48 protein-coding genes and 1 pseudogene (1 of these 49 running past the window's edge) are annotated in these 57,671 nt (G+C 46.1%); 44 read left to right on the top strand and 5 right to left on the bottom strand.

The window, feature by feature from the left end:
* The 5 genes from K331_RS0106965 to metK form a co-directional block, all read left to right on the top strand.
* Positions 1-1,325: the 3' portion of a copper amine oxidase N-terminal domain-containing protein gene (locus K331_RS0106965; protein ID WP_028589722.1), read on the top strand. The gene continues 1,042 nt to the left of window position 1, outside the view; the window shows 1,325 of its 2,367 coding nt (coding positions 1,043-2,367); its start codon lies off the left edge, out of view; its stop codon occupies positions 1,323-1,325.
* 86 nt (positions 1,326-1,411) lie between these two features.
* Positions 1,412-2,965: a stalk domain-containing protein gene (locus K331_RS0106960; RefSeq protein WP_028589721.1), complete on the top strand. Its 1,554-nt coding sequence runs from the start codon at positions 1,412-1,414 to the stop codon at positions 2,963-2,965.
* A 207-nt stretch (positions 2,966-3,172) separates the two neighbouring features.
* A complete protein-coding gene (locus K331_RS0106955; RefSeq protein WP_028589720.1) occupies positions 3,173-3,742 on the top strand; it encodes a hypothetical protein in 570 nt (189 codons plus the stop codon).
* A gap of 103 nt (positions 3,743-3,845) precedes the next feature.
* Positions 3,846-4,121, top strand: a complete 276-nt coding sequence (locus K331_RS0106950) for an alpha/beta-type small acid-soluble spore protein (protein ID WP_028589719.1) — start codon at positions 3,846-3,848, stop codon at positions 4,119-4,121.
* Between the two features lie 423 nt (positions 4,122-4,544).
* Positions 4,545-5,747 carry a methionine adenosyltransferase gene (gene metK / locus K331_RS0106940; protein WP_028589717.1) on the top strand — a complete coding sequence of 401 codons (1,203 nt, stop codon included), beginning with the start codon at positions 4,545-4,547 and terminating at the stop codon, positions 5,745-5,747.
* Positions 5,748-5,958: 211 nt separating this feature from the next.
* On the opposite strand, the gene K331_RS0106935 is transcribed toward metK, so the two are convergent.
* The 3 genes from K331_RS0106935 to K331_RS0106925 all read right to left on the bottom strand — a co-directional run bounded on the left by K331_RS0106935 (position 5,959) and on the right by K331_RS0106925 (position 11,467).
* Positions 5,959-6,849: a TetR/AcrR family transcriptional regulator gene (locus tag K331_RS0106935; RefSeq protein WP_028589716.1), complete on the bottom strand. Its 891-nt coding sequence runs from the start codon at positions 6,847-6,849 to the stop codon at positions 5,959-5,961.
* Positions 6,850-6,959: 110 nt separating this feature from the next.
* Positions 6,960-10,061, bottom strand: a complete 3,102-nt coding sequence (locus K331_RS0106930; RefSeq protein ID WP_028589715.1) for an efflux RND transporter permease subunit — start codon at positions 10,059-10,061, stop codon at positions 6,960-6,962.
* A complete protein-coding gene (locus K331_RS0106925) occupies positions 10,058-11,467 on the bottom strand; it encodes an efflux RND transporter periplasmic adaptor subunit (protein WP_028589714.1) in 1,410 nt (469 codons plus the stop codon). The genes K331_RS0106930 and K331_RS0106925 overlap by 4 nt, the downstream gene beginning before the upstream one ends.
* A 330-nt stretch (positions 11,468-11,797) precedes the next feature.
* On the opposite strand from K331_RS0106925, the gene K331_RS0106920 reads away from it, so the two are divergent.
* From K331_RS0106920 to K331_RS0106900, 5 genes are all read left to right on the top strand, one after another.
* Complete coding sequence (locus tag K331_RS0106920) at positions 11,798-14,494, top strand: stalk domain-containing protein (RefSeq protein WP_036634367.1); 2,697 nt, start codon at positions 11,798-11,800, stop codon at positions 14,492-14,494.
* A 46-nt stretch (positions 14,495-14,540) separates the two neighbouring features.
* Positions 14,541-15,701 (top strand): sensor histidine kinase, encoded by a 1,161-nt coding sequence (locus K331_RS0106915; RefSeq protein ID WP_018884183.1) that lies wholly within the window; start codon positions 14,541-14,543, stop codon positions 15,699-15,701.
* A gap of 3 nt (positions 15,702-15,704) precedes the next feature.
* Positions 15,705-16,427 carry a response regulator transcription factor gene (locus K331_RS0106910; protein WP_018884184.1) on the top strand — a complete coding sequence of 241 codons (723 nt, stop codon included), beginning with the start codon at positions 15,705-15,707 and terminating at the stop codon, positions 16,425-16,427.
* A 79-nt stretch (positions 16,428-16,506) separates the two neighbouring features.
* Positions 16,507-16,929: a hypothetical protein gene (locus K331_RS29070; RefSeq protein ID WP_051289693.1), complete on the top strand. Its 423-nt coding sequence runs from the start codon at positions 16,507-16,509 to the stop codon at positions 16,927-16,929.
* Between the two features lie 306 nt (positions 16,930-17,235).
* On the top strand, positions 17,236-19,389 hold the full coding sequence (locus tag K331_RS0106900) for a DEAD/DEAH box helicase (protein WP_028589712.1): 2,154 nt from the start codon (positions 17,236-17,238) through the stop codon (positions 19,387-19,389).
* 39 nt (positions 19,390-19,428) lie between these two features.
* Here the strand turns inward: K331_RS0106900 and K331_RS32940 are convergent, their stop codons facing one another.
* The gene (locus tag K331_RS32940) at positions 19,429-19,563 is read right to left on the bottom strand and encodes a hypothetical protein (RefSeq protein WP_264177747.1); all 135 of its coding nucleotides are present in this window, start codon (positions 19,561-19,563) and stop codon (positions 19,429-19,431) included.
* 84 nt (positions 19,564-19,647) lie between these two features.
* On the opposite strand from K331_RS32940, the gene K331_RS0106890 reads away from it, so the two are divergent.
* The 20 genes from K331_RS0106890 to K331_RS29060 all read left to right on the top strand — a co-directional run bounded on the left by K331_RS0106890 (position 19,648) and on the right by K331_RS29060 (position 38,874).
* Positions 19,648-20,352, top strand: coding sequence for a ComF family protein (locus tag K331_RS0106890; protein WP_028589711.1), 705 nt, complete (start codon positions 19,648-19,650; stop codon positions 20,350-20,352).
* A 197-nt stretch (positions 20,353-20,549) separates the two neighbouring features.
* Positions 20,550-20,957, top strand: a complete 408-nt coding sequence (locus tag K331_RS0106885; protein WP_028589710.1) for a TIGR03826 family flagellar region protein — start codon at positions 20,550-20,552, stop codon at positions 20,955-20,957.
* Between the two features lie 277 nt (positions 20,958-21,234).
* Entirely contained in the window at positions 21,235-21,507 is a 273-nt protein-coding gene (gene flgM / locus K331_RS0106880; protein ID WP_028589709.1) for a flagellar biosynthesis anti-sigma factor FlgM, read from the top strand.
* 15 nt (positions 21,508-21,522) lie between these two features.
* Positions 21,523-22,023, top strand: coding sequence for a flagellar protein FlgN (locus tag K331_RS0106875; RefSeq protein ID WP_028589708.1), 501 nt, complete (start codon positions 21,523-21,525; stop codon positions 22,021-22,023).
* A gap of 16 nt (positions 22,024-22,039) precedes the next feature.
* A complete protein-coding gene (flgK, locus tag K331_RS0106870; RefSeq protein ID WP_028589707.1) occupies positions 22,040-23,614 on the top strand; it encodes a flagellar hook-associated protein FlgK in 1,575 nt (524 codons plus the stop codon).
* Positions 23,615-23,626: 12 nt separating this feature from the next.
* On the top strand, positions 23,627-24,520 hold the full coding sequence (flgL, locus tag K331_RS0106865; RefSeq protein ID WP_028589706.1) for a flagellar hook-associated protein FlgL: 894 nt from the start codon (positions 23,627-23,629) through the stop codon (positions 24,518-24,520).
* Positions 24,521-24,532: 12 nt separating this feature from the next.
* Positions 24,533-25,105, top strand: coding sequence for a DUF6470 family protein (locus K331_RS0106860; RefSeq protein WP_028589705.1), 573 nt, complete (start codon positions 24,533-24,535; stop codon positions 25,103-25,105).
* A gap of 73 nt (positions 25,106-25,178) precedes the next feature.
* On the top strand, positions 25,179-25,622 hold the full coding sequence (fliW, locus tag K331_RS0106855) for a flagellar assembly protein FliW (protein ID WP_028589704.1): 444 nt from the start codon (positions 25,179-25,181) through the stop codon (positions 25,620-25,622).
* A gap of 1 nt (position 25,623) precedes the next feature.
* Positions 25,624-25,860: a carbon storage regulator CsrA gene (gene csrA, locus K331_RS0106850; RefSeq protein ID WP_028589703.1), complete on the top strand. Its 237-nt coding sequence runs from the start codon at positions 25,624-25,626 to the stop codon at positions 25,858-25,860.
* A 166-nt stretch (positions 25,861-26,026) separates the two neighbouring features.
* Positions 26,027-26,854 carry a flagellin N-terminal helical domain-containing protein gene (locus tag K331_RS0106845; protein ID WP_028589702.1) on the top strand — a complete coding sequence of 276 codons (828 nt, stop codon included), beginning with the start codon at positions 26,027-26,029 and terminating at the stop codon, positions 26,852-26,854.
* A 77-nt stretch (positions 26,855-26,931) separates the two neighbouring features.
* Entirely contained in the window at positions 26,932-27,276 is a 345-nt protein-coding gene (locus K331_RS30915; protein ID WP_051289690.1) for a flagellar protein FlaG, read from the top strand.
* A 20-nt stretch (positions 27,277-27,296) separates the two neighbouring features.
* A complete protein-coding gene (gene fliD, locus K331_RS0106835) occupies positions 27,297-28,775 on the top strand; it encodes a flagellar filament capping protein FliD (RefSeq protein WP_028589701.1) in 1,479 nt (492 codons plus the stop codon).
* A 59-nt stretch (positions 28,776-28,834) separates the two neighbouring features.
* On the top strand, positions 28,835-29,221 hold the full coding sequence (gene fliS, locus K331_RS0106830; protein WP_028589700.1) for a flagellar export chaperone FliS: 387 nt from the start codon (positions 28,835-28,837) through the stop codon (positions 29,219-29,221).
* Between the two features lies 1 nt (position 29,222).
* Entirely contained in the window at positions 29,223-29,546 is a 324-nt protein-coding gene (locus K331_RS0106825; protein ID WP_028589699.1) for a hypothetical protein, read from the top strand.
* A gap of 13 nt (positions 29,547-29,559) precedes the next feature.
* Positions 29,560-32,748: an IPT/TIG domain-containing protein gene (locus tag K331_RS0106820; RefSeq protein ID WP_028589698.1), complete on the top strand. Its 3,189-nt coding sequence runs from the start codon at positions 29,560-29,562 to the stop codon at positions 32,746-32,748.
* A 69-nt stretch (positions 32,749-32,817) separates the two neighbouring features.
* A complete protein-coding gene (locus tag K331_RS0106815) occupies positions 32,818-33,912 on the top strand; it encodes a tetratricopeptide repeat-containing glycosyltransferase family 2 protein (protein WP_028589697.1) in 1,095 nt (364 codons plus the stop codon).
* A gap of 15 nt (positions 33,913-33,927) precedes the next feature.
* Positions 33,928-35,850 carry a glycosyltransferase gene (locus K331_RS0106810; protein WP_028589696.1) on the top strand — a complete coding sequence of 641 codons (1,923 nt, stop codon included), beginning with the start codon at positions 33,928-33,930 and terminating at the stop codon, positions 35,848-35,850.
* Between the two features lie 22 nt (positions 35,851-35,872).
* Entirely contained in the window at positions 35,873-36,658 is a 786-nt protein-coding gene (locus tag K331_RS0106805) for an FkbM family methyltransferase (RefSeq protein ID WP_028589695.1), read from the top strand.
* Positions 36,659-36,779: 121 nt separating this feature from the next.
* Positions 36,780-37,361, top strand: coding sequence for a hypothetical protein (locus K331_RS0106800; RefSeq protein WP_028589694.1), 582 nt, complete (start codon positions 36,780-36,782; stop codon positions 37,359-37,361).
* On the top strand, positions 37,351-38,874 hold the full coding sequence (locus K331_RS29060) for a glycosyltransferase (RefSeq protein ID WP_051289688.1): 1,524 nt from the start codon (positions 37,351-37,353) through the stop codon (positions 38,872-38,874). The genes K331_RS0106800 and K331_RS29060 overlap by 11 nt, the downstream gene beginning before the upstream one ends.
* A gap of 48 nt (positions 38,875-38,922) precedes the next feature.
* Here K331_RS29060 and K331_RS29055 read toward each other — a convergent pair.
* Positions 38,923-39,615 (bottom strand): annotated as a pseudogene (locus tag K331_RS29055) (IS30 family transposase).
* Positions 39,616-39,967: 352 nt separating this feature from the next.
* Here K331_RS29055 and K331_RS0106785 point away from each other — a divergent pair.
* The 14 genes from K331_RS0106785 to K331_RS0106720 form a co-directional block, all read left to right on the top strand.
* Positions 39,968-40,165 carry a cold shock domain-containing protein gene (locus K331_RS0106785; RefSeq protein ID WP_018887618.1) on the top strand — a complete coding sequence of 66 codons (198 nt, stop codon included), beginning with the start codon at positions 39,968-39,970 and terminating at the stop codon, positions 40,163-40,165.
* 295 nt (positions 40,166-40,460) lie between these two features.
* A complete protein-coding gene (gene hpf / locus K331_RS0106780; RefSeq protein ID WP_028589693.1) occupies positions 40,461-41,018 on the top strand; it encodes a ribosome hibernation-promoting factor, HPF/YfiA family in 558 nt (185 codons plus the stop codon).
* Positions 41,019-41,829: 811 nt separating this feature from the next.
* A complete protein-coding gene (secA, locus tag K331_RS0106775) occupies positions 41,830-44,337 on the top strand; it encodes a preprotein translocase subunit SecA (RefSeq protein WP_028589692.1) in 2,508 nt (835 codons plus the stop codon).
* Positions 44,338-44,537: 200 nt separating this feature from the next.
* Positions 44,538-45,654 (top strand): peptide chain release factor 2 gene (gene prfB, locus K331_RS0106770; protein ID WP_156897620.1). Its coding sequence is split into 2 segments (ribosomal slippage): positions 44,538-44,609 and positions 44,611-45,654, totalling 1,116 coding nucleotides; the frame shifts between segments, so codons are not numbered across the junction.
* Between the two features lie 118 nt (positions 45,655-45,772).
* Entirely contained in the window at positions 45,773-46,696 is a 924-nt protein-coding gene (locus K331_RS0106765) for a YitT family protein (protein WP_051289686.1), read from the top strand.
* A gap of 412 nt (positions 46,697-47,108) precedes the next feature.
* Positions 47,109-48,401 carry an HD-GYP domain-containing protein gene (locus tag K331_RS29050; protein WP_028589689.1) on the top strand — a complete coding sequence of 431 codons (1,293 nt, stop codon included), beginning with the start codon at positions 47,109-47,111 and terminating at the stop codon, positions 48,399-48,401.
* Between the two features lie 173 nt (positions 48,402-48,574).
* The gene (gene argC / locus K331_RS0106755) at positions 48,575-49,624 is read left to right on the top strand and encodes an N-acetyl-gamma-glutamyl-phosphate reductase (protein ID WP_028589688.1); all 1,050 of its coding nucleotides are present in this window, start codon (positions 48,575-48,577) and stop codon (positions 49,622-49,624) included.
* A gap of 26 nt (positions 49,625-49,650) precedes the next feature.
* On the top strand, positions 49,651-50,877 hold the full coding sequence (gene argJ / locus K331_RS0106750; RefSeq protein WP_028589687.1) for a bifunctional glutamate N-acetyltransferase/amino-acid acetyltransferase ArgJ: 1,227 nt from the start codon (positions 49,651-49,653) through the stop codon (positions 50,875-50,877).
* Positions 50,878-51,072: 195 nt separating this feature from the next.
* Positions 51,073-51,861, top strand: a complete 789-nt coding sequence (gene argB, locus K331_RS0106745) for an acetylglutamate kinase (protein WP_028589686.1) — start codon at positions 51,073-51,075, stop codon at positions 51,859-51,861.
* An 83-nt stretch (positions 51,862-51,944) separates the two neighbouring features.
* Positions 51,945-53,222: an acetylornithine transaminase gene (locus tag K331_RS0106740; RefSeq protein ID WP_028589685.1), complete on the top strand. Its 1,278-nt coding sequence runs from the start codon at positions 51,945-51,947 to the stop codon at positions 53,220-53,222.
* On the top strand, positions 53,215-54,171 hold the full coding sequence (argF, locus tag K331_RS0106735; RefSeq protein WP_018887628.1) for an ornithine carbamoyltransferase: 957 nt from the start codon (positions 53,215-53,217) through the stop codon (positions 54,169-54,171). Before K331_RS0106740 ends, argF begins: the two co-directional genes overlap by 8 nt.
* A 71-nt stretch (positions 54,172-54,242) precedes the next feature.
* A complete protein-coding gene (locus K331_RS0106730) occupies positions 54,243-55,475 on the top strand; it encodes an argininosuccinate synthase (protein WP_028589684.1) in 1,233 nt (410 codons plus the stop codon).
* Between the two features lie 263 nt (positions 55,476-55,738).
* Positions 55,739-57,163 (top strand): argininosuccinate lyase, encoded by a 1,425-nt coding sequence (argH, locus tag K331_RS0106725; protein WP_028589683.1) that lies wholly within the window; start codon positions 55,739-55,741, stop codon positions 57,161-57,163.
* A 275-nt stretch (positions 57,164-57,438) separates the two neighbouring features.
* On the top strand, positions 57,439-57,671 hold a 233-nt coding region (locus K331_RS0106720; protein ID WP_028589682.1), incomplete at its 3' end, for an HTH domain-containing protein.

Genomic DNA, 57,671 nt, shown 5'->3' with positions numbered 1-57,671 from the left:
ACGTGTCTAGTGCAAAAATCGGTACTTACGGTGACTACGGTACTGGCATCACTGCAACTGATGCTCCTACCCTGACTGCTGGTAAAGCTGAGCAAGAAATCGCTGACATCACTCTGAAAGAGAACATCGGCGAGAGCTTGATCAACAACCGTACAGTTGAACTGACACTGCCTGAGGGTGCTGCATGGCAATCCGTGTTCGAAGCTGTATACGACAAGGACGGAGTAGTTACTAACCCTGACTACCGTAACCTTGAAGCTCCAGGTGGAAAAGAAACAATCAAGAACGAAGACATCACTTTGAGATTCGATGGATACACTGGTACTGACCGTCGTACGGCTAAGTACACTGTAATTTCCTCCGGAACTGACAGTGCTGAACTGGACTTCGAAGATATCGAAATCGCATTGGCTAGTGACTTCACTGGCGATCTGAAAGTAACTTTCGGTGGTACTTCCGGCGTAACTGGTGATGTAGTAGTTGCTAAAGTCGTATCCCCACTGAGTGCAACTGCTGCTTCCAAGCCAAACGTTAAGATCGGTGCTACTAACCAAGCGGCTTCCGAGTTCACGCTGACTGAAGGTCAAGCTGGCGCTCTGAAAGACGATGGAAGAGTAGTTCTGGATCTGCCATACGGCGTATACTTCAACGGTACTCCAACTGTTGCAGTAACTGGTGGCGATGCTGTAATCACTAACGTGAGAACTTCCGGCGACCGTAACCAACTGTGGTTCACTGTTGATTCCGAAAGCGACACAGCTAGCACAATCAAAGTATCCGGCGTTAACCTGGAACTGGATCGTACAGTACCAGAAGGCGACGTAGTAATTGAAGTTCGTGGTAGCGCAGTATCCGAGACAGAAGTTTACACAAGATGGGCTAACAACAAGCCAGTTGCTTCTGTAGCGATCGCTAACACTGCAACTCCAGCTCCAGCTGATCAATCCGCTGTTGAAACTGTATTCACACTGGGAAGCACTTCCTACACTGTGAACGGTGAATCCAGAACTGCTGATGTAGCTCCTTACAGCGAAAACGGACGTACTTACCTGCCAGTTCGTTACGTTGCTGACGCTCTGGGTGTTACTCCGCAAAACATCCTGTTTGACAAAGCTACTTCCACAGTTACCCTGCTTAAAGGTGACCGTGTAGTACAAATCAAACTGAACACGAACCAACTGATCGTTAACGGTTCTGTGATCGCTATGGATGTTAAAGCAGTAACTAAAGACAACCGTACAGTACTGCCTATCAGATGGGTAGGTCAAGCTCTGGGCGCTAACGTAGCTTACGACGAGACTGCTAAAACAATTACTGTTAAGTAATTAGTTCTCATCTATTCTTAAATAACGAAAAAGGGGTTCCTTATGGAACCCTTTTTTCAATAATGAAAGACCGGAGGTAACCATACATGAAACGTTTAGGCTCTGCTTTTTTGTCGACGTTGCTGCTATCTTCTGCAGTAGCAGGAGCTGTATCGGCACAATCGGCAACGACTCCAATCCGCGTGCTTATTAACGGAGTTGAGCAGTCATTTTCACAGCAACCATTTAAGAGTAATGACTTAACGCTTGTTCCGCTTCGCTCTATTTTTGAGGGGATCGGCGCTGAAGTTAGATATGATGCTGCTACAGGTAAGATTACTGCAATTAAAGGTACAGATACTTTGAATTTGCAGAAGAACTCTAATTTAGCTTACAAAAACGGAGAATCGATTCGACTGGATGTAGCTGCACAGTCCGTTAACGGTTCTACGTTCGTGCCATTACGTTTTGTTAGTGAATCGTTAGGCGCCAAAGTAAATTGGAATGCCGCCAATTCAACGATTGAAATTACGACGGAGTCTACTACAGCTCCTGTAGGCGAAGTAGGAACTACACCTAGTTCTGATAACCTTCCAACACCTACGACGCAAGCTACTTATGAGACCAATACGGAGCCTTTGAAGCTTGAAGATGCTGTAGCCATGGCTATTAAGAGCAGCAATAAGCTGAAGACTCAAGAAGCCGCATTACAACAGCAAAGTAACAAGCTAGATGATGCTGCGGACGGTATTGATTTCATACCTCAACCACAGGGCGGCGCTGTAAGTGAACAAGTGAATGCTGGCTACAATGCCTATTCACAGATGCAAATTGCCTACTCCAGTGCTCAGAAAAATCTAGAGATCGCTAAAGACGCTTTGAACTACCAAGTCAAGAGTGCTTATAATGACATTATCAGCAAATTGGAAGCAAAGCGTTTGGCTGACTTGAATCTTGAAGATGCACAAAGAAGTCTGCGCATTGTACAAGTTAAGCGCTCAAATGATATGGCTAGTGACTTTGATGTCACGCAGGCAACCTCTAAGGTACAGCAACAAGAAGCCGCTCAAGAAGTGGCTCAAAAAACATTGGATACTTCATTCCGTGAGTTGAATTCTTTAATTGGCTATAAGCCTGATCAAAGATATGCAATCGTAGATATTCCCGAGTTCAGTGTGTTCGAGAGTGATCTTGAAGCCAAAGTTAGCCAGGTCGTGACAGGAAGTCCAGCAGTGTGGCTTGCTGAGCGAGGCGTAGAATCGGCCAATTTGAGCTTTGACTACTTTGTATTCACAGGCTCGACTGCAAATTCGTATGACAACACTAAGATTGACATTGAAAAGGCCAAGATTACTTCTGCTGATACCAAAAAGCAACTTGAAGATGGCGTGAGAAGTATGTACAACAAGATCAAAGAGCTTGAGACACAATATGCTCAACTGCAAAGCGGTAAAGTAACCGCAGAGAACGCATTGAATGTCGTGAAGAAGCGTTATGATCTTGGCATGGCTACCGAATATGAAGTGTTCCAGGCACAGCTGCAACTGGAGTCGCTAAAGAACCAAGAAGTGTCCATTGTTATCGGACTGGACAACCTTAAGCTGGCCTATGAGAAACCATGGGCAGCATCCGGTGGTGCTTCTGCATCTGCCTCAGGTTAAGATGTTTTCGTACGCAGGAATAGTATGAAAAGTAATAAAAGTACTCGCTATCATCCCCTCATGTAGGGGATTTTTTCTTGTCCTAACCGTGGATTGCCTTTATAGTTAGGTTAATTAGAGAATATCCCTTTCTGCATTGACTGTAGTTAAAGGGCTGACAGGGACACATCACTGTAATACACATAGCTAGGCAGTAAGGAGGACTTTATGAAATCGACTTATAAAATTGCATTAGCGGCGTTCCTGATCGGTGGAGGCATTGTAGCAGGCACCGTCATGAATAGCTCCGTAGATGGAGCCTCCAGCGGAGGCCAACCTGGAACTGCAGATGATCCTGTGGTTACGAAGAGCTATGTAGATCAGCAGATCGCCAATGCACTGAAAGGTGGCAGCTCAGCCGGATCGTCTAGCGCACCAGCAACTACGAGACCAACACCAGCACAGACCGGCAGCTCTAATAGTGCAGCTTCAGGCGGAGCTTCCAATGGGAATACATCGTCAGGGGAAGACATTAAAGTAGTAGAGTTGACGCCAGGTAAAAAGCTGCTCGCAAAGGCTGGAGCGGAATTCATCGTGAGAAACGGCCGTGCAGTCGTATATAGTATGGATTCCAGTGGCGCAATCGATATTACAGATGGCAAGGAGATTTTTCACAATCAGGCAATTATGAATAATCATCTTATATCCTTCCCAAGAGATGACCGTGGTATTCAAGTCAAAGAAGGCGAGACTAATGGTATTGTTGTAATGGTAAGAGGCGGATACAGTGTGCAGTAAGGTTCACATTAATGTTTAGCCATCTTAACCAATAAGTTCTTTGTCTGAATCCTGTTTGTTAACGGCACAATAACCTCATCAACTACATGATGGAGGTGAGTGTATGGCAGCGGGACGCAGAAGACAAGTAGTACCTGCAAGTCGGCAAATGCTCAATGAACTCAAATATGAAATTGCCGCCGAATTTGGTTATCCAGTAACAGGAGCAAATGTTGGTGGGATGGATACCGAGTTCGCATCGGAGCTTGGGTTTGAGCAAGGCAGCCAAGCGGGATATATCCCATGGGGACAATTAACCTCTCGTGAGAATGGCTCCATTGGTGGCGAGATCACCAAGCGCCTAGTTAGCAGTGCTGAAAAGCAGCTTTTCAATCTATAATTAGAAGTACATGATCTATAATTAAAGTACATTAATCGTCTAAATCTCGTCTCTCTTCTTAAGAATATCCAGATATTCATTAAACGATTCATTCACCTCGTATAAATTGACACCTTGTACCAAATAAGCTAATATGAAATTTGAGGCTTGTACGCAACCTTTTCCGACAGGAAAAGGTTCATTTTTTGTAAGCAAGTATAAGTTGTAAATTTTGCTCATTATGTTACGATAGGCAAGAACCATGACATGCTTAGGAGCATTGTATAAGAAGACCATTGCCTTATGCATTTTATTACCCAAGCTTTAGCATATACACATAAGCATTGTGATAACGATTATATTTTGTATTTGAAAATAAGCGTTGTCGAACATATGAAGCTGTGTGATGTTGATATTAATTATTTCTTGTAGGAGGTTGACTTAATGTCTGTAAAAGGCCGTCATTTGTTTACGTCCGAGTCCGTAACAGAAGGACATCCGGACAAAATCTGTGATCAGATCTCAGACGCTGTACTTGATGCATTTTTGACCAATGACCCGAATGCTCGTGTGGCCTGTGAAGTATCCGTAGCAACTGGACTTGTATTGGTTATTGGTGAGATCAGTACCAAATCTGAATATGTGGACATTCCGTCCATTGTACGTAATACTATCAAGGATATTGGATATACTCGGGCCAAATACGGCTTCGATTACAATACATGTGCCGTGTTAACGTCTTTGAATGAACAATCCCCTGACATCGCTCAGGGAGTTAACGCTGCTCTGGAACACCGCGATCCTGCAGAAGTGGCTCAAGAAACAGCAAATATCGGTGCTGGAGACCAAGGGCTCATGTTTGGCTTTGCGACGAACGAGACTCCAGAACTTATGCCATTGCCTATTGCTATGTCTCACCGGATTGCCCGTCGTTTGTCCGAAGTTCGTAAGGATGGTACGCTTAATTATCTCCGTCCTGATGGCAAGACACAAGTGACAGTGGAATATGTAGATGGCAAGCCAGTGCGTATTGATACGATTGTAGTATCTACCCAACATGCTGAGGAAATTACGCTGGAGCAAATTCAACAGGATATCAAAGAAAAGGTCATTCTGCCTGTAGTGCCTGCTGAACTGCTAGATGGAGAGACAAAATACTACATTAACCCAACAGGACGCTTCGTGATCGGCGGACCACAAGGCGATGCTGGCTTGACTGGGCGTAAAATTATCGTGGATACTTATGGTGGTTATGCACGTCATGGCGGCGGTGCTTTCTCAGGTAAAGACCCAACGAAGGTAGACCGCTCTGCAGCTTATGCAGCGCGATATGTTGCCAAGAACCTGGTTGCTGCTGGATTGGCCGACAAGGTCGAAATTCAATTGGCTTATGCCATTGGAGTGGCCACACCGGTCTCCATTAACGTGGATACTTACGGAACAGGTAAAATTAGTGAGGAAAAGCTCGTTGAGCTTGTTCGCAATAACTTTGACCTTCGCCCAGCTGGCATCATTCGCATGCTGGATCTGAGACGTCCAATCTATAAACAAACTGCTGCATATGGTCACTTTGGCCGGACAGATCTGGATGTTCCATGGGAACGCGTAGATAAAGCGGATCTCCTGAAGTCGCAAGCTGGTCTGTAAGCACCATATCTATAAGTAGCATAGAGCTATACTATATGAAATGAAAAAGGGACACCCTTTCGTCAAATCAATTGATGAAGAGGGTGTCCCTTATTCTATTGAGGTCGGTACAAGCTGATAGGGTCAGCGTTACCTTGATCTGACCTTTTTGATTTGACCTTTTAACATCTCTAGTTCTAGCTATATTGAATAGAAATTGCTAATGGATCTGTTAAGGCTGCACTGGTAACAAGAGATCGCGTAGCCGGGAACAGTATTTCACCAGCTTTTCATAGTTCTCCAGATATGCAATTAAGGCCTTTAACAAGGGTGAAGAAGGTGATTCAGCACGGGTTTCCTTTTTAATCTGCTCCAAAATCTCTGCATAATCATCCTTTTCGGCTGGTGACAATCGACTCTGGCGAATCTCGTCAGCAAGCTGATCGAAGATCGCGGCGATTTCACGACCATCATGCAGGGGATTGTCCGCTCCAGGGGTTTCATACCAGCCCTTGTTTCCCCATAGTGTGTAGGGCTCAATATGACCTGTTTTCATGCCTTCTATTAAGATCTCCAGCACATAAAATGCAAACAGGGCCAATCGTTCACTTGTCTGATCATCCATCAGATCGCCAAAAAATCGAATAGATTCAAACACGAGACTCATCAGAATGAAACTGATGTCCCACACGTTATCTTTAAGTTCAGAGCCGAATACTTCTAACAAATTAATATGCAGCCACTCCAGCAGATTCTTATGCAATCTCTGGGTTGCCTCGTCCATAGCGCATCCGTCAGCCATGGAGAATGGATCAATGTGAACCATTAAATGAACTTTGTTGGCTATGATTTGATCGAGGTAAAGCTTCACTATCCGAAACAACTTCTCTCGTGCATCTAAGTTATTTTGACTATGAATAGCTCTGATACCATGTTTAACTTCTGTGGCGAATTGGTCCAGAATAACGAGCGGTAACTCATGCTTCCCTTGGAAATATTTATAGAAGGAGGCTTTGGCCATCCCGCTCTCTCTGGCGATCTCCTCCACTGACGCGGCTGCAAATCCCTTTTTGGAGAATAAAGAAATCGCTGCTTGGATGATATCTTCTCTTTTACTATCCAATGCGGTACCTCCTGTAGATTAGTGATCTGACATATAGACCTGACCCAGGCTCCCGTTCTTGTGGTCTATTGCACTGATCCTACCGCATTAGTTCTGCTGCACCAACCTTACTACACTTGGTCAGATGCCTTGAGCTTGCGTGAGACCTTCCATCGTTGCTTCAGACGGGCTACGATCAGGTACAGGGAAGGAACTACGAATAGGGTCAGCACTGTAGAGAATAACAGGCCGAACATGACTGTATAGGCCAATGGGCGGAAGAGCAAGCTTCCCAGCCAGGCAATAGGCATCATTCCGACAATAGCCGTCAATGACGTTAGCAAAATAGGACGGAAGCGAGCTGCTGCCGAGGCGATGACGGCCTGCTCCAGTGGAGTGCCTCGATGAAGCTCCTCCTGGGTAAACTCAATCATAACAATACCGTTACGAACGACCATTCCAGCCAGTGTAATTACGCCCATAATGCTCATGAAGCCGATTGGCATGCCAGTAATGGCCAAGCCAATAATTCCTCCAGCTGCTGCTAGATATACAGTCGTCAGAATGATGAGTGGCACGGACAATGAATTGAACTGCATCGTAATCAGAATGATGATTAAGAATAGGACGATAATTGACAGTGTTCCCAGATCGGCAAATATTTCATTTTGCGTCGAGGTCTCTCCACCAAGCTGCCACTTATAGCCGTCAGGGAAGGAGATGGCTGCTAGCTTCTGATTCACATCAATGGAAGCCTCTGTAGCGGTACGACCCGTTAAATCCGCTTCAACCGTAATCGTTCTTTCCATATTATAGTGTTTGATCTGCTGGGTAGCAAACGCTGGCTTGGCTTCGGCAAGCTGAGCTAATGGAATGGGAGTGCCTGCCGCGTTGTGAACAGTCAATTGCTGAAATAGTACGTTCGGGTCAGCTTGAGGCTGTGTCAAATACAGCTTGATGTCAATCAGCTCGCTGCCCTTATCCAATTTGCTGACAGGTAGCCCTTCATTCAATAGCATCATGGTGCTGGTAAGGTCCTTGTAGCTTACCATGTACTTATCCATGGCTTGCTCATTCACTTCGAATTCCAGCGCATGGCGGTCCTCCCCAGTATCATCTACGATATTTATCGTTCCGGGTATGGTAGCTATTGCTCCCTTAACCTGTTGAGCCAACTGCTGCAACTGCTGCATATCACTTCCGGAGACTCTCACAGCGATCGGCTTGCCGACAGGCAGTCCCAGTCGAGGCACGTAGGTGCTGACTCGAATGTCTGGATATTTGTCTTGAAGCTGATCCCGCCAGGCTTGAGGAGTTGTCTTCAGGTCAAACGAATCCTCATTTCCCAAAACGGCTATCTGAGCATATACATCACCATCGTTAATATTGCCGCCTCCTGTAAGATCACTGTAGGCAATAGGCGCATTTCCGCCAGCGCTAAAGGTTACCCTGCTCGCCTCTGGCTGCTCCTGCACCCACTCAGCGGCTTCCTTCACAATACGATGCGTCTCCGATAATGAGGTACCGACTGGCATGGTCAGATTAATCGCCATATGTGGGTCCTCTGACTCCGGGAACAGCTCTATTGGGGTGAATAGAACCAATCCATAGGCAGCTGTACCAACTAATAAGCCCGCTAGGCCAGTCAACAAGGGACGCTCGACAACCTTAGGCATCAATTTCCCAGAGTACAGTTGATTCAGCGCTTGAATTTGTCTGCCGAGCAGACCTGCCGGCTTAGGCTTTCCATTCAGTTCGACACGCTTCCGGCGCTTCTCATACCATTCCCGGAAGATCGGGATAATGGTAAAGGACATGAGCATGGATGCCAGCATTGCGAGTGAAATGACGATGGGAATGGGCTTAATGAAAGCACCGACGTCTCCCTTCAGGAAGAGTAATGGGGCAAAGGCAGATATGGTTGCCAGTGTAGCAGTCAGAATGGATACGGATACTTCCTTCGTACCATTAAGCGCTGCCTCCTTGGGGCTTTCCCCAAGCTCCGTCAACCGTCGCTCGATATTGTCATTCACAACGACCGCATCGTCTACTAGAATGCCCAGAACAATAATCAGTCCTACGACCGAAATTTGATTCAAGGTGACACCGAGCATCGGAACAAAAATCATGGCAATCGCAATCGAGATCGGAATCGCCATGGCGACGAAGGAGGAGGTCAGCAGATGAAGCCCCAATGTACAAATGAGGACGACCGCCGCAATGGCAATGATAGTCTCCTTGGTGAGATCGGCAAAAATGTCCGCTACCTTATCTCTCTGCGCGAATACGGTCTCAAAGGTTATATTTTCAGGCAGAGAGGAGGTCAGTTCATTAAGCTTGTGCTCTACTCGCTCATTCATGGATGGAATGTCTGTGCCGTTCTTGGCATGAATCTGTACCGTAATGGCAGGCTTACCATCCACGTAGGATAATTGCTCATCTTTATCAAAAGACAGGGTAGAGTTCCCTATATCCCGCAAATATACAGGTGACCCACTCTCGGAGCGAGCAATCTGAACAGCATTTAGTCTTTCCGGGTCTGTCGTGTCGCGGATTACTACCTGATAGTTGCGCTGATCATAGTCAAGATTGCCTGTGGGCACTCGGTCCATATGGCCCTGGATGGCCTGCATTACTTGCGCCCAAGAGAGCTGGTACTGAGCCAGCTTCTGCGTGTCTATCTCAATACGTACTTCCTGGTCGGGAATGCCAGAGATCGTCACTTTAGATACTCCTTCTACAGTACGAAGCTGGTCCTCCCAAATAAGCATGGTATCCTTCATGGTCAACAGTGCTTCTCTGGAATCGCTAGTCAGGGCGTAGGACCCGATGAAGGCCTGAGTTAATTGATCATCAATGTCGGGTACCTCTGCGTCTGCTGGTAGGTCAGCGCTGGCATCCTGTACCTTTTTGCGCATCTCATCCCAGACCTCTGCAGGAACGGCATCCTTTTGTGATTCGACAATAATACTGGAATATCCATTGCCGGAGGTAGAGCGAATTGTCTTGACATCCGCGACCTCCTTGATCTTCTTCTCAAGCACCTTGGTTACGCTCTGCTCTACCTTCTGCGGAGATGCCCCCGGATAAATGGTAGTAACGAGGGCCTGTTGGACGGTAACATCCGGCATTTCCTGCTTGGGTAGACTTGCAAAGCTGACAAAACCAACAAGGGTAGCTATGGCGAAGAATAGCAGAGTGATTTTTCGTTTCTTTACAAAGTATTCAATCATGGGGTTGCTCCTTCCGCCTCATTCAGGCTGTCCCCCTCGAACACCTTGGTCGCTCCCTTGGTGACGATTAGATCTCCATCCTGCAGTCCAGAGACAATCGACAGCTGGTTGTTGATCATTTGGCTACCTAGCGTAACTGGTGTCTTGACGGCAGTTCCATTCTCGCTCTTGAATACATAAGGCTGGTCGCCTGTGCTGATGACAGCTTCGGCAGGGAGGAGAATTCCCTTCTGTCCCGTTGTCTGAGAGGCAGCCTTCACCACCTGACCCGGGAGCCAATCATGCTCGGGATTGGAAATAAGCAATTCAACATTAATTGTTCCGGTTCCGTTATTGGTGGCGGCTGAGATCTGCGATACCTTGGCTGTTCTAGCTCTGCCGTACAGACTGACCTCTACGGACTGGCCTTTACTCCACTGCTGGATCTCCGAATCTGGCACAGGCAGGAGCAGCTTGAGCTGATCGATATTGCCTACACGGTACACGGGCTGACCAGCCTGCATCAACTCACCTGGCTGAATCAGCTTTTCCAGCACTACGCCATGGAAGGGGGCCTTTAAGATTGTGCGGGAGAGGGCCAGCTCTGCTTGCTTCCTCGCAGTCATAGCCTTCTCATAGGCTGCGGACGCCTGAGTCTTGGCGGCCAGTGCCTGCTGGTAGGAAGCATCCGCTACACCGAGTCCTGCCTTTGCCTCCTGTAGCACTGCATTAGCAGCATCTATATCCTCGCTGGTCGCACCCTCCAAAATAAGGGACAGTGAGCTTTGTGCTCTCTCCCAATCTTTTTGGGCGTTGATCTCACCCAGCTCAGCCACCTCAAAGTCAGCTGCTGAAGCTGCACCTGCCTGCAGAAGCTGGCGGATTCGCTCCTTTTGTAATTTGGCCTGCTCATAGGCACGTTTGGCCTGCTCAGCTGCCGCCTCGGCTTGGGCCTTTTCCTGTGTACGTGCACCATTCTTGACCTTGCGTACACTGGCTGTAGCATTGGCTACACGTGCCTCCGCAGAGGATCTCGAAGCTGCAGCAGTCTGAATGCCGGCTTCTGCGCTGGATAATGCTCCCTCGGCCTCCATAATGGCTGCGTCAGCCTGCTCTAGCTGCAGTCGGTAATCGGCCTCTGTAATGGATGCTAGTACAGCGCCTTGCTGGATGGGGCTACCTGCTTCAAATGAAGCATCCGCTACTCTGCCTCCATACTCGAAGGATAGTGCACGCTCCTCAAAAGCCTGTAGCGTCCCGGAGAGATCATACGCAGTATTCAGTGGCTCTTCTGCTACCTGTTCAAGTCCCACTAACGTTGCTCGCACATTGCTGCTCTCTACTACATCAGAGGTTGTATTGGAGCAGCCTGCAACCATCAGGCTGATGGCGGCAACACCAAGCCAGGCCATGCGATGTTTTTTCATGATTGTTGTCCCCCTTATCTTCTTTATTCCTAAGTGAATCGAATGCAGAAGCTATTCGTTGTTCACATTTGAACTAATTAGTATATATTGAACTCATTGGTTCAAGGTGATTATAGAAGGAGGATTGGGCGTTTGTCAATTGTCTTGCTTTTGAAGTTTCAGAAACCTGCAAGAAAATAAAGAAAGAACTAGCAAAGACTAATCAAAAAATAGAAGTTTTCCGTAACTTTTCTAATAATCAACAGTCTATAATTAAGAGAGCGAAATCTAGTATGATAGAGATGAATGAAAGGGCTAAAATCAGGATAAGATGGGAGCGTTTATATCTATATGGCTTTACAAAGAGGTAACACGAGATGGTCAGGAAAGAGAACGATCAAGAACATTACGATCGTATCCATAGCAGGCATATTGTGGATTAGTCCCGTTGCAGGAATGACTGGGGTCAACCCGCTGATTGAGCTTAGCGGCTCTACTGTCAGTGCGGCTTCAGCGGTGAAGACTGGCGAAGAGATCATTACCTCCGGGGCTATTTTGATGAAATACAAATACAAGACTTCCTCCGGTACGGCTCTAGCTGATGTCGTCCGGGTGGATATGAATAATCCATACGTTAAGCTTGACGTGATGACAGGCAAGAACGGTCAATTCACAACCAGACAAAGCACAGAGGGCATGGCCAAGGAGACAGGGGCTGTAGCAGGAATTAACGGGGACTATTTTAATACGTCACGTGAAGGTGCGCCGATTGGCGGTCAGGTATCCGATGGTGAGCTGATGTCCACTCCGTCGGATATTTCGGGCATGTATGCGTTTGCTGCCGGCAAAGACAACAAGCTAATGATTGAGCAGTTTACCTTTGAAGGCACCTTGACTGCGCAGGATGGGTCATCCTTTCCGCTTAGTGGTATTAATAAGGTGGCCTACACGCCAGAGACCTCTGGCAGCAGCTACAGCCATTCGAACACCATGTTTATTTATACATCTGCATGGAAAGCGCTGGAACGGCCTACCAACAGCTCTACTACGCCAACAGAGGTGCTGGTTGAGAACGGAGTCATTACGCAGATTTCCGAGAATTCGGCTTTGCCTGTGGCGGTACCTGAGGGTGGATATATTCTACGGACCCATGGTAAGGCTGCTGAGTTTGTGCGCCAGCACTTGGCTGTCGGACAGAGTGTCAGCACCAACTATCAACTCAAGATCAAATCATCAGGCAAACTGGTAGATCCCTCTACGCTACAGACGATGATTGGTGGACACACCATCCTTGTGAATGAAGGCAAGAAATCCTCGTTCTCCCGCAGTGTATCAAGTATTGGTGGTACCCGTGCGCGCACAGCGCTAGGATACTCCAAGGATCAGCGCTATGTGTACCTGATTGCCGTAGAGAAAAATAATAGCAGCACAGGCATGTCCCTGAGTGAGCTGCAATCCTTTATGGTGGATATTGGCGTATGGAAGGGGCTCAACCTTGATGGTGGGGGCTCTACAACTATGGTCACTCGTCCGCTTGGTGACACCTCGGCAGCGCTGACCTTTGATACCGAATACGGGAAGCAGCAGCGAAGCATCGTGAATGGACTCGGTGTATATACCGAGGCACCAAAGGGCACTCTCAAGGGCTTTACGGTGGGCGGAACCAAGACACTGCTGATTGGTCAGACCGGCAGTTATAGTCTCAAAGGCTATGACACGTACTACAACCCTTACGATGTAGCTGCTACCAATGTGAAGTGGAAGTCTAGCAACTCTGATATATTGGCTACGGGCGGAGGCATGATCAAAGGCGTGAAGCCTGGCACAGCAACGCTTACGGCAACAAGCGGCTCAGCAAGTGCCTCCATGAAGGTAACGGTAATGGGAGCTGAAGAGATCTCTTCGCTGACAGCAGGCAGCGGTACAGGAGAGCTTAAGGCTGGGGCTACCATTGAAGTGCCTGTCACAGCGAAGACAACAAGCGGCCAAAGTGTCCAGATTGCTGCTGATGCGCTGAAATGGGAATTCGTCGGCTTCAAAGGCAGTGTGAAGGGTGATCAGCTTACGGTATCTTCTGTAGATGCTGGGACTCAGACAGGCTATGCCATTGGACGTTATGACGGCTTCAGTGCAGTAGTTGTCCTGACATCAGGCGGCAGTAATGGAACATGGGAGAATTTCGAGAATGTAAATTATCCAATTGACTTTACCACCAATGCAGCAGGCGTGACCGGAAGTGTATCCATCGTTCCGGGAAGTGGCGAGAAGTCGAGCTCCAAGGTACTTGAGCTACAATACGATATGACTGCTGGCAGCGGTAAAATGTATGCCTACGCACAGTTGAATGGTACCTCTGGCAAAACGATTACATCTGGCGCCACAGGGATGACGATGGATGTCATGGGAGATATGAGCCTGAACTGGCTCCGCGCAGAAGTACAGGATGCCAATGGGCAGACTGTATATCTGGATCTTGCCAAGGTCATTGATTGGGAAGGCTGGAAGACGATAAGTGTGGATCTGAGTGGTACAGGAATTGCTTATCCTGCCAAGCTGAAGCGTCTGTATGTTGTAAATGTGGAAGAAGGCCAAGATGAGCGCGCCAAGACGGGCACGGTGGCCTTTGACAATATTACTTTGAATGCACCTGGAGCGGTGGGAACTGCAGGACTCAAGACAGGTACGGCTCAAATGTCCATTGGGCAGAGATCCATGACCGTGAATGGGCAACAGGTATCCATTGATTCGGCTCCAATCCAGCGGGGGGGCTCCACTTATGTGCCAATCAAGTATGTGCTTGATGCCTTCGGTGGGCAGGCACAGTGGAATTCGTCCGCACAACGAATCACAGTTATCCGTGGTGGAGTACTGATCGATCTGACTGTAGGACAGAAGAAATATGTAGTTAATGGAAAAAGCAAAACTACCGATGTAGTTCCAATTGTGCTAGATGGTAGGACTTTAGTCCCTCTTCGCTTGGTTTCTGAGCAGCTTGGACTGACTGTAAAATGGGAACAAAACACTAAGACCGTCACCATCCAATCATGATATGGTATGATATATACCTGATAAGCTAGGATTGGAGATTAAATTCGTGGATTTTCAAGCCGATGTCATAGACCGCGTAATTAAAAACGCCCTCCAGGTTATGGAGAACAGCAAGTATCAAATGTTCGAAATTATGGACGCGGCTCGCGGAGAGCTGGTCTCGTTAAATCAAGAGCTTAAGGCTGTTCTGAAGGAAACGGCAGAGACACTTGAAAAGGTGGATCAGCTGGAAATGAATTACCGACGCTCGCGAATCCGGCTGACGGAGGTCAGCCGGGACTTTGTTCGGTATTCAGAAGAAGACATCAAGACGGCCTATGAGAAGGCCACTCAGCTGCAGCTGGATGTGATGATCTACCGTGAGAAGGAGATGTATCTCAAGGCCCGACGAGATGATCTCCAGAAACGGGTGAAGAACGTCGAAGCTTCTGTAGAGCGTGCCGAGACGATTGGTTCCCAAATGGGCGTCGTACTGGAATACCTGTCTGGGGAATTAGGGCAGGTTACCAGGATTATTGAGTCTGCCAAGAATCGGCAGCTCATTGGTTTGAAAATTATTCTGGCCCAGGAAGAAGAACGCAAACGGATCTCACGTGAAATTCATGATGGACCCGCACAGTTGCTCGCTCATCTAGTTCTTAGGACGGAAATTGTAGAAAGAATGCTTGCCAAGCAGGAATTTAAGATGGTCCAGGACGAAATAGTAGATCTAAAGAGGCAGGTTCGTTCCAGCTTGGAAGAGATGCGTAAAGTCATATTCAATTTACGTCCTATGGCACTGGATGATCTGGGCTTGATCCCTACTCTCCGGAAATATGTTCAGGATTTTGAGGACAAGACCAAGATCAGAGCCATCTTTGAAACAAGGGGCAAGGAACACCGTCTTTCTTCTGCGATGGAAGCGGCCATTTACCGTTTGGTCCAAGAAGGCCTCACCAATGCTGCCAAACACGCATATCCAACCCACGTACTAGTCGAAATTACATATCAGGCACAATTGGTCAAAATTGTTGTGCAGGACAACGGACTAGGGTTCAAGCCAGAGCTATTTGAACAAAAAGGCAAAGATCATAACCACTTTGGACTGATTGGCATGCGTGAAAGGGTTGAATTGCTAGAAGGGAGAATGGAGATCGAATCTGCTGAGAATCAGGGGACCAAGATCGTCATTCATATCCCTACCAACGTAGAGAAGGGAAAGGAGTAACACATGGAAAATCAGAACATCCAGACTACAGCAATCAAGGTGCTACTAGCTGATGATCATCAGTTATTTCGTGAAGGCTTAAAACGTATCCTGAATATGGAGGAGGACATTGAGGTCATCGGCGAGTGCGGGGACGGTATTCAGGTGCTGGAATTCTGCAATGAGGAAAAGCCAGATATCGTGCTAATGGATATTAACATGCCGCTTGAGAACGGTGTTGAGGCGACCGAGAAGCTTCGCGAGCTATTCCCGGATATCAAAGTTATCATTCTGTCCATTCATGACGATGAGAGCTATGTATTTGAGACGCTTCGCAAAGGAGCCAACGGCTATCTCCTGAAGGATATGGAGGCAGAGTCCCTGATTAACGCTATTCGTTCGGTGCATGAAGGCTACGCCTTTATCCACCCTAAGGTAACTGGTAAGCTGATCATGCAGCTGCGGCGCATGACCTACCTGAACGAGACTGGCGCAATGGCGGAAGGGAACACCAAGGAAGCTGGCGTGAAATTCGTCGCTGGCGACAACAACCCGCTTACACGTCGCGAGGCAGAAGTGCTACGACTCATGGCAGAAGGCAAGAGCAACAAGATGATCGGCGAATTCCTCTTCATCAGTGAGAAGACGGTGAAGAACCATGTCAGCAGTATTCTGCAAAAGATGGAGGTCGATGATCGCACGCAAGCGGTTATTAACTCTATCAAATATGGTTGGGTGACCTTGTAATTAGGGTACTACGCGGAGCTGAATTGTAACACCTCCTTACCTCAGAGCATATATTGTCGCATAGGAGGAGGTGGCTTCCATGACACTGCAGCTGTTATGGATTGTGCTCGCGTACGGTATGGCTGCTGCCGCGGTCCGACTGCTTTATCTATGGCATTCGACCTTCCTGAAGGCTTCTGATGAAGATCAGAAAGTCGGCAGCCAGCGTGAACATTATATTATCATGACTTCCAACCACGAGCATCAGGTAGAATGGCTTATCCGAATGTTCAAAATTCGTTCATGGATTGTAAGCTCTCCAGTAAAGGTAACTGTGATTGATCATGTCTCCCAGGATCTCACTGTGCCTATCGTGGAGCGACTGCAGCCCTGTGGAGGAATTGAACTGGCGGTAATGAGCGCAGCCTCGGGCAGTGGGCAGGAAGCTCAGCTTCCCGATCTTGAACGTTGCACCGTAGTCGATTTGCGACAGCACGAATCAGAGTCGGGTTATGTAGGGTAATAGCGCTTTGCTGAATAAACGCGTCAGGACAGTACAGTGAAGTGTAGCTCACGGTGCGGTGCTGGTGCAGTCAGCAAGTCGTTAATTATTCTACAAGCAAGGCATTGTCCTGAACTCGGATGTATGCTTTAATCAGAAGTGGTAGCATGTAGGCTGTTACAAGAGCTGATAGCGTTACAATTTAATAGATTGACTGTATACGTCTGTAATAGATGGGTGAAGCACACTCCGTAGCGTTAAGCGCGGTGTGTGCTTTTTTTTGTTGCCCTAGTGTAGCCAGAGAAAATAAGAGAAAGGATGATTGGAATGAAGGTCGCTGTATACGTGCATCGCGAGGAGACAAGCTGGAGACTCCGCATTTCACTAGCGATGAGCATGGATGTGTGGTGGTGGCTGGATGAAGGTTGTCAGCGAGCAGGGTATCTCATCATGCTAGGCGATCGTATCCCATTGCCTTGGGCTATACAGTTGCGTGAGAGCTTTCGCAGCTTGGCTGTCATGGATAAGTGGAAGGAGCGCGAATGGAATAGCTGGATGAGGCGAGAGTTGAAACGGGAGCTGGAGGGCCTGTCCGAGAGCGGCGAAGATCATCACCTGGGGGAGAAATACATGTTATATCCAGCAGGGAGAGAGGTTTCTCGGTACAGTCAGAGCTATCAGGATGGTGATGGGTCCCCACGTATGGGGACCAGCCTCCTTCGTGATGCTCAGTATTTTAGCCAGATTATGGAGGGTCGCCAGCTATTTGCGGACGAGGTGAAAACCCTATGGGAGCAGAATGGAATCCATAACGAGGATGAGAACAAGAGAGTATTTCCGAACTCTATAGAATCAAGCTCTCAAATGGGTCTGTCTTGGCAGGAGGCCGCTCAATTGGCTTATTTGCAAGGGAGCATTCATTATGACACCGGAATCGCCTCGCGACTCACAGGAGGTCGACGTGCGACTAGGATGAACCGAAGCTCTGGACGTCCGCATTGCAGACGCTGCGGCACAGCTGCAGTAGAGAGCACACCTTGCGCTTCTTGTGGTCTGTCGGCATGTGCCTACTGTGCGGCTTGTCGCACCATGGGTAGAAGTCGTGCTTGTTCCCTGCTGCTATACCATGAAGAGCATAAGCAAACCGCATTCCTCGGTGGGAACTTGGGGATGCCATCTGGTATGAAGCTGGACAAGTGGGGCCTTAGCCCGGCACAGCGTGCGGCAACGACCATAGCACTTCAATTCCTCGCAAGTCCTAAAGTTACCAACCCAGTAGGTATTAGTGAGGAGAGAACGGGTAGCAAGGATGTGAATACTGAGGTGCCCTATTGCGTAGATTGGCGTATGGGCTGGCGTCACCTTTGGCCGAGAGCGAGTTCACATACCAGCGAAGAATGGTTACGCCTTGAGCGTCCTCGACCGCTAATCACAGGCAGGAGAGATCCAGATCAGCATAGGAGAGGGAACAGTCAACTACAAGATCAAGGACGTTTTTTGCTATGGGCCGTAACCGGAGCTGGCAAGACCGAAATGATATTTCCCTTACTGGATTACGTTGTATCCAGAGGGGGGCGTGCGCTCGTCGCAACGCCGAGAAGGGATGTAGTGCTGGAGCTGGCACCGCGGCTTAAAAAGGCTTTTCCCCATATAAGGATAACGGTGCTATATGGCGGAAGCACGGATCGCTGGGGATCGGGGCAGATTACACTGGCGACGACCCATCAGCTCATGCGTTTTCGGAACGCCTTTGATCTGGTCATTATTGATGAGTTGGATGCTTATCCATATCACAACGACCCGATGCTTGCTCATGCAGCCGTCACCTGTTGTAAGCAGAAGGGTAAATTTGTTTATTTATCTGCCACACCGCCGATCAAGCTGCAACAAGAAGTTCAGCGGGGGCTTCTGCCCTATGCAAAGGTGCCCGCACGGTTCCATGGCCATCCTTTGCCAGTACCTGTTCGCATCTCGGGGAGTTCGGTTGCCAAGTGTCTGCAACAACGCAGACTGCCTAAGGGACTTCTCTCTTCCTTGCAAATTTCACTGAAGCGGGGGGCACAAATTTTTGTGTTCGTGACAAGAATTGCACAGATTCCTTCTCTGGTTCATTTGTTATCGACCTACTTCCCTGAAATTTCAATAGCAGGAACCTCCTCCGAGGACGAGCATCGAACGGATAAAGTGAAAGCTTTTCGCGCGGCAACGATTCGAATGCTGGTCACCACGACGATATTGGAGCGAGGAGTCACGATTCCACGCAGTGATGTCTACATTCTCGATGCCGATAATAGCTTGTTCGATGAAGCTTCACTGGTACAAATGGCTGGGCGTGCTGGCAGATCCATAGAGGACCCGGCAGGCAAGGTGATTTTTGTATCTCCAGAATGGACACGAGCCCAGCGCCAAGCGATCGGACAAATACAGAGTATGAATGAGCTTGCCCATCGAGGTGGGTATTTGAAGAAGATGGGAGGCTGAACCCAATTGAATATCATAGATCGATGCCTGCAGAGATGGTTAGCTCCTCCCGCGCATAGCTGCCTGGTCTGTGGTAGCCGAGTCTTCACCAGCGGCCAGCTCGGAATCTGTAGCAAGTGTGAGCGGCGTATTCCGTGGATCGAGCATATTCGCTGTATCTGCTGTGGCCGGCAAGTCGGATGTCCTGATTGCCTTCGGCCTGACAGAGTGAACCGTTCGTTCGAATGCAATCGCAGTTCTGTTCAGTATACTAGGGACATGAAGGAGTGGATCAGCGACTTTAAGTATAGAGGTAATGAGAAGCTGTCGCCTTTATTCGGCAAGATGCTACAGCTGGCCTATCAGGCACTACAGGAAGAGAGGACAACCGTGGAGCACCTCAGCCTCGATTCACTTATCCTTGCTAATGGCCAAGAACAAGGGAAGTCTGCTATGAGCAGCCGTAGTCATTCGAAGACTCATCCTGATTGCCGTCCTGTACGAAGGAGCCACATTCGGGAGTCCAAGCGATGGCCATGGAAATGTTGGCGGATAGCTAGCCCGGTCTGGGAGGCAGAGCTGGTGACATATGTGCCTGTTAGCGCGTCCAGACTGATGGAGCGAGGATTTAATCAGGCGGAGTGTATGGCCCGTGAATTATGCAAGCGGCAGAAGCTTCAAATCTGTGAACTGTTGATTAGGTCCAGAGACACCGGGAAGCAAAGCTTCAAAGGCCGCAAAGAGCGGGGACATTCCATTGCTCATGCCTTTGCACCAGCCAGGGGAGCCAGAGATTGGTTATTTCAGGCGTATGAGGGCAGACGACATGGACGCTCTGAACGAACACCGCTCCGTATACTGCTTGTGGATGATATCTATACAACAGGTAGTACTCTTGAGCAATGCAGCAGTGTGCTAAGAGCCCTGGGGCAAGAGCTGAACATTCCCCTGACCATATACGGCCTTACTTGGGCACGTTCCTAAATGAAATGCAAGGATAGAAATGCTCTATTACATGAAGTGTAATCTCTATCAACCCTTTTATAGAAGGAATTGCTGCTAATTTCCTACTGCAATAAATTTTACAAGAAATCCTTTTCCATCTGGACGAGCTTTGTGTAAATAAGGTAAATTAGTACTACAGATGTTGACTACCAGATTATTGAAGGGGGCGTGTACTCATGAATCTTGCCAATTGTCCTCGCTGCGGGCGTTTGTACTCCATTAACATTAGAGAGCTGTGTCCTAATTGCATTAAAGATATAGAACGTGAATATGAAGTGTGCGTTGCTTATTTGCGCGAAAATAAAGGTGCGAATATTCAAGAGCTGTCTGATGCGACCGAGGTACCGATTAAGCAGATCACTCGCTTTATTCGGGAGGGAAGAATCTCCATCGCCAATGCACCGAATATGATGTATCCTTGTGAGGTGTGCGGCACACTCATCCGTGAGAATAATATGTGTGATTCCTGCAGGTCACGACTTACGAAGGAATTAACACGGGCCTCCCAAGAGAAAAATCAGGACGTAGGTAACAATGTGGGTTCAGCTACCTACAATGCTATTGACAAAAAGCGGGATTACTAGTCCAGTGGAATTAAAAACGATTACAGCTATTCAAAAAGTTTTAAAGCACGCCGATAATCTTAGTAAAGCTTATCGGTGTTTTTTTTATTTGAGCGAATAATCCAAACACTTTTATGAAGAGTACAGAGCCCGTATGTTGCATCGCAGCGGAGCTGAACTATTCTGCAAGCGCAGGAATTGCCCGCCCAGTACGGCCTGTTCATCCGTGCAAGTACGCCGATTAACGTTTTTTAATACCACGTAATTTATAAATATTGAGGAAGGTGGAAGTTAAGTTATGAAAATTAACGAGACCAACCGCATCAATGCGATTAATCCATACCAACGTAACCAGGAGACTGGACGCCAGGAAGACCAGAAGAAGAGCCGACGCAAGGATGAGGTATCCTTTTCTCCTGAAGCTATGGAGATGCTGCAACGCAGTAATGACACCGATCGTGCTGAGCGGATTAAGGAATTGAAAGCACAAGTATCCTCGGGTACATACCATGTGGATGCATCCAAAATTGCCGACAAGCTGTTGCCTTATTTCAAGTCATCTCAGGAATAACAGGAGGGGAAAGATTTGACTTTACAGCAGGTGACAGGGACCTTGCAACAATTAATTCATTTTCATACCGAGTTGATTGATGTTGCCAAAGAAAAGCAAGCGGGGATTCTTGCGAATGATATCAGCATTGTATCTCGTTGTGTTTTAAAAGAAACAAAGTTAATCAAAAAAATCAACGAGGTGGAAGAGGAACGAACAAGCGCTTTGTACTCTTTTCTTAGAGAGAAAGGCATTCAGTCACAACTGAACCTGAACATTACAGAGATGGCTCGTTTAGTGTTTGACCCAGATGATCGACAACATCTAATGGATCTGAAAGATGAATTGTATGATCTACTCACTTCCCTAAAAGCTGTAAATGCTGTGAATAAGGAAATGGTAGAACAGTCGTTAACCTTTATAGATTATTCAATGAATTTATTTACTAATCACCCGGAAGATCACATGGTGTATCATGATCCTTCCAAGCAAAAAGTAGAACCTGTCAATAGAAGTTATTTTGACACAAGGGCATAGAAAGTGAGGGAGTATAGTGAGATCAACGTTCCATAACCTTGAGATTGGTAAACGTGGGGTAATTGCGCAGCAGACTGCATTAAGTACAACCGGTCACAATATTACCAATACGAACACAGAGGGCTATTCAAGACAAGTAGCGAGGCTTACTGCTTCGATCCCTATTGAATTTCCAAGTATGACTAAATCAACAAACCCTAACCAACTTGGGATGGGTGTTGAAGTGGATAGTATACGCCGAGTGCGCAATTACTTGATGGATATTGAGTTTCGCAATCAAAACTCTACACTTTCTACTTGGAAAACAAAGCAAGAGGCACTAGGCAAGATTGAAGGGATCATTAATGAACCGTCAGAGGATAGTATTGCTACTGTAATCTCCGACTTTTGGAATTCGTGGCAGGATTTAAGTAAAAATCCTAGTAGCTCTGACTTATCAGCTAGAACAATTGTTCAGCAGAAGGCTGTAGCACTAACAGAAACATTCAATCATGTGGCTTCACAGTTGAATGTATTAAGCAATAATTTAACGGATCAACTCAATTCTCAAGTGAACGATGTGAATGCATACGCTGATCAGATTGCTGCTATTAACTATTCTATCAAACGAATTGAAGCCATGGGGGATAATGCCAATGACTTGCGGGATAAACGTGATTTGTTGGTAGATAAATTGTCTGAACTAGGAAATATCCAAGTGATTGAAACCGATGATGCCTATCAGGTTAACTTTGGTGGCATGCAGCTCATTAATGATGATGTAGTTACACCTTTCAATGTTGCTAATGTAGGCGCAATAACTCAAGGTGCTATCGCGGGTACGGTTCAATCCAGGGATGTGCATGTTGCTGAATATACTCGGCAGTTAGATATTATGGCAAATACCTTGGTGAATGGCAAGATTTCCGTTACCTTACCGGCAGGGAGTATTCTTCCAGTAGGTGTAACGATACCCAATGCGGTTATGGATCCGACGAATCCCCGTAAATTAGCCCAAGATACACCATATGAAGTGGATGGCCTCAATGGACTGCATAAATTAGGGTACACACTCCAAAGTCCTGCAACTGCGGGTCAGAACTTTTTTGTCACTTCGGATAATAGTGTCACTATCACTGCTGCGAACATTCGTGTTAATTCTAATATTATTAACGATGCGGCTAATATAGCAGCTTCGATGCGGACAGAGATTGTAACTAATGCAAATGGCACCACTACAGAAAAAGTGCTGCAGGGTAATGGTGGATTGGCATTACTGATTGCCGGTCTGTCTGAAGGAAAGTTCAGTTTTGATCCGCTTAGAAACAATGGTGCAATAACGGATGTGTCTACCTTTGGCGGATACCTTCAATCTGTGATTGCTCAGTTAGGTACTGATGCAGATTTGGCCAACAAAATGGTTGAAAACAATACCCTTCTTACGAATCATTCCGATAACCTGCGTGCATCTGTTAGCAGTGTCTCCCTGGATGAGGAAATGGCCGATCTTATCAGATTTCAGCAGGCCTACAGTGCTTCTGCCCGTGTCATTACAACGGTGGATGAAATGTTGGATAAGTTAATTAACGGTACCGGCATAGTTGGTAGATAGGAGATGATATAAATGCGTATTACTCAATCCATGATGAGCGGTACAATGATGCATAATTTGCAAAATAACTATAACCGCATGAATAAATATCAGGAGCAACTGCTGACGCAAAGACAGTTAAATCGTCCTTCAGATAATCCTGGTGGTGTTGCGAGTGCGTTGAATTATCGTCAAGAGGTCTCTTTCACTACGAAGTTTAGCGAAAATGCGGAAGATGCTGATTCTTGGATGCAATTCACAGACAGTGTCATGATGGAGACAACCAGTATCGTACAACGTCTGTCGGAGCTTGCAGTACAGGCAGGGACGGATACAATGCCTGAAGATGCCCGTTTAAATGCTAAGCAAGAGGTTGATCAGTTATACGAACAGCTGGTGCTCTTAGGGAACTCACAATTTAAAGGGAAATATGTCTTTAACGGTGAACGTGTAGATCAAAAGCCATATCCAGGTGACCCCGCCAATGAATCCTATGTGCTGGATACTGGCGTAGTTGAGTATCAGATTGGAGCAGGTGTAACTGTACCTGTGAATATGCTAGGTAATTCAGTGTTTGGTGAATTCGGCTCTGCCGATGGTCTATTCAAAGTGGTTGATAATATGAAACAGGCTTTAGATAATGATGATACAGCAGGAATTCAAAGTGTCATTACGCAGCTGCAAACCTCTTTGCAGAATATTACTACTGCTCAAGCGGAGATAGGCGGTAAACAAAACCGTCTGGAATTCACCTTAAGTCGATTGGAAGATCTCAATCTGAATTATTTGGATCTGCAATCCAAGGTAGAAGATACGGATATGGCAAAGGCGATAACAGAGCTAAAAACAGCTGAGAGTATTTATCAATCTTCGCTCGATACTATTGCTCGGATCATTAGACCAAGCCTACTTGATTTCTTAAATTAAGGGAGGTTGCCTATGGACTTTCCTAAAATTCAAATTCAACAGGGGTACAGCAAAATAGCTTTGGAAAGAACCGAAGGGCAGTGGAGCATACAACAGCCTAAGGCAGAAATAAATATGCAGCAACCAGCAGGGGAACTGAACATCGAGTATACTCCAGGCAATCTGAATGTAGATCAGAGCAAGGCATGGTCTGCTCTTGGATTGGCAAGAAGCATTGAGATGCTGGATCGCATTGCACAGAATGCGTGGGACTCCTCAATGCAGAATATTGCGGAGATTGCTCAGGCTGGAGATCAAATGATGGCCATTCAGAATAAGCAGAATGCCTTCGCAGCTATTGCTTATCAAAATGCGATGAAGGACAGGCCCATGGAAATCAGAGGACCTGCCTCCTATGATAACGTCGACATTACCTACACGCCAGGTATAACGGATATTCAGTATACAGCTAATCAGGTCAAATATGATCCAGAATATAATAAGCCAATTATTGAGTATACTCCTGAGAGCCTGGAAATTTACTTAACTCAAAAAAACTTCATACATTTTAGTACAATCGGTACTCAATTGGATGCGGTTGTATGAGATACTGCTTACAATAGCTATAATGAACAAGTTCATATAGCTATTTTTTTTAATATTCAGAGGAGGTTACTTCATGCTAGTTCAAACGGTTAGATTTGGGGAACTTGAGATTAAGGATACATCTATTATTCACTTTGTAAGCCCCATTTTGGGATTTGAGGAAGAGCGTAAATTTGTTTTTATACCTTCATCTGATGAAGATAGTCATTTTATATACCTGCAATCTATTGAGGATGCCAATTTAGCCTTTGTATTAGCTGATCCTTTCCCTTTTTATACGGGCTATGAGTTTGATATTGAGGATAAGTGGATACAAAAATTAAAGCTGGATGCTAAAGAAGACGTTGAGATCAGGGTCGTGACTACTGTAAGATCACCCCAGGATATTTCTGTTAATTTAAAAGCTCCTATTATAATCAACCGGAAAAACAATGATGCTGCTCAAATTATATTAGACAACTCCCGATATACAACTCGCCATTCGTTATTTAGCAATCCCTCACAAGGAGGAGAATGATATGCTGATTCTATCAAGAAATAAGGGCGAAAAAATTATGGTTAATGATGATATCGTCATCTCTGTAATTGAAATCTCTGGAGATCAAGTCCGAATTGGGATTACAGCTCCCCCTCATGTGAGTATTTACAGAGAAGAGATCTATAATATAATCCAGAGTCAAAATAAAGAAGCAGTTCATTTGAACGATAATGTAGAAAGTATTCTTCACCAAATTCAATCACCCAAAAAGAAATGATTTTTTTGAAAAAATTAAGATAATCTATAAACATTGCTATGAACTATCCGATATATATATCATGGACAGCATTTCTGATTTTGACGGCCGCAAATCAGACAATGCGCCTAATCATGGGTGAAGCAAGGATGCTAATCACCAACACATTCCAAGGAGGAATTTTATCATGCGTATTAACCACAATATTGCTTCTTACAATACTCAACGTCAATTGACTGCGAACAACAATGCTCAAGCAAAATCTCTCGAAAAATTGTCTTCCGGTTACAGAATTAACCGTGCAGCTGACGATGCAGCTGGTCTGGCAATCTCCGAGAAAATGCGTAACCAAATCCGTGGTCTGGAGCAAGCGAACCGTAACTCTCTTGACGGTATCTCCCTGATCCAAACTGCTGAGGGTGCTTTGAACGAAACTCATTCCATGCTGCAACGTATGGGCGAACTGTATAACCAAGCAGCGAACGAAGTGTTGACAACAACTGACTCCGCGAAAATCGATAAAGAAATTTCTCAATTGTTTGAGCAAATCGACTCCATCGCGACTCAAACAAAGTTCAACACTAAAGATCTGTTGAGTGCAGGTGTTACTGGTCAAGCTCTAACGTTCCAAGTAGGTGCAAATGAAGGCGACACTATCGTTCTGTCTTTGGCTGCTGCTGATACTGGTTCCTTGGCACTGGATACTCTGACAAGCCTTACAGCTGGAACTAACGCTGAGGCTGCTGCTAACCTGACTATTGTACAGGAAGCTATTGACACTGTATCCCAAATCCGTTCCGATCTGGGTGCTGTACAAAACCGTCTGGAGCACACGATCAACAACCTGGGAACTACTTCCGAGAACCTGCAGTCTGCTGAGTCCCGGATCCGTGACGTAGACATGGCGAAAGAAATGTCCGAGTCTACTAAAACGAATATCCTTCAACAAGCTGCTACTGCAATGTTGGCTCAAGCGAACCAACAACCGCAAGGCGTTCTGCAGTTGCTTCGTTAATCAATTGCTTAACGCAGGAGCCGGCCGGATTATCCGGTCGGCTTCTTTTTATAAGTTTATGTTAGGAGGCTGAATGGATGCGAATTGATTCGTTTTCAGACAAGTCTCTCTCGATACAGGGTAACATTTCAGCAAGTCAGAGTGTAAATACTATTCACAGTCAACAGGATTCCTTGTTAGGAAATGTAGCCTCTATTGGAGAGCAGCGGCTTTCTGATCTGATTGAGCATGGGAATAAGGTGCTTCAAAGATTGGATACCCGTCTTCAGTGGTCAATGCATAAAGAAAGCAGTCAATATATTGTGAGGGTAATAGATACACAAACTGATGAGGTGTTAAGAGAAATACCTCCAGAGAAGTACTTGGATCTTGTAATCAATCTATGTGAGCAAGTTGGTTTGTTTCTGGATGAACGAACTTAAGAAGGTAGGGGGTGTAATTAATGGCTTCAACGATAAAATTGACTGGGATGGTATCTAACTTAGATACAGATTTGATCATCAAGCAGTTAATGCAAGTGGAAAGAATGCCGTTGAACAAACTTGAACAGAAAAAGCAAACCATTGCTTGGAAACGTGATGAATATCGTGAGATGAACACGATGCTAACTTCTATTCGTACGTTAACGGATAAACTACGGTTCTCGTCCTCATTTACAAAGCAGACAGCAACGAGCAGTGATTCAAGTGTTGTAACGGCAACCTCTTCTGCAGCAGCAACAAGTGGTGGTTACTCCCTCAAGGTTGATAAACTGGCATCAAGTGCTTTTGTAGCAGGCAATAGTGTGAAAGTCGACACTAAAACCCAAATTAATCAAACAGGATCCTTTGAAATCGTAGGACCAAAAGGATCAACAACTGTTAATGTGACTGCAGACTCCACCTATGATTCTGTGATGAAGCAGGTTAATGCTGCTAATATCGGCGTATCCATGAGTTATGACAGCATTAATGGTCGCTTCATGATGGCTACCAATAGCACTGGCTCTAGTGCCTCTATTCAAATTAATGATGCGGGCGGCTTTGCATCTTCGGTATTTGGAGTTAGTGCTGCTACGCCTGTAACAGGTACAAACGCTCAAGTTCAATTAAATGGACAAACCCTTGAATTTGATAACAATTCTTTTGAATTCAATGGTGTGAGATTTGACCTTAAAGGAGTATCCACATCGACAGTATCTGTTACAGTAGCAAGAGATACTACTGCTATCGTTGATCAAGTAAAAGGCTTTGTAGAGCAATACAATAAACTTGTTGATCAGGCAAATGATAAAATAAAGGCTGTTCCCAATCGTAGTTATACCCCTTTGACTGAAGAGCAAAAGGAGGGTATGACAGATAAGCAAATTGAGCTTTGGGAAGAAAAAGCAAAAAAGGGTCTCCTTTATCGTGATGATATCCTACAGAATACCCTTTCTTCTTTAAGAAGTTCATTGATTAAAAAGGTAGACGGTCTTCCTTCTGAAATGGACTCATTATCGGATATTGGCATCACTTTCAAGTCTTATTCAAAGGGATTGACCAGTGAACTGGGCAAGCTTCAAATTGATGAAGCAAAACTTCAGGATGCGATAACCAAGAATCCTGAAGGTGTTATGGACCTTTTCACAAAGACTAGTGATCTGGACTCTAAAGATCCAAATTACTATAATGAGACAGGTTATGGCGAGAGACTTTATGACTCATTAACTACGCAGATCAATCAGATTATTAAGCGTATTGGATCAGGAACTGTATCAGATGCCGAAGACAATAGCCAGATAGGTAAGCAGATCGGTGAAATTAATAAGCGTATGTTCACATTGAAATCCCGATTAGTTACTATTGAAGAGCGCTATACTAAGCAATTTACAGCGATGGAGCTATCTTTACAGAAGCTTAATAACAAAGGCTCATGGTTAACGTCACAGTTGAGTGGCTAGGCTAATTCAGCATTAGTTCTAATTTCGATCAACTTTTTATATAAAGGGAGCGGTACGATATGATTACACCGAATTATCAACAGCAGTATTTAAAAACTAAAGTAGAGACAGCAAGCCCGGGTGACCTGACCCTCCTTTTATATGAAGAGTTGTACCGTAAGCTGAACATGGCCAAGATGCATATGGTAAAAAATCAAGAAGCTGAAATGCTGGAACGTGTTCATGGAGCACGAGCTATACTATACGAATTGCTAGGTACTTTAAATCACGATTATGAAATTGCAGGGCAACTTCGTGAATTGTATCAGTTTTACCTGTCTCAACTGAATGAGTTTGCTGTTAATAAACAACCAGAAATGCTGGATTCAGTCATTGAGTTTGCAAAAGGGTTTGCAGAAACCTGGAAAAAGGCTGTTCAGTTGGTCAAAAGCGGAAAAGGTAACTGATATGGAACGTTATAATGTGATGCAACAATTGAAATGGATGTATGAGGAGATTCTAGAGAGTGGAGATGCGAAGAACTTCATGAAGCAGGAAGCGGAGATAGATGAATTATTCGACATCCTGCAATTGAAAGCCACTGAAGGGCCGTATAACCAACAAGAACTGGAAAGCTTACATGATCTAGTTCAGCTGAATGACTCTATGAAATCTTTATTGTCCAGTGATATGAAGCAGATGGAAGTCAAACGTAACATGTCTCCCAAAATATCGCAGCAATATGACACCCCTGCATTTACGGATTCTTACTTCTTTGATAAAAAACTTTAGTAGGAGGTTTTGTATGAGTAGCTTGAAGAGATTATTTATTATGCTGCTTATTGGTTTTATAGGGATAAGCATAGTCCCATTTTCCACAGCGGAGGCTGCCAACTATGTGTCCGCTTCCAAGACGGTGCAGCCAACAAGTGTTTTGGTAGGGGGAGAAGCAGAAGTCACCCTCAATCTTAAGGGGACTCCACCAGTAAATGTTGTTAAACCAAATGATGTTATTCTTATCATTGACAGATCAGGGAGTATGTCTCCACCTTATAATAAGGATGGGGAAGATAAAATGGCCAGCGCTAAAGCAGCTGCCAAAGGGTTCATTGATTTGATGGATCTAACAAAGCATCAGGTCGGTATCGTAGACTATTCTGACAGAGCATTTGAGGGGGTCCCGCTAACAACTGATGCAGCGGCCGCTAAGAGCTACATTGATAAAATCACGGCTAATGGTGGGACTGGAACCGGTGCCGCAATTGCTAAAGCCCAAGAGCTCTTGGCAAATCATAGACCTGAAGCTCAGCCTGTCATTGTACTGATGACAGACGGTGACGCGACCATAGCAGGAGACGGCCTCAGTGCATATGAATACACTTTGAAAAAGGCGAATGAAGCAAAAGATGCAGGCATTGTCTTCTACACCATTGCACTATTGGGTAAATCAGACAATCCAGATTCAAGTGGTCCCAACAAACTGCTGAAAGATATGGCGACAACCTCGCATCATCACCACTTTGTCTTAGGTTCAACCGGATTAGCTCAAATCTATGCAGCCATTGTAGAAGAAATCGGCCTAGCCAGTGCGTATGATGTCGTTGTCAATGACATTGTAAGTGATAATTTTGAGATCATTCCTGGTTCCTATGATAATAATATACCAAAACCAATGGTAAATGGGAATACACTAACATGGAATTTCTTGGAGCTCAAGAAAGATACTTTATCATTCACCTATAAAATACGCCAAAAGCAAGGAGGAGTTGCTGGTACTTATCCTGTGACAACAACTGCTTCTGTGGTTACCTATAAAGACTACACAGGTGCTACGCGTACTTATAAAATCCCTTCTGCGAACCTTGAAGTTAAAAATCCGGCCCCGATCATAACAACCGTATCGCCGAATAAAGGTCTCATTGCAGGTGGAGAGACGGTGACAATCACTGGCGAGAACTTCCTTCCTGGTGCTAAAATATACTTTCTTAACCTATTAGGCACCAATGTGAATGTTGTTAGTGATAAGGAAGTAACAGTAGTTACTCCAGCCGGAACCCAAGGGCCGGTTCAAGTAAAACTTGTGAACCCTGATAATCAGTCAGCAACTGCTGAATACAGCTACTATGCTATCCCTGAGATCACCAGTATCTCTCCCGAGAATGGACCGATAGCTGGCGGGACAAACGTGAAGGTATACGGCAAGAATTTTATGAAGGGCGTACAGGTGAAGTTTGGAGACAAAGCAGCGTCTTCAATCACATTCAATAACTCTGGTTATTTATATGTTAAAACTCCTGCAGTCGATACCTGGGGACCAGTAGACGTTTCGATTGAGAATCCTGATGGAACTTCAGCCGTTCTAGAAAAAGCATTTAATTATGATGAGCCACCAAAGTTGGAGTTGCTATCGATAACTCCTGCAGAAGGATCTACAATTGGTAACGAGACTGTAGCTTTGGCTGGGAAAGAATTCAAAACAGGTGCGAAGGTGTATTTTAATAATATTGAAAGCTCCTCCGTTACATTTAGTTCTGCCCAAGCTTTAATTGTAAAGACACCAGTATGGGATAAAGAAGAGAAAGTAGATATTAAAGTGGTAAACCCTAGTGGAGAGGAAGCAAGCTTAACGCAAGCGTATACGTACATTGCACCGCCTCCACCGCCAGGACCAACAATCAGTTCTGTGACACCAAACACTGGCCGTATGGATGAAAATACTTTGATTTATATCGATGGCGCCAACTTTGAGAAGGGCGCGAAGCTAAACTTTGGGGGAGCAGATACTACTTACTCTTATGTTTCTGCAACTAGGCTGCAATTGCGTACACCATTCTGGAATGAGCCAGTTAGTGTAGATATACAACTAACCAATCCAGATGGACAATCTGCAAGTCTGGAAAAAGCTTTCACCTATACTGTACCTCCGGCGCTTCCGGATCCAGTAGTTAGTAGAGTTAGCCCGGCTAATGGTCCAATGACCGGTGGTACATTAGTCTATGTAGATGGAGCTAACTATCAGAAGGGTGCCAAGCTCTTCTGGATTCAAGGCTCCAATATCACGGAATTCAACCCGGATTTCATTAATGCTACTCGCTTAAGATTCCGTACACCTGCGACTACAACGTTTGGACCGGTTGATATTAGAGTGGTGAATCCAGATAATAAAGAGGCTAGTTTGACAGCTGGATTTACGTATGATGCGCCTCCTGTACTTCCAGATCCTGTTATCACCTCCATATCCCCGGCAGTTGGGAATGTGAAGGGTGGAAATGTTGTTGATATTTACGGGGAAGAGTTTCAAAAAGATGCAAAAGTAAGTTTTGGCTCACAAGAGATTGATTTATATGCATATGTTAGTAAAGCAAGAGTGAGAGTTAAGGCTCCTGCTTCAGATGTAGCTGGAACTGTGAGCATAAAGCTGACCAATCCAGACGGGAAGTCAGTCACATTACCTAATGCCTATACGTATGAAGAAGCCAAGCCAGAGATCACAAGTGTCTCACCTGGAAATGGACCCTTGGCTGGAGGGACAATGGTGTATGTAGATGGAAACTATCTGGAGTCAGGTCTTACTCTGACATTTGCAGGGGCTCCAATTAGTTATGACTATGTAAGTAACACTAGAATAAGATTTAGAACTCCAGTTGGATCTGCAGCGGGTCCTGTAGATATTGTGATTACTAATCCTACTGGCGCGTCAGTTACTGCTCAATTTGTATATGATGCACCACCTGCTATACCTGCACCTACACTTACAAGTCTCTCACCTACTAGTGGTCCAGTGGCTGGAGGAACACTACTGTATGTCGATGGTAAGAACTTTATAAATGGCGCAGTTGTTAATATTGATGGTGTGAATTACGCAGCTAGCTTTATTAGTGCAACGCGGGTACGTCTCCGTACACCAGCTAATCCGGCGGCAGGGGGAGTACCTATTAAGGTGATCAATCCTGATGGTCAAGAGACCGGAACATTAATGTTTGAGTATAAGTAATTACTGCACTACAATAAGAAGGAGTCCGTGAGGGCTCCTTTCTGTTATACATACGAAGGAGGAAATAGCATGGGTTCCCTGTTACCAATTAGTGCATGTATCCTTACCAAGGATGAAGAGGATTTAATCGCAGAGACTATTCGTTCTGTAACTCCTTATGTTCGGGAGGTCATCGTATTGGACACAGGCTCCCAGGATAATACCGTACATATAGCACGTACTTGTGGAGCTAAAGTATTTGAAACTGAATGGCTGGATGACTTTGCAGCGGCACGAAATCATCTTCTTGGACTGGCGCAGGAAGAATATATATTCATGATAGATGCGGATGAAAGGTATCAGGGGAAGGGAGAAGACCTAAAGAGATATATTCAGGCAAAGCACAGGATGCCCGGACGGATAAAAATAATAAACGAACTCGATCAGGGCGAGAACTCTGTGAGTTATATTACTAGACTAATTCCTAACAATGGTCAGTACAGTTATAGGGGGAGCATTCACGAACAACTATATTGTTCAGATGAATCTGTATCAGGTATGGATACGGAAATTACTGTATTACACGAAGGATATAAGAAATCAATTCTAGAAAAGAAGAAAAAGACAGACAGAAATCTACGGCTTTTAATGAAACAGCTAAATGATTACCCGCAGGATCCTTATGTATTATTTCAAATTGGCAAAACGCTATACGTAGCCAAAGATTATAGTCAGGCTAATGAGTACCTAGCAGCGTCCTATCATTTGTTAATGAATGAAGAGGCATATGATTACACATTTACTCCCAACGTAGTATTACAGTATTGCTATTGTTTGCTAAAAGAAAAAAAATGGCTTGAGCTGCGAAATATTTTGGGGAAAGCACTAGAAAAATACCCTAACTATACCGATCTATATTTTATACAAGCTTCTTCAATTATTGAATCAGGAAATGTGCAAGAATTCCATAGTATCCCTAATATCTATTATAGTTGTTTGGAACTGGGGGAGGTTCGGTCTGGGACTTACGAGACTGTTGCCGGGGTAGGTAGCTATAGAGCATTATACAACCTGGGCATCTATTTTGAAATTACAGGTCAGATCGAAAGAGCCAAGGAGTATTATGCAGCGAGTGCGAAGCAAGGCTTTATTCAGGCTACTAAAAGGCTTGAGATCTTGGATTAGTGAGGAGCAGCTAAAGTGAAACATCAAACAATATCATTATGTATGATTGTGAAGAATGAAGAAAGAACCTTGGCGAGGTGTTTAGAAAGTGTTCAAGGAATCGTTGATGAACTCATTGTTGTGGACACTGGTTCTGTAGATAAAACTGTAGAAATTGCTGAGGGATTCGGGGCTAAAATATATCATTACGATTGGGATAATAATTTCTCCAATGCTCGGAACTATGCACTTCAATTTGCATCCTGTGATTACGTTCTGTCTTTAGATGCTGATGAGTGGCTTGAAGATGCTTCAAAGAGCAAACTGCTTGATTTGCTGAATAGGTCTTATTATTTCTTAAGAATTCGGAACGTTATTCGAGCGGGTGTAGTTGATACACATTCGTTTGTTAGATTATTTAAACGAAGTGTCGGCTATAAATATGAAGGCTATATACATGAGCAAATTAATCATTTGGACTTCCCTGATGACAAAGGGGGTAATTTGCAAGTATACATTAACCATGATGGGTATACACAGGTAGTCATGCAAGGGAAAAGTAAAAAATCACGTAACATGATGATCATTGAGAAGGAGTTGGAGGAAGCGCCAACGGCATTTGGCTACTTCAACCTAGGGACGCAGTACAAGGTTGCACGGGAGCCTGAAAAAGCAATTGAGGCCTTTAAAAAGGCTTACGCACTTGGTCCGGATAAAAATTTTATTCCTAAACTGATTATTTACCTCATTCAATGTTTAACAGAGCAGCAGCGGTATGGGGATGCGATTAATGTGTTAAATGATTCTATCCCACTCCATCCCAAATATACCGATTATCATTACTATTTGGGCACCATATATGCAAAATTGCATTATTGGAAGGATGCAGAGCAATGTTTTCTAAAGTGTATTGAATTGGGAGAGGTTGAAGATTTCCTGTATTCTTCTCTAGAAGGCGTTGGTTCATATATGGCGCATGCGCATCTCGCCAACGTTTACCTAGCTTTAGAGGAACGAGAGAAAGCATTGAACCATGTCTCACAAAGTATTCGGCAGAACAGTGTTCATGTAGCTTCTCTTAAAATCTGGTTGGACATGTTCTCGAACTCGGATTGGGATGATCTTCTAAAAGGTCTTCACTCATTGTACTCACTTCATTCAGTCGAAGAGGCAGGCGTAGTTATGCAGGCCTTGTATCAATTGAGAAATCCATTGTTCTTGAAATTGTCAGGTGAATCCTCATCCAGTCAGGCTGATGCAGGAGTGTCGGCTTGGCTTAAGCAGTTGAACGGAGAGTATGAGTCAGCTAAGTTAAATTGGACGAGCAATCCAGATGTTACAAGCTTTCATTTAAGAGATATTTTCTTTTTGGCTGTGGTGACACAAGATGCAGATTTCTATAGAGGCTTTAGTCACATTGCAAATCTCCGTCAAAAAGAACAGAATCTTATGCTGAAAATCGTTAAAAGAGAAGAGATAGTAGGTCTAGACAAACGTTCGCTATCTCGAGAGCTCATCCAGCATTTCTCAAATCTCTGTTATGATTTGCTAATGCTCAGAGAGTATGAAACTATCGAATATTTGATGACGCAAGTTCAATCGGTTGTTCTTCGTTTAGAGCTGTCCAAGCAGTTGTATAAATTTAAATTTACAGAATTAGGGCTGCAAGCTTTGTTGGAGCCTGGAGAAAATTCTGAGAAAGTAGCAATTTTTATAATGGCGGGTGACTTGCTTCGTGATGCGCAGCAATTTGGAGATAGCTATCAATATTATCTTGAAGCTAACCACATTCAACCCAGTTATGAGTTAGCTCTTAAAATGTATCTACTAGCAGATAAAGTGGGCGATCAAGACATTAAGGGAAAAAGCTTGAAGCTAATGTCGGAGTTCACACCAGTGTCTCCGTGGGCGTATGAGAGCTTTAATAACAGACCGGAATACTATTTGAATAACAACTAATTTTAAGCATCGAGGTGGAATTATGCACGGAACGTATATTGGAAATAATAAAATGCTCGTAAAGTTAGCATTTAATGCAATGCTGACAATCTCATCAAATGACTATAGCCTCATGCCAATTCTTGTTACAAGCGGAGCTTTCGAGGCACCTTTAACAAAGTATTTCATCAAGCATGTGAAGCCAGGAAATGTTGTAGTCGATGTGGGTACAAATGTGGGTTATTTTACCTTGCTATCTGCGAAATTGGTAGGAACTAGCGGTAAAGTAATAGGTTATGAAGCTAATCCTGAAATGTACTCATTTGCTCAGGATAATATAGCAATGAACTGGCTGACTGATCAGGTAACATTGGTAAACAAGGCTATATATTCGGAAAATCGGCAGCTACAATTTCAGACATCTGAGAGGTTCCACGGCTACTCTTCTATAAATGAGAGACCGACGGATGAACTGGTAAGAGATCAATTTACTTGTATTGAAGTTGAGGCTGTGACATTGGATAGTGAATTGGAAGCAATCGATCGAATTGATTTATTGAAGATTGACATTGAAGGCGGGGAATATCAAGCCTTTTTGGGGGCTATAGACTCCATTAAAAGTAAAAAAATCCGTAAAATTAGTTTTGAATGGAATAAGCCTATGTTAGGCGGAGAAGCGGAACCTTTTATCTATTTGTTGAGCGACATTCTGAATGTTCATGGAGGGAAATTGTTTCTACTGAATGCTGAAGGCGACCCTACACCAGCTACATTAAAAGAGATCACAGCAGTAGATTTTTATCCTTTTGTCTTGATAGAGTTCAATTAAATAAATAAAGTAGCTTAAGCAATTAAGAGTGTATCTCATGATAAAAGTACACTCTTTTTGTTTGTCTTTGAAAAGAAAGCTTTTCGTCTATTAGCTAGATGATGACAGGAGTGGGGTAAGCATGAGGATCTATTTTGTTTTGGAAGAAGTGTACAATACAGATGAGCTTGAGTCCGTTAATAAGCTGGCACAACTCATGTCTTCAAAGGGACATATTGTGGAGTTTTTTGCACCCAATCAACGGAGCCAGCCACATCGAATGGAGATGTTCGACAAAATAAATTATTATTATTTGCAGGGGAAAAGAAAAATGAAAACAGAGTATATTGCAGAGAAGGCGATGGGGTTTTGTGAGGTTTTGAGCGAGCTTCCTTTAGCGGATATTATGATAGCGTTCCATCCCCATGCTACCTTTTATTGCCGAATGCAGGTAGGGACCCTGCATAAGATTCCTATAGTATTTCTGACACAGAACTCAATTAACATATATAGTGATCCAGGTTTCATTAATTATGCTGATATAATCTGGACAGCTTCTTCAAATTTAGTAGAAGAGATAAAGGAAACAATAGGAACCAATGTTATGAAAGAGATATGTAATTTAGAATTAAGTGATGGAAAAGAAGAAGAAATTTTTAAACAAATAAAATGTTCTCTAGAAAATTATATTTCTCCAGATCGGTGGAATGGGCATGATTGTTGATATTGTTTTGGGAAAGGCAATGGGAAGAGGCGGTTTGGAGACAGTTCTGACATTAGTGACCCAAGAACTTAAAAGAAGAGGACATGTACCACGTGTATTTCAAATGTCCTCCCCTGATTACGAAGAGTGGGCTACTACACTGCCTGAAATCAGATATTATGATCAAGGTAACGATAGTCTTGGTGAAAATTTCACGGGGGAAATTGACATTTTTCGCTATTCTCTTGGCTACCGCAATCTTTTAGACCAGATTGGTCGTCCAGATATTGTGTTAGCTACTCATACGCCAGCACTAAGTATGATCTGCAGATTGGCACTAAGTTTTTATGGGGAAAAAAGACCGCCTATTCTTTCTTGGCTTCATGGCCCCTTAGAGGCATTTGGAGGGGGGAAGAAATTAAAGTACAGTGATGCACATTTAGCAATATCCGAATCTTTGCAAAACAATATTAGAGAGACATTAAGAAATGATGCAGAAGTGTACTATGTAGGCAACCCGATACCTGATAAGGATTTCCCCTTGATACCCAGACCGACTCAAAGTGAGATTAAATTAATATTCATTGGCAGAATTGAAAATCATTCAAAACGATTGGATGTATTATTTAAATCCTTGAGCATGCTTTCCGGAGCATGGAGTCTGGATATTATTGGTGGGGGAGAAGACGAGCAATCTCTAAAAAAGTTATCGGAAGTGTTGAAGATTTCAGATAGAGTCCACTGGAAAGGATGGAAGGAGGAGCCATGGCTTGAAATCAATGAGGCGTCTACACTGGTTCTTTCCTCCGACTATGAGGGGTTCGGTATGGTGCTTATAGAGGCACTATCTAGAGGAGTTCCTGTAATTTGTACAGAAGTAGGAAGCCCTAATGAGATTGTGAAAAATGGGATTAATGGGTGGTTGTTTCCGAAAGGAGACTCACAGGCTCTTAAAGATATTCTGCAGGGAATCCTTAGTGGAGCTACTGAATTGCCTTCAGCAGAAAATTGTGTCGAATCCATTAGCCGCTATCGAGTTAGCAATGTAATTGAACGATTTGAACAGAGCTTCTCAATTGTAAGGGAAAATCATTCTTTTGTACCTATTGATGTGTACTCAAAGCAGTTTGATAATGTTCTGAGTGAACTGCAGGGCTATATCGAGGCGCTTAATCCCTCTCCTACCATGGATAAAATTGTGGAAGTTGTAGAATTTGCTAAAGATTTAAATGTGTCCTTTGATTCCTTTGCACAATTTGTCGAGACATGTCTTAGTGGAGGACAGAAGGACCAAATATTATCTGATATGGCAGTTATGTTTTGGTCTGAGGGTAGAAAGGGTTTCGTAATTCCATTGCTTAAGAAGGCTTACGAAATCAACGAGAATAATTCAGATGTCCTATTCAATTTAGGCTATGTGATATGGATTGAAAAGAATGACCCAGCAACAGCACTAGTATTTCTAGAAAAAATCAAGGCAAAAAATCATGAAGTACTGGCTCTAATTAATGATATACAAAGTAACTATAGATAGTCTGAAGTGAACCTTGGTAGGGCATTAATATTAATCTGTGACAGAGTGTCAAGCCAAGTGCGACAGTTCCTCTGAAAAGGATTCGTGAGCGGTTCTCCAGTCCAGACATTTACGTGGTCTGTGATTGATCAAGTGCAGAGCGTTTTCTAGAGCTTCATCCGTGATTTGTGCGAAATCCGTCCCCTTGGGGAAAAACTCTCGCAGGAGGCCATTGGTATTTTCATTCGAACCACGTTGCCAAGAGGAATACGGATCTGCAAAATACACCTGCACCCCATGAATGGCCTCCAGGTTGGTGTAACAGGAGAACTCCTTGCCACGGTCTGCGGTAGCGGTTGGAAACACATGGGCAGGGTACTGCGAAGCCGCTACCCCAAAGGCAATCTCCATGGACAACGCGGTACGGTCTGGCATACGAATCGCGGTGTACAAACGGGTCTTTCGTTCGATGAACGTAGCTACGCAGCCCTTGCTTTTCCCACGGCCCGAGACCACCGTATCCAGATCCCAATGGCCGAAGGTTCCCGGTTACGAATCTCTTTCGGACGCTGAGAGCTGGACATAGCTCTCTTGAGAGTTCTGTGCGCATTACGGATGCTCTGCTACATTACGGCGGAGTTCACGGCCAATGGTGGCATGATGTCTGCCAAGTTCCTTGGCAATCGCTCTGGTACTTTTCCCCTGCTGGTGGAGGATTTCTAGCTTGCTACGTTCGATTATGCTAAGATGTGTGTAGCTCATGGTGGATTCTCCTTGTGTGAATGGGGTTGGGGAACTTTCATTCTACACGAATCCGGCCATGGGCTCTTTGGTATATTTATTTCCAGTAGGTGTCGCACTTCATATTACAATCCGTCCTGTAAAAAAAGTGAACTATATTGTTATTTTTATGATTCAGTTCCCAGCATCCTGGGTTATTCTGCTTAGAGTGTACTTTTCAGCTTCACGTATTCGACAAACATCTACATTAAGGTGACATTATATTACAAAAAAACATTTACATTTCCAATTGACAATGGATAACCTTGGATGGTATAGTCGGAAATGTGGGCGAGAGCTTCACTTCATTTGATGACGAAGGGAATGTTAGTGCATGCAAGGTAAAGTAAAATGGTTTAACGCAGAAAAAGGTTACGGTTTCATTGAAACAGCCGAAGGCGGCGACGTATTCGTACATTTCTCCGCAATCCAATCTGAAGGCTTCAAAACCCTCGAAGAAGGACAAGACGTTGAATTCGATATCGTTGAAGGCGCTCGTGGTCCGCAAGCAGCTAACGTAATCAAATTATAATCATCCCGGCTTGGCCGACCTACATAATTGGTAAGATGGTTAGCAATTTAGACAACGCTAGCAATAACCCTGGAACAGGATTCCAGGGTTTTTTTATATGTTTTGAGTCTATGAATCTATTATGAAAATGCTTTCTTCGTGTCAAGAAAACTTTCATGAAATGTCGAAATTACACAAAAGAAAAGATGTGAACGCAATAATTTTTTCTTTTAACAAACTGCTCGAAATGCGCGTCATGGCTTTTACTCCAGCTTAACACTTGTGGTATAATGAAGGAGCAAAGGAGGCGTGTCTTATGAACTTTACAGTTCGAGGTCAACAAATCGAGGTTACTGACGCTTTGAGAGAGTATGTTGAGAAAAAGCTTAGCAGACTTGAGAGATACTTTGATGCACCCCCAACATCTGATGGAAGTGTCACGTTAAGCACCACAAGAGGACTTCACACCGTAGAAGTTACCATTCCTTTGCCGGGGTTAGTACTCCGGGCCGAAGACGAAAGTGAGGATATGTACGCATCCATCGATGCAGTTACGGACAAGCTTGAACGTCAGATCCGCAAGCACAAAACAAAGCTGAACCGCAAATTCCGCCAGGATCGTGGCTTGAAGACGCTGTTTGTAGAAGAGCCGGTTACGAATGGCTCCGCTAGCTCTGATGAGCTGGATCATGATGATCTGGAGGTCGTGCGTACCAAGCGTTTCCTCTTGAAGCCAATGGATGTGGAAGAAGCGATTCTGCAAATGAATATGGTTGGACATAATTTCTTTGTATTCTCCAACATCGACAATGAAGAAGTGAATGTAGTGTATAAGCGCAACGACGGCAAGTATGGCCTGATCGAGCAAGAGTAAGGACAAGCGAGCCGAAGTGGTCGCTATCTATATGGAACTAACTCATTGCCATCTGTAATAATTGCATAGTGTACATTCCAAGCCCTTGTCTGCGCTGTATTAGCCAGACGGGGCTTTTTTGATAACGTAGAGCTACGGTAATGGGGTGTAAAGAGATGGGTCTGTCGTTAACGCATGGTAGCGTCTATTGGCAAATTCACTATGTGTGCTTCTTACCTTACATGCTGTTATATAGATAGCTGCGATCTGACTGTTCGAGTAAGCGGACGCAATGGCCGGTGATTTCTCCTACACATCAGAAGTCGAGCTAACGATAAGTTGATGTTACTAAAGCTATCGTGAAGCGGTGTAGCGATGTCTCATTCAACCCCTTATATACCAAATTAAGTATGTACGGAACTAAAGCTACACTTGACTCGTCTATAAATTAGGTAGCAGCCAGAAGAGGGTTGTAGATTGTATGAACTTTTAATAGTTGTAGTTAGCACCAACTTTAATAGTAGCAGGCCGTGTGTGTTGCGGCATCTCCTACAAACTGTTACAATTTATCCAAAGACTTTTTTTGCGAAAAAGGAATCAATTTCACCATGGTCCCTTTATGAACATCGGGGATTAGCAGCTTCTGCTAAGTCTGCATCTGGCTGATTCCCAAGGATATACACCTACATTTGCTCAGAGTGAGCTGTTATATGGCTGTCTGCATTCATTTGGGCGGCTGTGAGGCTGTCTGTCGTCAATGGATGTATAGCTGATTTTTGTATTTTTGTGAAATTGATTTCTAACCATTGTTGTTGCACGAAAGGGGTAAGCCATGCTAGGCATTGTTAAGAAGATTTTTGGAGATACAAATGATCGTGACGTGAAGCGTCTTATGAAGACCGTGGATATGATCAATAAATTGGAGCCGGATATTGCTGCGTTATCAGATGAGCAATTGAAGGGCAAGACAGAGGAATTCCGTTCACGCCTGGAGCAGGGTACCAATCTGGATGAACTCTTGCCAGAAGCATTTGCTACAGTTCGAGAGGCTTCCAAGCGTGTCCTGGGCAAGCGCCACTATGATGTGCAGATGCTGGGCGGTATTGCGCTGCATGAAGGTCGCATTTCCGAGATGAAGACAGGTGAAGGTAAGACACTGGTAGGGACGCTGCCGGTGTATTTGAACGCGCTGGCTGGCAAAGGCGTGCATGTAGTAACAGTCAATGACTATTTGGCGCAACGTGACAGTGCCGAGATGGGACAGATCTATGAGTTCCTCGGCATGACAGTGGGTCTGAATTTGGCGGGTATGAGGCATGAAGCGAAGCAAGAGGCTTATGCCTGCGATATTACCTATGGTACGAATAATGAATTCGGCTTTGACTATCTGCGTGATAACATGGTTCTGTACAAGGAACAAATGGTTCAACGCCCATTACACTTCTGTATTATTGACGAAGTTGACTCCATTCTCGTGGACGAGGCTCGTACACCACTTATTATCTCGGGTGCAGCTGAGAAGTCGACAGAGCTGTATTTCGCAGCTGATCGCTTTGTGAAGAACCTGAAGGTGGACGAGGATTACACTGTAGATATCAAGGTCAAATCTGTGGCGTTGACGGAGAATGGTGTATCCAAGGCTGAGAACTTCTTCGGGCTGGAGAATCTCTATGACCAGAAGAATGTAACGATTAACCACCATGTCGTACAGGCACTCAAGGCTAATGTCATCATGAGACGTGATGTTGATTACGTCGTGACTGAAGATGAGATCATGATCGTGGATGAGTTCACAGGTCGTCTCATGCAGGGCCGGCGTTATAGTGATGGTCTGCACCAGGCTATTGAAGCGAAGGAAAACATTCATGTTCAGAATGAGAGCATGACGCTGGCGACGATCACGTTCCAGAACTACTTCCGTATGTACCGCAAGCTTGCAGGGATGACAGGTACAGCGAAGACAGAGGAAGAGGAGTTCAAGAAGATTTACGGTCTGGAGGTACTGCAGATTCCGACGAACCGTCCGAATCAGCGTGTGGATATGCCAGACGTAGTCTACAAGAGTGTTATTGGCAAATTCAAGGCGGTAGTTGAAGAGATTCAACAACGTCACCAGAAAAAACAACCAGTTCTCGTCGGTACGGTCTCCATTGAGAACTCTGAGCTACTGTCCGAAATGCTGAAGCGCAAAGGCATTCAGCACAAAGTCCTGAACGCCAAGTATCACGCAGAAGAGGCAGAGATCATCACGAAGGCTGGACAAGCCGGAGCTGTAACGATTGCCACCAACATGGCTGGTCGGGGTACGGACATTATGCTGGGTGAAGGTGTGGCTGAGATTGGCGGTCTGCATATTATAGGTACAGAGCGCCACGAATCTCGCCGGATCGATAACCAACTGCGTGGACGTGCGGGCCGTCAAGGTGACCCAGGCTCAACGCAGTTCTACCTGTCCATGGGTGATGAGCTGATGAAACGCTTTGGTGCAGATAATGTACTAGCGATGATGGAGCGTCTGGGCTTCGAAGAAGACCAACCTATTGAGAGTCGGATGATCAGCCGTGCGATCGAGTCTGCTCAAAAACGGGTGGAAGGCAACAACTTCGATATGCGTAAAGTCGTCCTCCAATATGACGATGTCATGAATCAGCAGCGTGAGATTATCTACAAGCAACGTAAAGAAGTACTGGAATCCGAGAATATCAAGCAAATTGTATTCGATATGATCAAACCGACCATTGAGCGTGTGGTAGAGGCTCATTGTAGCGATGATATTCCGGAGAACTGGGAGCTTGAACAAGTTGCTGAGTATGTGAACAACAATATGCTCGAAGAGAATGCTGTATCGCGTGATGAGCTGTGGGGTAAGGAACAGGAAGAGATTGTGGACTTCCTCTTCACCAAGGTCACAGATAAATACAATGCACGTGAAGAATCCATTGGCCAGGAAATGGTCCGTGAGTTCGAGAAGGTTATTGTGCTGCGTTCGGTAGACAGCAAATGGATGGATCACATTGATGCGATGGATCAGCTTCGTCAGGGTATCCATCTCCGTGCATACGGCGGTACCGATCCGCTGCGTGAGTATCAATTTGAAGGCTACGAAATGTTCAATGCGATGATTGCAACGATCCAGGAGGAAGTCTCCAAGTACATCATGAAGGCTCAGATTGAGACGAATCTGGAGCGTCAAGCGGTAGTCGATGAGAACAAGATTACGACTAGCGGCGACTCTGCGGAGAAAAAGCCGGTTCATGTCGGTGAGCAAGTTGGCCGTAATGATGCTTGTCCTTGCGGAAGCGGTAAAAAGTATAAGAACTGTCACGGTCAGAACGCATAATCCGATATTTGTCGGAATAGCGATACCCGGTCCATGCGGGTCTGTTCGTAGATGGGGTTAACAAGCTCCCCGAAGAGTGTATGTATGATGGCTGGTGCGTTACAAATGGCCAGCGGTACACACTAGCCGGGGAGCTATCTTTGAAATGATGGTCTTTCATCAAGTGAGGCATAACTAATGAGGCAAAAGGAGCAATGAACATGATAGATCCAAGTGTTAAGCATGATCTGCGTGAAATTGGCAAGAAATTAAATAACCTTAGGGGGTCTCTTTGACTTAGATCTCAAACAGGAAATGATTGCGAATTTTGAAGAAAAGATGGCCGCTCCGGATTTCTGGGACGACAATGAAAAAGCACAATCTGTCATTGCCGAGATGAATGCTGTGAAATCGGCTGTAGATGAGTATAACAGGCTGTATCAGGAATATGAGGATGCTTCCATGATGGCCGAGCTGGCGGATGAAGAGAGCGATGAGGAGCTTGCAGGAGAGACAGCCGAGCAGGTGACTGCACTTGTTGGTAAGCTGGAGGCCTTTGAACTGCAGCTGCTGCTGAACCAGCCTTATGATCGGTTGAACGCCATTCTTGAGCTTCACCCCGGTGCGGGGGGCACGGAGTCTCAGGATTGGGGACAGATGCTACTGAGAATGTACACGCGTTGGGCTGACAAGCGCGGGTTCAAGGTAGAGACGCTGGATTACCTGCCTGGTGATGAAGCGGGAATCAAGAGCGTGACGCTGTTGATAAAAGGTTTTAATGCCTACGGTTATCTGAAGGCGGAGAAAGGGGTCCATCGTCTTGTGCGGATATCCCCATTCGACTCCTCCGGGCGTCGCCACACCTCCTTTGTATCCTGTGATGTAGTACCGGAAATTGCGGATGATGTGGAGATTGAAGTGCGGACCGAGGATCTCAAGATTGATACCTACCGTGCGAGCGGCGCCGGTGGTCAGCATATTAACACGACAGACTCTGCGGTACGAATCACGCATATCCCTACAGGCATTGTCGTGACCTGTCAGAATGAGCGCTCCCAGATCAAGAACAGGGAACAAGCGATGACGATGCTGCGCTCCAAGCTATACGAACGCAAGATTGAAGAGCAGAAGAAGGAGCTCGATGAGATTCGGGGGGAACAATCCGATATCGCTTGGGGCAGTCAGATTCGCTCGTATGTATTCCATCCGTATAGCATGGTGAAGGATCATCGTACAAGTGTGGAATCCGGTAACGTCGGAGCGGTAATGGATGGAGAGCTAGATCCCTTCATTGATGGCTATCTGCGTAGCCAGATCAAATCCGAAACTGAATCCTGATAAAATTCCTGCAGAGCGCCTCCTGAGTTGGTGAGAGGGTACTCTGTAGGAATTTTTTTGTGCTTTACTGTACATACCTAAATGATTCGAGATTTCAACTTGGAAAAGGAGAACCAACATGGCACCTTCAAATAGCTCTTCTTCAGCCCGGACTACCCCATCTACACGTAGAAGGCGATTGTCCGATGTGATTCCCGCGAATGGTCCCTGGCGCACTCTGCTGGATATCATCCTGATTGTGACAGGCTCTCTGATTACGGCCCTGTCTTTTAATATGTTCCTGCTCCCTAGCCGGATCGCCTCTGGCGGTGTATCTGGTCTGTCTATTCTCGTGCAAGAGCTGCTGAGCATTGAACCAGCCTATACCCAATGGGCCCTGAACATTCCCTTATTTATTGCGGGGGTTGCACTGCTCGGCAAGCAGTATGGGGTTCGTTCCTTGCTTGGCAGCATTCTGTTACCGCTCTTCGTGTACCTGACGAAGGATCTGCCTGTGCCTACGACGAACATTCTACTGTCCTCCCTCTATGGAGGAATCGGTGTCGGTCTGGGACTGGGTATTGTATTCCGCGGACGTGGCTCCACTGGCGGCCTGACGATCCTCGCCCAGATCATTCAGAAGTATACGGGCTTCAGCTTCTCTTTGTCTGTCGTACTGCTGGATGGTACGGTCATTCTACTGGCTGGCATACTGCTGACTCCAGAGAATGCACTCTACGCGCTCATTGGGTTATATGTCACTGGCAAAGTAATTGATGCTGTCGAGATGGGGCTAAGCTATTCGAAGGTGGCGTACATTATATCAACGGAGAAGGAACGAATGGCGGAAGTTATTTTAAATGATCTGGATCGTGGCCTGACAGAGCTGGCTGGACGCGGCGGATTCACGCAGGAGGAGCGACCGGTATTAATGGTTGTCGTCGGTCAGAATGAAATTACCAAGCTGAAGATGCTCGTTCGCATGGTGGACCCGGATGCTTTTGTCATTATTGGCGATACGCACGAGGTGCTGGGTAAGGGCTTCAAGCGTGAGTCAGCCTAAGTAAGAGGCCCACTCAGGAAAGTGAAAAATAGCAGCTTTTGAATGTGAGAAACAGTTCGGTGAAAGGGGGGGGTCGTAACAGAATTCAGCTTCCTTTTAATAATGCTTGTAATGTCTCGATGAATGCGGATACAAAAGAAAAAGTCGATTAGATACTTGGACCCATTCGTTCTTACGAAGCTTGTTTCATGCGTCTAGTTCTAAATGCATTGTTTTGGCATTGAAAATTCTCGGTCCTTAGTAGCGATTTGTCCATTTTCTAAAAAAATTCTCTAAAACGTCTAAAATGTAGCCGATACTAAGAGTACTTGGTGCAGACAAGCTAAATATGGAGTTGGGCCATCTTAACGGCTTGGCTCTGTATTCCATATATGAAGCTGTTCGCATTTACTTTTCGGAGGAGGCAATTCGGATGAGAGTTCACGTGAGGGACCTTCAGCAAGGGGATCTATTGAAGGATGATACATTTAACAAATATGGTGTCCCTTTATTAAAAAGAGGTGCTGAAATTAACAGTGATGGACTATCTTTGCTGCTTCAACATGGCATTGATTATGTAGAGATAGAAGAGGAAGATATTAAAGAAGCAAAGGAAATGACCGCAGAGCCTACCTATGATGTATTAGGTGGGGATTTAAATGGTGCGTTGACAAAGAATGCAAATGATGCAGAGATCAAAAATGCAAACAATGTAACGAACAGTAATTCGAATGTTGCATCAATCGGGGATTCAAACAATGCAACAATCAAGAAGGCACAAGATCTATCCTTGGGGAATGCAAACAGTATATTGAATACAAACAGTGTATCTCCCAAGATTTCGGAGAATGAATCAACCGGAGATTCATTTGATGCATCAGCCGAAAAGTTGAAAAAGAATATTGATAGTACGGTGGCTAGCTATCAGTCCTTATTCTTAGACGTGATCACAAAGAAAACAATATCGAATGAGAGAATTGATAACAGCTTGTCGGAATTGCTGGATAGTTTAGAGGAACAGAAAGATGTAGTATCCCTTCTCTTAATGCTGGAGCGTGAACATACCAATACATACGCACATTCACTAAAGGTGGGAGTGTTGTCCTACTACATAGCGAAATGGCTAGGTTACTCCGAAGAGGAAGTGTATAAGATCACTAAGGCAGGGTATCTTCATGATATCGGCATCAGCCGGATCTCACCATCTCTGCGTAACTTGTCATTGGATCTGACTGAAGCGGAGCAGGATGCTTTTAAGCGTCATACAGCTTATGGCTATCAGATTATTATTAACTCTATTCAGGATGAAACGTCTGCATTAGTGGCCTTCCAGCATCATGAACGTGGCGACGGTAGTGGCTATCCGAAGGCGCTTACCAAGGATGAGATTCATCCATATGCCCAGATCGTAGCGGTAGCGGACGTATTCGTTGAAATGGGACTGACGGGACCTGGTCAGATTAAGGAGGGTTTCCTGACAGTGATGCGCAAAGTGCACGAAATGAGCTTTGGCAAGCTTAGCGAGAAGCCTGTGCAGGTTATGATGCAGCATCTACTACCACATTTGATTGGCAAGCAGGTCAGTCTAAGCAATGGTGAGACCGCCGTTATTGTATTGAATAACCCGTTGGATTTCTTCCGACCTCTCGTGAAGGTTGGAGAGCAATTCCGTGATTTGTCCAAGGAGCAGCAGATTTCAATGGTTGACATTGTTGAAGCTGTCTAACTTGCCGTAACCAGTGCACTTCCTATGCACGATATTCCCTTTGCTATATTCGCCTACAGGCGGGAGGCGAAGGGATTTTTTTCGTACATAAACTTAACATGCAATGGTTGTATTTATATGAGTAGAGTCGTATAATAATACACAACTCGATAGCTTCGGATGGGAGGAGCAGCATGGTTAACAAGGTAAAAGTGGCAATTGTCGGTTCCACCGGCTACGGCGGGGTGGAACTGATTCGTTTTTTACAGCATCATCCACAGGTAGAGATCGTATCGGTTATTTCCTCCTCCAGTAGTGGTAAGCCGATCAGTGAGGGATTTCCTCATTTAACGAATATTGTGACACAGAATCTGGATGGAGTGCATCCAGCAGAGATTGCAGCTAAGGCAGACCTCGTATTCACGGCTACTCCTTCCGGTATTAGTACAGAGCTGGTGCCTCAACTACTGGAGGTCGGACTGAAGGTCATTGACCTATCTGGAGATTTCAGGCTCAAGGAAGGCGCTACCTATGAAGAGTGGTATAAGAAGCCAGCAGCACCGGAAGCCTACCTGGAGGAGGCCGTGTATGGCCTGTCCGAGGTGTATGGCGACCAGGTGGTTGATGTTCGGTTCATCTCGAACCCTGGCTGCTACCCGACAGCTACGCTGCTTGGTTTGATTCCGGCGGTAGAAGCGGGCTGGATTGATCATCGCAGTATTATCATTGATGCGAAGTCTGGTGTATCCGGGGCAGGACGCGGAACAAGCCTGATGACTCATTATGCGGAGATCAATGAGAATTTTAAAGCCTACAAAATCAACAAGCATCAGCATATTCCCGAGATCGAGCAGGTACTGGGCAACGTCGCGGGAGAGCAAGTAACCGTAACCTTTACGACACATCTGGCACCGATGACACGCGGTATCATGTCAACGATGTATGCCACGTTGCAGGGTACTTACTCAGAAGCAGAGCTAATTGAGCTCTATCGCAACTACTATAAAGATCGTCCATTCGTGCGTGTGCGCGATGAAGGCATCTGGCCTTCTACGAAGGAAGTATCCGGCTCGAATTATTGCGACATCGGCTTTGCGGTGGATTCCCGTACGAATCGTCTAACGATTATTTCAGTCATTGATAATGTCGTCAAGGGAGCGGCTGGGCAGGCTATACAAAACATGAATCTGATGATGGGATGGAAGGAGAGTCTCGGACTGGAAATGACACCAGTGTACCCGTAAATGGGCCGAGGCATACACATATGAGCATGAGTGCACATGGTTTTGAGATTGTGGAGGGCGGTACGGTTGTAACGCCGAAGGGATTCACGGCTGGTGGCATGCATTGTGGCTTGAAGAAGACGGATCGCAATGATATTGGAGCGATTCGTTGTGAGGTGCCAGCTACGGCAGCAGCTGTGTACACGACGAATATTTTCCAAGCTGCGCCACTGCAGGTGACCCGAGAAAGTCTGGCTAACGGTAGACTTCAAGCGATTATCGTGAATAGTGGAAATGCGAACGCCTGCACAGGACAGCAGGGAGAAGAGGACGCTTATGCCATGCGTGCTGCAGCTGCCAGGGAACTGGGCGTAGCTGAACAGGATGTTGCAGTAGCCTCTACTGGCGTCATTGGTGAGGTCTTGAACATGGATGCCGTGCATCATGGCATTGCAGGACTTCCGGCGCTGATGTCTGCGGATCAAGAAAGCGCAGAGGCTTTCTCTCAAGCCATTCTGACGACAGATCTGGTCAAAAAGGAAGTATGTGTATCCGTTCAGGTGGGCGGACAAACGGTGCATATTGCAGGAGCAGCCAAAGGCTCGGGCATGATTCATCCGAACATGGCCACAATGCTGGCGTTCATGACCTGTGATGCGACGATCCAACAGGAGGCGCTACATGGCTTGCTGAAGCAGGCGACCGATCAGACCTTCAATATGATTACTGTGGATGGGGACACCAGCACGAATGATATGCTGGTGGCGATGGCTAGCGGTCTGGTTGCCCATGAGGAGCTCAGCGAGCAGCACCCGGACTGGAAGAGCTTTGCTGATGCTTTCACTTATGTGTGCCAAGTGCTGGCGCAAGCGATTGCCCGTGATGGCGAAGGCGCGACGAAGCTGGTTGAAGTATCGGTGACGGGCGCGGTAAGTGAACAGTCTGCACGTGCCATTGCGAAGACTGTCATCGGCTCCAGCCTTGTTAAGTCTGCTGTATTCGGCGCAGATGCTAACTGGGGACGGATTATTGCAGCTGTGGGACGCGCGGGTGAGCCTGTCAACCCTCATACCGTAGACATTCGGCTCGGTGACATCGTCGTGCTGAAGGGCTCACGGCCGATTTCCTTTGATGAAGAGGAGGCGTTGGCCTATCTCCGTGGAGACACTGTGCGGATCGTAGTCGATCTGCATCAGGGTGAAGGACGTGCGACGGCGTGGGGCTGTGATCTGACGTACGATTATGTGCGAATTAATGCAGCTTACCGAACTTAGTCCTAAGTGGACTAAGCGACGATAAGGTAGACTCACTGGAATAGTGAAATTGTAGTAAGTACCTTGGCGGTACCGGGTTTCAGCTTGAATGCTCTATGAGCGTCGATACGCTCTCAGTTGATGTGGTCATGTATAGAGCGATGGATGGAATTTTGAAATATAAGGATTGTGCAATGTAAGTAGAGGGAGGCTGTTATGGAGCAGCAGTTTGTAATGAAGTGCGGAGGCAGCACCCTGGCAGCCCTGCCAGATTCCTTTTTTGACGATCTGGTATCCTTGCAGCAGCAAGGGGTCCAGCCTGTGATCGTGCATGGTGGTGGACCGGCTATCTCTGAGAACCTCGCCAAGCTTGGCATTCCTACCGAATTCGTGCAGGGACTTCGCAAAACGACTGAGGATGTGCTGGATGTCGTGGAGATGGTGCTGGCAGGCAGTATTAATAAGCAGATTGTACGCAGGATTTTGACCCATGGGGGTCAAGCGCTGGGCTTGTCCGGCTCTGATGGATTGCTGATTCAGGCCAAGCCCGTTCATAATCATGCAGAGGTCGGTTGGGTCGGTGATGTGACCAATGTCAAAGTAGAGATTATAAGCGGTGTGCTCGGCATGGGCTATATGCCGGTGATTGCTCCAGTAGGAATCGATGCCCAGGGACAGCGCTACAATATTAATGCAGATACGGCTGCGGGCGCAGTAGCCTCCCATCTTGGGGTAACCCGTATGATCGTGGTTACGGATGTGCCGGGTATTTTGAAGAATGTGGACGGAGACAAGCGAGTGCTACCATCCGTAACGGTCCAGGAGATTGAGGACATGATTGCTACGGGTGAAATCTATGGAGGGATGATCCCTAAGGTTCGTGCAGCCATTGCATGCATCCAGGGTAAGGTGCAGGAAGTGGTCATCGTTGATGGCAGTGAGCCGAATGTGCTAAGCCGAGTACTACGTGGAGACGGGATCGGGACCCGAATCGTTCGTATGTAGTTGAAATTGAAGACCATATAACGCATGGAAATGGCAATAAGCCAAAGGATATTTCTAATGATATGAACAGGAGCGTGATTAAAATGAGTCAGGGTGAACATACAGCAGTCGCACAGTCGGGACAAGACGTATCTAGTCCATCGCTGAGTAATAAGAATAGCAAGCAGGAGAGTTCGTTATTTCCGACCTATGCCAGATATCCGGTTGCTTTGGTTAAGGGGAAGGGAAGCTGGCTGTGGGATGATCAGGGGAAGAAATATCTCGATTTCATGTGCGGCCTTGCTGTAACGAACCTGGGTCATGCTCCTGATGTGGTCGCAGAGCGGCTGAAGCAGCAGATCGACGAGCTGTGGCATGTATCCAATCTGTTTCACATTCCAGGACAAGAGCAAGCCGCAGCGCTGCTGACGGCCAATAGCTGTGCAGACGCAGTCTTCTTCTGCAATAGTGGAGCGGAGGCGAATGAGGCTGCCATCAAGCTGGCTCGCCGCTATCATCAGAAGGTGAAGGGAACTGGCCGTTATGAGGTGATTACCTTCACGCAGTCCTTCCATGGCCGTACATTGGCAACCTTGACTGCTACAGGGCAGGATAAGGTAAAAGAAGGCTTTACACCGCTGCCAGCAGGCTTCAAGAGCGTTCCGCTCCATGATGTTGACGTGTTGGAGAATGCGATCGGAGATCATACTGCGGCGATTATGCTGGAAATGATTCAGGCCGAGGGCGGTGTATATCCGGTACAGCCGGAATTCGTACAGCATATCGTCAAGCTCTGCAAGGAGCACGGACTTCTGTTGATCATTGATGAGATTCAGACCGGAATGGGTAGAACCGGCAAGCTGTTTGCGTTCGAGCATTATGGTATCGAGCCGGATATCTTCACGGTAGCCAAGGGCATCGGCAGTGGCTTCTCCGTGGGAGCTATGCTGGGCAAAGGGTATCTGAAGGAGGCATTCACCGCAGGTAGCCACGGGTCTACGTTTGGGGGCACACCACTGGCTATGGCAGCTGTCAATGCAACGGTAGAGACGATCGTGTCCGAGAATCTGCCTGAGCGTGCGGCGAGCATGGGTGCTTATCTCATGGAGAAGCTGGAGAGCCGCTTCGCGGAGGTTCCTTTTGTGAAGGAGATTCGTGGCAAAGGCTTGCTGATCGGTATGGAGTGTGCAGGTCCTGTAGGTGACATTGTACTGGCTGGGCAAAGTAAGGGGCTGCTGTTCGTGACGGCAGGACCGAATGTGATCCGGTTGCTTCCGAATCTGTATGTGACGGAGGCCGAAATTGATCTCTGCGTAGATATGCTTGAGCAATTGATTAGCAGTCATGTTCAGGGACTGGAAAAGGAGAGTAACCATGAGTAAGACAGCAGAGCAGATGAAGCTTGACCTCAAAGGTCGGGATTTTATAGAATTAAATGACTTTACTACCGAGGAGATTGAATATCTGATTCAGCTTGCGGTAGATATTAAGAAGAAGCACAAGAGTGGAGAGGTCTATCAGCCTTTGCAGGGCAAGACTCTGGGATTGATTTTTGAGAAATCCTCTACCCGTACACGTGTATCCTTCGAGGTAGGTATGTATCAGTTGGGCGGTCACGCCTTGTTCCTGAGCAAGAACGATATCCAATTGGGGCGTGGGGAGACGATCAGTGATACAGCACAAGTTATGTCCCGCTATCTGGACGGCATCATGATTCGTACCTTTGGACATCACAATGTGGTGGACCTCGCCCGGTATTCGACGATTCCGGTCATTAACGGACTCAGTGATCTGGCTCATCCTTGTCAGGTGCTGGCTGATTACCAGACGGTCTATGAGCACAAGGGCAAGCTGAAGGGACTGAAGGTCGCTTATATCGGCGATGGCAACAATATGGCGCACTCACTCATGATTGGCGCAGCCAAGCTGGGAATGCACATCTCGGTAGCTAGTCCAGAAGGCTATGCACCTGATGCGCAGGTCGTAGCGGAAAGTCAGGATATCGCTGCAGGTACAGGAAGCCGTGTGGAAGTAACTACCGATGTTCAAGCCGCTGTGAAGGACGCGGACGTCATCTATACGGATGTATGGGCGAGCATGGGCTTTGAGGAGGAGCAGAAGCAGCGTGAGCTGGCGTTTGCCGACTATCAGGTCAATGAAGAGCTGGTAAAGCTGGCTAAGCCCGACTACTTGTTCATGCACTGTCTGCCAGCACATCGCGGAGAGGAAGTCTCGGCGGGTGTAATTGACGGACCGAATTCCGTGATCTTTGACGAGGCAGAGAATCGTCTCCATGCACAGAAGGCACTACTCGTCGCCTTGATGAGCTAGTGTGGATCAGCTAATCATGTAGCACTTATTTAAGCATATGACATGACCTTACAGGGAGGATTTATTAATTCATGGCTAAGGAAAAAATCGTACTCGCCTATTCAGGCGGTCTGGATACATCCGTCATCTTGAAATGGCTGAAAGAAACTTATGATGCAGAGATCATCGCTTTTACGGCGGATATTGGCCAGAAGGATGAGCTTGACGGTCTGGAGGAAAAGGCACTGGCTACCGGAGCATCCAAGGTATATATTGATGACCTGCGAGATGAGTTCGCAAGTGACTTTATCTACCCTATGTTCCAGGCTGGCGCTCTTTATGAGGGGCAATACCTTCTCGGGACCAGCATTGCACGTCCGCTGATCGCCAAGCGGATGGTCGACATCGCCATTGCTGAGGGCGCTACAGCTATCGCACATGGTGCTACTGGCAAGGGGAATGACCAAGTACGCTTCGAGTTGAACGCTGCAGCACTTACACCAGATATCAAGGTCATTGCGCCTTGGCGTCTGGAGGAGTTCCGCAACCAGTTCCCGGGTCGGGCCGAGATGATCGCCTATGCAGAGAAGCATGGCATTCCGGTGACTGCATCTGCAGCCAAGCCGTATTCGATGGACCGCAACCTGCTGCATATCAGCTATGAGAGCGGCGTACTGGAGGACCCGTGGTTCGATCCGAGCGCTCCTGAAAATAAGGATATGTTCCTGTTGAGCAATGCTCCTGAAGATGCACCGGATGAGTCCGAATATCTGGAGCTGGAGTTCGAGAAGGGGGATTGCGTAGCGCTGAACGGCGAACGTCTTAGCCCGCTTCAGGTCATGGAGAAGCTGAACGAACTGGGCGGTAAGCACGGTATTGGTCGTGTCGATATGGTCGAGAATCGTTTTGTCGGCATGAAGAGCCGCGGTGTCTATGAGACGCCTGGCGGTACGATTCTGTTCACAGCTCACCGCAAGATGGAGTCCATCACCATGGACCGTGAAGTCATGAATCTACGTGATAGCCTGATTACCAAGTACGCTACGTTGGTGTACAACGGCTTCTGGTTCGCACCAGAGCGTCTCGCACTGCAGGCTCTGGTCACGGAGAGCCAGAAGAATGTGACAGGTACGGTACGCGTGAAGCTGTATAAAGGTAATGTCATTGGGGCAGGCGTGAAGAGCCCTGTGAGTCTGTATAACCCGGATATCGCTACGATGGAAGCCGACCCTACACAGGCTTACGACCAAGGTGATGCTACAGGCTTCATCCGTCTGAACGCACTGCGTCTGAAGGTAAACTCTGGCGTTAACCAGAATAAGTAAGCATAATGAGCATAGTACCTTGACCTAATCTGATTCGGTTGGATGGGCTTGGGCATCGTCGTTAGCGGAAAGCGGGGAAGCCCTAGAGAAGCGTAGCGTCCGCCTTTAAGCTTGCTTAACAGCGGTCGGCAGGGCTCCCTGTTTGCAGCGGGCTCCATACTCACATTTAGTTGAATCAAGGTACTTGAATTTCATACATTTCAGCGGGCCGCCTTTGTCCGGGAGACAAGGGCGGCCCGCATTATAGAAAAGGAGACTGACCAATGAGCAAGCTATGGGGAGGCCGATTCACCAAGCAGACGAACAAGCTGGTGGAAGAGTACACAGCCTCTATCAATTTCGATAAGCAATTGGCTGAGGAAGATATTCAAGGCAGCTTGGCGCATGTGACCATGCTGGGCAAATGCGGCATTATTCCACAGGAGGATGTGGAGACGATCAAGCAGGGCCTGGACAAGGTGCTGCATCGTATTCGCAAGGGCGAGATTGAGTTCTCGGTATCCGACGAGGATATCCATATGAACATTGAGAAGAACCTGATCGAAGAGGTTGGACCCGTGGGCGGCAAGCTGCATACGGGCCGCAGCCGCAATGATCAGGTCGCCACAGATATGCATCTGTACCTGCGCAACCGTGTCGTATCTCTAGTCGGTATGCTGCATGCTGTACAGGAAGCTCTGATTGGACAGGCCAAAGATAATCTGGATACGATTGTACCAGGCTACACTCACCTGCAACGCGCACAGCCAATCCTGTTCGCACATCATTTGCTAGCGTATGTCTCCATGCTGGAGCGTGATATTGATCGTCTGAAGGACAGCTACAAGCGCATCAATGTGCTTCCGCTCGGCGCAGGGGCACTTGCGGGAACGACCTTCCCGATTGATCGGCATTTTGTGGCTGAGCAGCTAGGCTTCGATGGTGTCTATGAGAATAGTCTGGATGCCGTAAGTGATCGTGATTTTATCGTTGAATTCCTTGCTGGCGCCTCTCTGATTATGGCGCACTTGTCCCGTCTCAGCGAAGAGCTGGTGCTGTGGAGCAGCACAGAGTTCGGCTTCGTGGAGCTGGATGATGCCTTCTGCACAGGCAGTAGCATTATGCCGCAAAAGAAGAACCCGGATGTTCCTGAGCTGGTGCGCGGCAAGACAGGTCGTGTATATGGCAACCTGATGGGGCTGTTGACGGTGCTCAAATCCTTGCCGCTTGCGTACAACAAGGACATGCAGGAGGATAAGGAAGGCATGTTCGATACGGTAGCTACCCTGGAGGGTGCGCTGCAGCTATTCGCTCCAATGATCGCCACGATGAAGGTGAACAAGCAGCGGATGCGGCAGGCCGTGAATCAGGATTTCTCCAATGCGACTGATATTGCAGACTTCCTGGTGAATAAGGGCCTTCCGTTCCGTCAGGCGCATGAGGTAATCGGCAAGACGGTACTGTACTGCATTCAGAACAACAAGTATCTGCTGGATCTGACGCTGGAGGAGTTCCAACAGTTCTCCGAGCTGTTCGATGATCGGATCTATGCGGTGCTGCAGCCTGAGGCTGTCGTGAATGCACGGAATGTGTATGGGGGTACAGCAACGCCGCAGGTTCGCGAGGCAATTGGCCGCAGCGAGCTGTTGCTCAAGACGACTGAGGAATGGGTGGCGTTGCGTCAAGGCAACGTGGCTTCCGGCTCGTAAATACTAGTTGTTATCCATACCAATCATCCATACCAATCATCCATACCAATCATCCATACCAATCATCCATACCGATTATCCATAGGCGTAGGTAAGGATGCATTCGATCAACTCAGTAGAAATTGCTCCAGTGGGGTAAATCATACGCAGAAATAAGGTCGAGGACAGGCTCCATGAGCGCTAAACTGTACCCTATAAGATGGACACTTTAAAAAAGGTCATCTTGTAGGGTGTTTTTTGTGTCAATCAATTAAAACGAGCGGTGGTCGAATCGAATGTCTAAAAAATTATTTTCCACTCAAGAACAAACGCAATTAAGAACAAATCCCTATGTGAAAAATGTCAGTGCCAAAGCCATTACATATACGGATGCGTTTAAAGAACGATTTATTCAAGAATACAATCAAGGTAAGTTTCCAAGTGAGATTTTTCAGGGGGCCGGCTTTGACTTGGACGTTTTGGGTACAACCAGAATTATGAGAGCTTCAAATCGTTGGCGTACGGCGTA

The organism is Paenibacillus massiliensis subsp. panacisoli DSM 21345, from assembly GCF_000426545.1.
In the GTDB taxonomy this organism is placed as follows: Bacteria; Bacillota; Bacilli; order Paenibacillales; family Paenibacillaceae; genus Paenibacillus; species Paenibacillus panacisoli.
The sequence above is the reverse complement of the archived record's forward strand: the minus strand, read 5'-3'. Positions and strand labels throughout refer to the sequence as shown.

Excerpts from the sequence above, each read along its gene's own strand:
- K331_RS0106960 (WP_028589721.1), top strand. The coding sequence starts at position 1,412 with ATGAAACGTTTAGGCTCTGCTTTTTTGTCGACGTTGCTGCTATCTTCT.
- K331_RS0106955 (WP_028589720.1), top strand. The coding sequence starts at position 3,173 with ATGAAATCGACTTATAAAATTGCATTAGCGGCGTTCCTGATCGGTGGA.
- K331_RS0106950 (WP_028589719.1), top strand. The coding sequence starts at position 3,846 with ATGGCAGCGGGACGCAGAAGACAAGTAGTACCTGCAAGTCGGCAAATG.
- metK (WP_028589717.1), top strand. The coding sequence starts at position 4,545 with ATGTCTGTAAAAGGCCGTCATTTGTTTACGTCCGAGTCCGTAACAGAA.
- K331_RS0106930 (WP_028589715.1), bottom strand. The coding sequence starts at position 10,061 with ATGATTGAATACTTTGTAAAGAAACGAAAAATCACTCTGCTATTCTTC.
- K331_RS0106925 (WP_028589714.1), bottom strand. The coding sequence starts at position 11,467 with ATGAAAAAACATCGCATGGCCTGGCTTGGTGTTGCCGCCATCAGCCTG.
- K331_RS0106920 (WP_036634367.1), top strand. The coding sequence starts at position 11,798 with ATGGCTTTACAAAGAGGTAACACGAGATGGTCAGGAAAGAGAACGATC.
- K331_RS0106910 (WP_018884184.1), top strand. The coding sequence starts at position 15,705 with ATGGAAAATCAGAACATCCAGACTACAGCAATCAAGGTGCTACTAGCT.
- K331_RS29070 (WP_051289693.1), top strand. The coding sequence starts at position 16,507 with ATGACACTGCAGCTGTTATGGATTGTGCTCGCGTACGGTATGGCTGCT.
- K331_RS0106900 (WP_028589712.1), top strand. The coding sequence starts at position 17,236 with ATGAAGGTCGCTGTATACGTGCATCGCGAGGAGACAAGCTGGAGACTC.
- K331_RS0106890 (WP_028589711.1), top strand. The coding sequence starts at position 19,648 with ATGAAGGAGTGGATCAGCGACTTTAAGTATAGAGGTAATGAGAAGCTG.
- K331_RS0106885 (WP_028589710.1), top strand. The coding sequence starts at position 20,550 with ATGAATCTTGCCAATTGTCCTCGCTGCGGGCGTTTGTACTCCATTAAC.
- flgM (WP_028589709.1), top strand. The coding sequence starts at position 21,235 with ATGAAAATTAACGAGACCAACCGCATCAATGCGATTAATCCATACCAA.
- flgL (WP_028589706.1), top strand. The coding sequence starts at position 23,627 with ATGCGTATTACTCAATCCATGATGAGCGGTACAATGATGCATAATTTG.
- K331_RS0106860 (WP_028589705.1), top strand. The coding sequence starts at position 24,533 with ATGGACTTTCCTAAAATTCAAATTCAACAGGGGTACAGCAAAATAGCT.
- fliW (WP_028589704.1), top strand. The coding sequence starts at position 25,179 with ATGCTAGTTCAAACGGTTAGATTTGGGGAACTTGAGATTAAGGATACA.
- csrA (WP_028589703.1), top strand. The coding sequence starts at position 25,624 with ATGCTGATTCTATCAAGAAATAAGGGCGAAAAAATTATGGTTAATGAT.
- K331_RS0106845 (WP_028589702.1), top strand. The coding sequence starts at position 26,027 with ATGCGTATTAACCACAATATTGCTTCTTACAATACTCAACGTCAATTG.
- K331_RS30915 (WP_051289690.1), top strand. The coding sequence starts at position 26,932 with ATGCGAATTGATTCGTTTTCAGACAAGTCTCTCTCGATACAGGGTAAC.
- fliD (WP_028589701.1), top strand. The coding sequence starts at position 27,297 with ATGGCTTCAACGATAAAATTGACTGGGATGGTATCTAACTTAGATACA.
- fliS (WP_028589700.1), top strand. The coding sequence starts at position 28,835 with ATGATTACACCGAATTATCAACAGCAGTATTTAAAAACTAAAGTAGAG.
- K331_RS0106825 (WP_028589699.1), top strand. The coding sequence starts at position 29,223 with ATGGAACGTTATAATGTGATGCAACAATTGAAATGGATGTATGAGGAG.
- K331_RS0106820 (WP_028589698.1), top strand. The coding sequence starts at position 29,560 with ATGAGTAGCTTGAAGAGATTATTTATTATGCTGCTTATTGGTTTTATA.
- K331_RS0106815 (WP_028589697.1), top strand. The coding sequence starts at position 32,818 with ATGGGTTCCCTGTTACCAATTAGTGCATGTATCCTTACCAAGGATGAA.
- K331_RS0106805 (WP_028589695.1), top strand. The coding sequence starts at position 35,873 with ATGCACGGAACGTATATTGGAAATAATAAAATGCTCGTAAAGTTAGCA.
- K331_RS0106800 (WP_028589694.1), top strand. The coding sequence starts at position 36,780 with ATGAGGATCTATTTTGTTTTGGAAGAAGTGTACAATACAGATGAGCTT.
- K331_RS29060 (WP_051289688.1), top strand. The coding sequence starts at position 37,351 with ATGATTGTTGATATTGTTTTGGGAAAGGCAATGGGAAGAGGCGGTTTG.
- K331_RS0106785 (WP_018887618.1), top strand. The coding sequence starts at position 39,968 with ATGCAAGGTAAAGTAAAATGGTTTAACGCAGAAAAAGGTTACGGTTTC.
- hpf (WP_028589693.1), top strand. The coding sequence starts at position 40,461 with ATGAACTTTACAGTTCGAGGTCAACAAATCGAGGTTACTGACGCTTTG.
- secA (WP_028589692.1), top strand. The coding sequence starts at position 41,830 with ATGCTAGGCATTGTTAAGAAGATTTTTGGAGATACAAATGATCGTGAC.
- K331_RS0106765 (WP_051289686.1), top strand. The coding sequence starts at position 45,773 with ATGGCACCTTCAAATAGCTCTTCTTCAGCCCGGACTACCCCATCTACA.
- K331_RS29050 (WP_028589689.1), top strand. The coding sequence starts at position 47,109 with ATGAGAGTTCACGTGAGGGACCTTCAGCAAGGGGATCTATTGAAGGAT.
- argC (WP_028589688.1), top strand. The coding sequence starts at position 48,575 with ATGGTTAACAAGGTAAAAGTGGCAATTGTCGGTTCCACCGGCTACGGC.
- argJ (WP_028589687.1), top strand. The coding sequence starts at position 49,651 with ATGAGTGCACATGGTTTTGAGATTGTGGAGGGCGGTACGGTTGTAACG.
- argB (WP_028589686.1), top strand. The coding sequence starts at position 51,073 with ATGGAGCAGCAGTTTGTAATGAAGTGCGGAGGCAGCACCCTGGCAGCC.
- K331_RS0106740 (WP_028589685.1), top strand. The coding sequence starts at position 51,945 with ATGAGTCAGGGTGAACATACAGCAGTCGCACAGTCGGGACAAGACGTA.
- argF (WP_018887628.1), top strand. The coding sequence starts at position 53,215 with ATGAGTAAGACAGCAGAGCAGATGAAGCTTGACCTCAAAGGTCGGGAT.
- K331_RS0106730 (WP_028589684.1), top strand. The coding sequence starts at position 54,243 with ATGGCTAAGGAAAAAATCGTACTCGCCTATTCAGGCGGTCTGGATACA.
- argH (WP_028589683.1), top strand. The coding sequence starts at position 55,739 with ATGAGCAAGCTATGGGGAGGCCGATTCACCAAGCAGACGAACAAGCTG.